Genomic DNA, 57,671 nt, shown 5'->3' on the forward strand with positions numbered 1-57,671 from the left:
AATGTGAGCTTAGACTTTTAGCGTTCAGGATAAGTAATCCTCGCAGAGTCGCCTTAAAAACAGATTATGAAAAAAATTCTTGTCACCGGTGGATGCGGATATATCGGTTCGCACACTATAGTAGACCTGATTGAAAATGGTTACGATGTTATCTCGGTGGATAACAATTCCAGGTCATCCCCAAGGATCTACGAAGGTATTGAGAAGATAACCGGCAAAAAAATAAGAAGATACAAGGTTGATCTTTGCAATTTTGATGACACTTTCGCCATTTTCCAGGAGAATGATGACATTGCCGGAATTATACATTTCGCAGCTTATAAAGCAGTTGGTGAATCAGTTGAACAGCCCCTGATGTATTTTGAAAACAACCTGGTTTCACTGATCAACCTCCTGAAATGTGTCCAGGAATTCAACATACCAAACTTTGTTTTTTCCTCTTCATGTACCGTTTATGGTAATCCGGATGTAATTCCCGTTACCGAGTCAACCCCACCAAAACCTGCTGAATCACCCTATGGTTATACCAAGCAGATGGGTGAACAGATCATCAATGAGTTTTCCAAGGCGAATGATTCCAAATGCATACTGCTGCGTTATTTCAACCCGGTAGGAGCACATCCATCTACGCTGATCGGGGAACTGCCCGTTGGCAGACCAGCTAACCTGGTTCCTGCAATCACACAGACAGCCATTGGAAAATTGCCTACGCTTATGGTGTATGGTGATGATTATCCAACCCGCGACGGGTCCTGCATCCGTGACTACATTCATGTCTGTGATATCGCCCATGCACACACGCTGGCAGTTCAGTTCCTGCTTGAAAGACGCAGCACAAAGCGATGCGAAGTCTTCAATCTTGGTTCAGGGAACGGCATCACTGTGCTTGAAGCAATAAAGACCTTTGAGCAGGTGTCAGGTGTGAAACTGAACTATGAGATCGGCCCGAGACGCCCCGGTGACGTTGTTGCGATTTATGCGAACAATGATTATGCACGGACAGAGTTACATTGGGAACCTGTTTACGGCCTGGATGAAATGATGGCCACCGCGTGGAAATGGGAACAACGTTTAAAAGTAGACGAAAAGTTTTACCAGAGTAAACCGGTCGACCTGAATTAATTGATAACACACAACTCATCGTTCATAATTCCCTAAATTGCAGCCTCAATTCAAAAAATCATTCATGCTTAAAGAGATTCAGGAAACAGGTAAAAAGGATACAAGAAGCGGTTTTGGGGATGGAATAATTGAGGTGGCAAGAAAAAATCCAAATGTTGTAGCACTTACTGCAGACCTTGCAGGTTCACTTAAGTTAAATCAGTTCATCAAGGAATATCCTGAACGATATATACAGTGTGGTATCGGCGAAGCCAATATGATAGGTATGGCAGCCGGTTTAACCATCGGTGGCAAAATTCCATACACCACCACTTTTGCAAATTTCTCTACCGGCCGGGTCTATGATCAGATCCGACAGTCGGTTGCCTATTCAGGCAAAAACGTAAAGATCTGTGCTTCGCATGCAGGTCTTACCCTCGGAGAAGACGGGGCAACCCACCAGATCCTCGAAGACATTGGCATGATGCGGATGTTACCCGGGATGACAGTAATTGTTCCCTGCGATTACAACCAGACCAAGGCAGCTACCATCGCCATAGCAGATTATGTTGGACCTGTTTACCTGAGATTCGGCAGACCGGTCTGGCCAATTTTTACCAAAGCAGACGAGCCATTCGTAATAGGCAAGGCGCAGCAATTTTCTGAAGGCACAGATGTAACGATCTTCGCTTGTGGTCACCTTGTGTGGAAAGCAATCGAGGCTGGAAGAATATTAGAAGAAAAAGGCATAAGCGTGGAAGTGATCAATATTCATACTATCAAACCCCTGGACGAAGAAGCCATATTGAAATCGATCCGTAAAACTAAGTGTGCGGTAACAGCGGAAGAACATAATATACTTGGTGGACTCGGAGATAGTGTTGCGCACGTTGCTTCTGCTCACTTTCCAATACCCATTGAGATGGTTGGAACAAAAGACACGTTTGGTGAAAGCGGAACCCCCGCACAGCTGCTTACAAAATATGGCCTCGATGCTCCGAACATAGTGGAAGCTGCTGAAAAAGTACTGGCGAGGAAAGATGCCTGATTAAACAGGCTTAACATATCATATTTGCTCAGAAACGAAGATTAACAACTAATCTTCGTTTTTTTATGAATAATTGGATGCCGTGGGTTAAACCGGTAGAGGGAATTGGGTTCTAACTATAAACTATGCGCGGATTATGACATCAATAATGATTAGAAACATAAGATATGGCGGTTACCCATCAAGATAGTGAGTTACTCACAGAGTTCCGGAACCCTGCCACTAAGGAAGCTGCCTATACCAGCCTGATCCGGAAGTACCAGGAGAAATTGTATTGGCATGTAAGACGGATCGTGGTAGAGCATGAAGATGCCAACGATGTTTTACAGAACACATTTATCCGTGTCTGGAATGCGCTGGACAACTTCAGGGAAGACTCCCAACTGTATACCTGGTTATACCGGATCGCCACGAATGAATGCCTCAGCTTCCTGGAACAGAAGAAAAGAAAGTCATCGGTATCCCTGAGTGACGATGAAAATTCCCTGACCGGTTCGATTAAGGCTGACAAGGATTTCGATCCATCAAAGATTGAGTGGAAACTGCAATTGGCAATCCAGCAATTGCCGGAAAAACAGCGCGCAGTATTCTCCCTGAGATATTACGACGAAATGCCATATAGTGAAATGAGCAAGGTTCTCGACACCTCGGAAGGTGCGCTGAAAGCCTCTTATCATCACGCTGTGAAAAAAATCGAGGATTACATCCTGAACCATTAAACTTTACTTAACAAAATTGGTCTTATTGTCGTGGAAAAGATAACCCCCATAACTGCTGAGCTGAATGAGCTTGGATCCAGTCTCGCAAAATTCCCCATGGTAAATCCCTACAAGGCTCCTGCAGGATACTTTGACGGGTTTCCAGACAGGATGTTGAGCATCGTTTCCGGTTTGCCGGTTACTGGCGTAAAAGCTGGTTTGCCAACCCCATACCGGGTCCCCGGGAGTTATTTTGAGTCCCTTCCCGATATCATACTACAGAAGGCTAAAACTTCAGCCGCAAGTGTGCAGTCATTCGAACCAGGGCAGTCCGCTGCCGATGAGTTAAAGGATCTGTCATCAATATTAAGTGGCATCGGAAAGAAGATGCCTTATTCAGTTCCCGATAATTATTTTAATGAGCTTTCCGGCAACATCATTTCAGGTGTAGATGCTGTTGACCAGGTAAACGAAGAGCTTGAGAACCTGTCTCCGTTAATGACCGGCCTGAAAGCCACCAATGTCTTTTCGGTGCCTGCAGGTTATTTTGAAGAACTTCCCCGCCTTATCCTTAATAAAGTTTCAAGGGTACCTGAGAATCGCCTGAAAGTGGTAAGCGGTGGTTTCAGAAGGCGGTTTCTGCAATATGCAGCCGCTGCCGTAATTACCGGGTTAATGATCACAGCAGGCTTTTTGATTTTCAACGGGAGTACTGTTCAACCTGAAATTGTTTCTACACAAGGTCTCGAAGAAAAAGTTGCGCAAACAAGTGACGAAGAAATTCTCAATTACCTGGCCACCCAGCCGGCCCCGATCAGTGATTCTCTTATGACTGCGGACCCGGAAATAAAAGCTGATGCCATACTGGAAATGCTTGCCAATGTATCAGATGAAGAGCTTCAACAATACCTGCAGCTCCAGTCCGACACCAAAATATTGATCAATTAAAAACATGAAACGAATATTAACCATACTGTTCTTCATTATCACCAACCTGACCGTTTTGTTTGCACAGGACGAAGAAATGACCGTGAGAAACAACGGCGGAAAAATAGAAGCGCTTAAGATTGCTTACCTCACCAACAAGCTTGCCCTTTCTCCTGAAGAGGCACAAAGGTTCTGGCCGGTGTACAATAAATACATGGATGAGATCCGTAAAACCAGGCTTGATGCCCGGGAAAAAAAACAACAGGAGATTGTTACTGATGAAAAGATACTCGGCATCCGCAAGAAATACAGTACCGAATTTGGTAAAGTATTAAGCGAAGAAAAAGTGAATGCTTTCTTTAAAGCTGAAAAAGAATTCGGCACTTATCTTCAGAAAGAAATTATTGAAAGACGTCAGCAAAGACTTGAAAGAAAGAAAAACCTCAGGTAGTCAAACGCTCCCGAAGCTTGAATAAAGTATGATGACTTCTATGTCACAACTCGACTACAGGTGACCCGATGTCATGATAGAATAAAAAGGTCCAGTGTTCCTGGGCACCCTGCTCCCACCATTTCTGCCGGAGTTCCATACATTTTCGGCCATCATAATCATATTTGGCTACAAACTTGTTTTTCATCTGTTGCAACTGCGGGGCATCATCACCTCCGAAAAACAAACGCTGGTCACCGTCAACTATCCAGAATACCTGGTGAAAAGGACTATGTGCGGCAGTCATCTCGTATTTTATATATCCTTCAATAACGCCGTGGTCGCCCAGTAAGATCACTTGTGTGGATTCTTTCAGGCTCTCCAGTTCTTCGGGAAGATATGACGGCAGGCCCTTTTGGAAAGCAAATTCAATTTCTTTCCGGGAGACGAAATATTTGGCTTTTGGAAAAGAAAGTACCTTCTTGCCGGTTGCCTTATCTAAACGACTAACACCACCAGCATGATCCTTATGCAAATGGCTCATCAGCACTTTTGTAACATCTTCGGGGTGAATACCGTGTTGTTCAAGATTCCTGTACAACTGTAATTCGCCAGAGTCATCAGTAAAGCCAAGGCCTGTGTCTATTAAAAGAACATCATTATCGGTGATCACGAGAAAGGGCTGGATCTCAACAAGCAAACTGCCTACCGGCCTCTCCTGCAGCTGATCAGCTGCATTGTCAAAAGGCACAAATAACTTTGAACTGTCTATCGTAAAGCTTCCTTCACTTAGTGGAATGATTTTCATAATTATCAACGAGAAATAGATCTGATGGTGTGGTTCCCACATCAAAAGTATTCAAAATTGCCCGATATCAAACTTGTATCAGATCAAAAACGGCAAAAAGATGCAAAAGAACGCAGATGAAATAGTTAAATACTACTTCGGGATTCCATTACCTGAGCACCATCTGTCGATCAGCATCTAACCTGATCAGTATGAATAACAAAACAGAGAAGGTGACGAGAGACGTACCGCCATAACTGATATATGGTAAAGGAATACCAATAACCGGTGCAAGTCCGATAGTCATGCAAACATTGATGGCTATGTGAAAAAAGAATACGGAGGCAACTCCATAAGCGTAACACCGGCTGAACACGCTTCGCTGTCGTTCGGCAACAAAGATCAGCCGTAGCAGGAAAAATAGATATACAGATAATACCGTTACGGTACCAATAAATCCAAAACCCTCACCGATGGTACAGAAAATAAAATCTGTCCGCTGTTCCGGTACAAAGTCAAAACGTGTTTGTGTTCCCTTGAGAAAACCACGCCCGGCAAAACCGCCACTGCCGATAGCGATCTTACTCTGGCGCACGTTGTAATCGGTATCCTTCTTTTTGACTGGCGTCGCATCTTCACCCTCCACCTGGTTTAATGCCGCGTAGGGATTTTCACGACCGATCAATGAGAATATTCTTTCGACCTGGTGATTTTGCAACACGGAAGTGAATATAAAAGGTACCGCAAATCTTTGAATACTTACGCAGATCAGCCAGATCAAAGCGATACCTACAAGGAGGCCCCGGTTACGTTTAACCTGTCTTCGCATAAGATAAATGGTAGCAAGTGCGATCCCGGTAAGGATCAGGGCAAGAACATTTTTCTCAACAAGCAAGGTAGCAACTACCAGTACAGCCAGCGAAAAGCCAACAATAAGATAACCGGCGGGCAACCCTTCACGGAACATCACCAGGAAAAATGCAAAAAAAACAAGTGCAAGACCTGTTTCTTTCTGAGCAATGGTTATCACGGCAGGCACAACAACAATGGCTGCGGCAATCAACTGGGATCTTGTTTTTGTAAAATCGGTTTCTACCCTCGACAAATATTTCGCAAGGGCAAGGCAAACGAAAACCTTACATATTTCAGCAGGTTGTATCTGGAAGCCCCCGAAACGGATGATAGAGTTGGTACCTTTTACTTCTGTATGAAATGGAAATACCAGAAGCAATAATAAGATACCAAACGAATACCAGATATTAGCTGTAGCAGTAAAAAACTTACTATCCGTGAGAAGGATGAATAACCCGATAACCAATGATATAATAAAGAAGTAAAACTGTTTACTATAGTCTGTTTTTGCACCAAGAAAACTCTGAATGACATTATCCCCTTCGCGGTAGGTCACAGAAAAGATGCTCATCAGCCCGATAGCTACCAGGGCCAGGTATAACCAGATCATTACCCAGTCAACGCCTTTTGATATTGCAGGATTACGCTGGCTCATGTGAGATAGTAAAAGTTGATTTTTCTTGGAAGATATGATTTGGGTTCTACCATCAACATAGTAACGCGGGTTCTCATTGAATCTGGCTTCGAAGCTGGTTTTGGTGCCGGCTGTGAATGCCCGTTTCTCAGGTATTTTTTGATGTAAATGCTATCCTTGGTGATTTCAAACCAACGGAAAGCACGGGTTGAATCTTCGATATATTGAAGCCTGGTAAAATATGAAGGGATAATATTTGCTGCTGCCAACTCTTCCACTTTTTTCTTACTTGTTTCCCTTAAAGTATCGTTGAGATATTTTTCAATCATGATCGATGCAATAGGGGCCGCCCAGGTAGCACCAAAGCCCGAGTTCTCCACTACCACTGCGATAGCAATTTTTGGATTCTCCCTCGGCGCAAAACAAACAAACATCGAATTATCTTTCAGCTTAACCTTTTTGCCATCAAGAATCCGGAACTTTTCCGCCGTACCTGTTTTGCCGCACACCGCAATACCCGGCAACTTTGCAGATCGATCACCCACTTCCTGCATACCACTGTTTACGGCTTCATAAGCTTCGTCAGGGATCTTTGTTAATACCTCATGTTTGATCCGGAACTTGTTCATGATCGTATCATTCTTCGTTTCGTTGTCAACTTTTTCAACGATATGCGGCGTATAATAATATCCTTTGTTTGCAATGATGCACATGGCATTTGCCAGCTGCATTGGTGTCGCCTGCATCATATCCTGTCCTATACCCAGTGTAAGGTTTGTACAGGAGTTCCATGAACCACGGTATACGCGGTTATACCTGGTAGTATCCGGAATCAATCCCCTGTCTTCCCCCGCAAGATCAACACCTACCCTTCGGCCCAACCCAAAATTATTGAGATAGTTTTTCCATCTCTCATAACCCTGTTTGTTCGTACCTGAGCGGTTGTTGTCGACCGTCATGCGGTAAACATGCGTAAAATAGGAGTTGCAGGAATGGGAAATGGCGGCCCTCAGGTTTGCAGCATGTCCCGGCTCATTGTGCAAACATTTCGGCTTGCCGGTACCACAGGCGAAATACCTGCCACCGCAGGGATAACCATAGCTGGCCGTGATAACTCCTTCGTCCAGGGCAACAAGGGCCCCAAGCGGCTTAAAAGTAGATCCCGGTTCATAGTTTCCCTGTATCGCACGGTTAAGCAGCGGACCGGAAACATCCAGGGCGAGGCGTCCGTAGTTCTTTTGTTTATCCGAACCTGTCAATGCATTAGGATCATAACTGGGGCCGGATGCCATTGCTATAATTCCACCTGTCTTCGGATCGATGGCAACTACAGCGCCAACCTTACCCTTCATCATCTTCTCTGCCAGCAGTTGTACCTCCACGTCAATGTATGTGCGCAGGTTTCTTCCCGCTATTGCCGCCGTATCGAACTCGCCGTTCTCAAATTTTCCGACAAGGCGATTCTTATTGTCCTTGATCAGCCGGCTTATACCGCGCTGGCCCATCAGGATACTTTCATAGTAACTTTCAAGTCCACTTCGTCCTACATAGTCGCCCAGCCTGTAAAATCCACCGGAACGTTTAATAATATTTGAATCCGCTTCACCTACATATCCCAGTATGTGTGCGGCACCTCCGAAAGGATAAACGCGCACCGGTCTTTCAATCAAAGCAAAACCCGGGTATTTCCATATGTTTTCATCAAGGCGGGCATGCATCTCGGGTGGCAGCAGGTCCTCAAAAATAGAAGGCCGGTAGGGTCCGTTTTTAAAGCGGGCCTCAAGCATACGCTTTTTAAAATCTGCGGTATCTATTTCTAACAGTTTACAGAGACTTGCAGTGTCAATTTTTTTTACTTCGGATGGCGTTACCATCAGGTCATACATGATGGTATTATTCAAAATGGCACGTCCCTTCCTGTCATAAATAATGCCCCGGCTCGGATAAACCACCTTTGGAAAGACAGCATTATCCATGGCCAACTGAACATATTTACTGGAAAGTACCTGCAGGTTAAACAACTGCACGAAGATGATGAAAAACACACCCAGGAAGATTAGGCGTACGATGTTACTCCTTGACTGATTAAAAACCGACATTCTTTTACGAAGTTAGAAGTAAGATGTTAGATGTAACAATATTCAATGGAGAAATAAGTATTTTATTGTATTAGTGACGTTAATAATGCCCTCAAAGTTGTCATGCAGCTGGCGTGTGGAGCATCAGGATAAACAGCCGGATGGCAAGCGGAGTCTCAGGATAAAAATTCGGATAATAAGCGGATTCCAGGATAAAAAGCCGGATGATAAGCGAAGATCTCATGAAAATCAGGGCGTAGCGAAATTGCCGCTATAACTAAGGGGTGAGACGGGTGAGGCCGTCTTCGTAAGGCCGTCTTCGTAAGCCCGTGTTCGTAAGGCCATATTCGTAAGGCCATATTCGTCGGGCAGTATTCGTCAGGCAGTATTCGTCCGGAACTTTTCTTTCCTGAAGAACAGCAGCTCCGTTACAAAAATGAGCAAAAGACTTACACCCGTTGTAGATAATACCTTGCCAAGGAAGAAAAGAAAACTTCCGACATCCAGGTATTCAAGAAACACCAGGTACCCGTTGTGAAGTATGGTAAGGATAAACACCAGTGTTGCGTAAGGTGCCCATCCCATGCTGGTGATGGAAGGCGAGCGATAGTTTTTATCCGCACCTTCCTGCTGGATCAGGATGTTAACCAGGAAAGGTCGCACATAAGCGATCAAAGCACAGGGAGCCGCATGCAGCCCCGGCGTTTTTGTAAAATAGTCCAGCGTTAAACCAAAGATGAAACCAACCAGCGTGAGACCAACTCTTGGCATATTAAAAGGAAGCCAGAGAATGTAGAGGAAGTATAGATAAGGGGTTATAAACCGGTGCAGAAAAGGAACCTGGAACAGCACAAACACCTGTATCAGTATGAACAGGGAAAACCGGATGATATTTTTCAGCAATTCACTCATTGGTTTTTCCGGGATGCCTCCTCAAGTTTTTTCTGTTCATCTTTCATCAGATTTTCAGCCACAGTTACAAATTCCACGTTATAAAAATTCGTAGCCGGCTTAATCTTCATTGTATAAAAATTGCTCGTTTTGTCTTCAACAATCGCGGCAACGGTTCCTACCATAATTCCCTGGGGAAAGAGATAAGAATACTGGCTGGTTATCACTGAATCCCCGACGGCCACTGCTGCACTTTTCGGAACATTAATCAGTGTCAGAAAAAATGGTGACTCACCGTCCCACTGGATGGTACCGGTTTCACCTGTTTTTTTCATTTTAGCACTCACACGGCTTTGCCTGTGCAGCAAACTCATAACCACGGCATAGTTCGCACTTACGTCAACAACGGTTCCAACGATACCGGTAGAACTGATAACCCCCATATCTTTCCTGATGCCCTGGTTGAGGCCTCTTTGTATCGTAAGATAGTTGTTCTGCAGTGTGGCCGTATTGCTTACCACTTTGGCAGGGCGCCACATATATTTACGGACATTGCCGAGTGTATCATAAGGAATAGTGTCAGCCACAACACGTTGGGTAGTATCAGGAGCATCGAAATTTTCCCGGAGTGCATTTCTGAGATCACTGTTTTCCTTAACCAGTGAATCATTGGTTTTTTTCAGGTTGAAATAGTACTCGACACTATTGAACCTGGCACCCACCATACCGGTAGTTTCGTTCGCAATACCCATGAAGGCCGCTTCGTGAAACTTATTGTACCTGAAAAGAAATGAAAGCGCAACAATCTGCAACACCACGAAGAAGAGGAAGTTAAAATATCTTCTGATGAAGAGAAATATATTACGCACAGATGTGTTTACTCGTTTAGATGATCAAGTTAAGGATTACAAATATCAAAAGCTGTTAGCGATAACCCAAAATATGGCGACCTTATCGCATAATAAAGGGATAACGATCATAATTCTTGAGGGCCAGACCTGTACCACGTACAACACTTTTCAGTGGATCATCTGCAACGTGTACGGGTAATTTGATCTTCTGGCTGAGCCTTTTATCGAGGCCGCGAAGCAATGCACCACCACCGGTGAGGTATAAACCGCGACGATAGATGTCACCGGCAAGTTCAGGAGGAGTCATTTCAAGTGCTTTTAAGATCGCTTCTTCAACCTTGAATATGCTTTTATCGAGCGCTTCAGCAATTTCCTGGTAACTGACCATGATCTGTTTCGGAATACCGGTTACAAGGTCCCGGCCATTGACGGGAATATCATCCGGCGGACTCTCCAGGTCCTTCATGGCTGCACCAATCTGGATCTTGATCTGTTCAGCGGTCCTTTCACCGATAAGTAAGCTATGGTAACGGCGAAGCGCTTCCATGATATCTGCAGTAAATTCGTCTCCGGCTATTCGTATTGACTGGTCACATACAATACCGGCGAGTGCAATCACGGTAATTCCGGTAGTACCACCACCGATATCGATAATCATATTACCAACCGGTTCCTCAACATCGATCCCGATACCCAGCGCAGCGGCCATTGGCTCATGAAGCAGATAAACCTCTTTGGCACCGGCCTGCTCGGCACTATCCCGGACAGCTCTTTTTTCAACTTCCGTAATGCTTGAAGGGATACAGATCATCATTCTCCAGCTCGGTGGAAACAACGGCTTTTTCGGATAGATCATCTTGATCATCTCGCGGATCATCAGTTCTGCCGCGTTAAAGTCAGCAATTACCCCATCTTTCAAGGGTCTCACGGTACGAATGCTCTCATGTGTTTTTTCATGCATCATCAGTGCCCTCTTACCAACTGCCAGCACGGTTTTAGGATTGTTCCTGTCTAAAGCCACAATACTCGGTTCGTTCACGACGATTTCGTCATTATGTATGATGAGGGTGTTTGCGGTACCCAGATCCATTGCGATTTCCTGAGTGAGAAAATTGAATAAGCCCATTTTATAAAGGTCAGATTTTGGATTTAAATCTAATGCCTGCAAAATTGAAGGAAATAATTCGAATTAACAAAGTCAACCTATTGATTTGTAAGTATTTTTTCCACAGGAAAAATCCTTATAAAATCGCGTCAAATCTGCATTTCATCCAATTCGCCACACTATCTGTGATTAACTAAACATATCATCAGCACTTTCAGATTCAATTTCACCGCTTGCTCTATCGTGCAGGATCAGCAAACTTCGGTTACTCATTGCTGTTAGTTTGAAACACTGTCGGATCTATAAACGCTAAAATCATATTAATGTTATATACCCTGTATTATTATTCGGATTTGCAAATATGATGCTACCAATCGTAATCTCACACCAGGAAGCCTAATCTTTTCTCCATTTCGTTACTGAGTAAGGGTAACTTCTTACGTTCGATGAGGAAACTGGTCATCCTGGCCAGCTCGGCGAAAATATAATGTTTGTCGAGAGCGCCTTTCAGGTAATCGCGCCCGGTGCTTCCCCCGGTCCCGATGCGGGTCCCGATGGTCCGGTGCACCATACTCATGTGCCGGTATCTCCAGGTACTCATCTGTTCATCTATTTCCAGCAGGTTATTTAAAAGCTGGAAAGGAGTCTGAAGCATCGGGTATCCGCGGTACAGCATGATAAACAGGGCCGCACGGCTGGCTGACGCAGATAGCTTCCGCGGTTCTTCCGAACCTGATATTCCGAATACCTGGTCAAAATGAGCCAGGTTGGCCGTTTCCGCGGCAGCCAGTCCATTGGAATAAATGTGCCGGTAATCGTTCCAGAATATGTCTTCCAGCGGAACTTCGTTGTTTAGCAGACGGGAATAATGCACCCAATTTGCGGCCTCCCGGAAAAATGGCATCCTTTCCAGCCAGTTATTAACCAGCTGCAGCAGCGAAACAGCGGCTTCACCCTCCCGGATAGTCGCCACTTCGTGTTCTCTCAGCTGGGATATGTAATAGTTCTGGCCAAATCTCTGGTCGAACGCCAGGCCCAGTTTTGCTTCGAGTAATTTGAACTGCCAGCTTTGGAACCCCGAAGCGGGTCGCAGGAGATCACGGAAATCGAGGAAGTCCATCGGGGTCATGGTCTCCATGATATCAATCTGTTGCACAAGCAGTCTCAGGATCTTTACCACCCTTGAACAACGATGCACAACGGTCTGCAACTCTGGCGAATTATCGTTTATTGCCGGCTTCTTCATGATCGCCAGCACCGAATCAATTTCGTAGATCAGCTGCTTAAACCATAACTCATAGGCCTGGTGAATAACAATAAACAGCATCTCATCGTGCGCAGGCTCGGCGGTCTTATCCGACTCCGGGAACTGAGCAGCCAGAATTTTGTCAAGCTGCAGATAATCACTGTAATGAATGCTCAATGAATGTTTTTTATGCTGCCACTACTCAAATTCAAACCCGATATCCCGTCGATAATAGATATCGTCGTAACTTATTTCGCCCAAAACCATCTTGGAGTTGTAAACCGCTTCGGTAACGGAGTCGCCGAAAGAGGTCACACACAATACGCGGCCACCGTTTGTGACGGTATTTCCATTAACCTCAGCCGTTCCGGCGTGGAAGATGAGGCTCTCCTCGGGAACCTCGTTGTCGAGACCGGTTATCACGAGTCCTTTTTCATAGGTGCCCGGGTAACCACCGCTGACGGCCACCACTGCGCAGGCGATCCGTTGATCAATGTCGATGCGGACCTTGTCAAGTTCCTGGTCGCCGGTTGCCTTCAGCAGTTCAACAAGATCAGATTTCAACCTTGGAATCACGACCTCTGTTTCAGGATCACCTAGCCTGCAATTGTATTCAATAACGAACGGCTCTTCGCCCACCTTTATCAAACCAATAAATATAAATCCTTTGTAATCAATACCTTCTTTGTGTATCCCATCCACAGTGGGTTTAATAACCTGTTCTTCCACCTTCTGCATGAACGCCGCATCTGCAAAAGGTACAGGACTCACTGCGCCCATCCCACCGGTATTCGGCCCCTTATCGCCCTCGCCTATCCGCTTGTAGTCTTTGGCCTCAGGAAGTACCACATAGTTCTTTCCATCCGTCAGCACAAAAACGCTCAATTCTATGCCGCTTAAAAAATCTTCGACAACCACCCGTTTACCAGCCTCACCAAATTTGCTTTGCTGGATCATCAGCTCATATTCGCTCATTGCCTCAAGATGCGACTGGCAGATGATCACCCCCTTTCCGGCGGCAAGCCCATCGGCCTTTAAGACGATAGGGAGGTCATGAGCCTGCAGGTAAGGGATACCCTCTTCATAATTAGTAGAATCAAACTCTTTATAAACCGCGGTCGGGATGTTATATTTCTGCATGAAACGTTTCGCAAAGGCCTTGCTGCCCTCGAGTTGCGCACCTTCCCGTGAAGGCCCGATGACGGGAATATGCTGAACTGCAGCATCATTTTTAAAATCGTCCACAATTCCTTTAACCAACGGCTCCTCCGGTCCGATGACGACCATACCGATATTTTCCCTGATACAAAGTTGCTTGATGTTATCAAAGTCGGTAACACTCAGCTCCACATTGGTCCCGCACAAAGCAGTCCCTGCATTTCCGGGAGCGATAAACAGCTTTGAACATAACTTGCTTTGTGACATCTTCCATGCCAGGGCATGTTCCCTGCCACCAGAGCCAATAAGTAGAATATTCATAAATAGGGTTCGGGTTGGTTTATTGGTTATTGAATAATGATGTTTTTATCGGAATCAGGTTGATAAAGTTTATCAGGATCTTAAAATTAATGATGATATTATCTGAATAAGGACACCACGATCAGGTAAGGATAACAAAATCGATGTCTGAATATTGTTGACTGATCAAAATCAATTTTTAAGATCCCGGATCTCATTTCAGCGGCGAATTTCGGATTTCGCTACGGATTGGAGAATTTTAATTAATGCGGGAAATACTTCCAATAGATTTTATCTTATTTTACGCGATAAACCCTAATTCGCGCTTATGCAGTCAACCCAGGCATCCAAACATCCCAAAGGACTGTTCGTTTTGTTCTTTGCCGAGATGTGGGAAAGGTTCAGTTATTATGGAATGCGCGCGATGTTGGTTTTATATGTCACCAGCAGTCTCATGAGGAGCGACAAGTATGCTAATGATGATGTTTACGGCAGTTTCACCGGCCTCATCTGGCTGTCACCTCTTTTGGGCGGTTATTTCGCCGACAGGCTTTGGGGAAACAGGCGCTCGATAGTGCGGGGAGGTTTCCTGATGGCCTTTGGCCAGTTCCTGATGTTTGTCAGTGCTTCCTACACTACCGAAAATAAAGACCTGGCGCATACGATTATGTGGGTCGCACTTTCTGTGCTTATCCTCGGAATGGGCTTTTTCAAACCAAATATTTCATCTCTTGTAGGCCAGTTATACCCGAAAGGAGATAAAAGACTTGATTCTTCCTATACTATCTTTTATATGGGCATTAACCTGGGCTCATTCATCGGTCCCCTGATCTGTGGAGGCCTTGGTGAAAAATATGATGCTGCCGGCAACCCGGTCCAGGAAGCTTTCAAATGGGGCTTTTTATCGGCCGGCGTCGCGATGGCCCTGGGTACTATCGTTTTTATCTGGCTTAAAGACAAATACCTGGTTGGCCCAGATGGGCAGGGGCTTGGCATCGTTCCCAACCAGGTAACAGAAAGGATCGCAAACGATGCAGCTAACCGGGAAACACCCGCTTCTTCCTTTAAACATGTAGCGATGTGGGCAGGTATTACCGCTGCCTTATTGCTCATCTTCCGTTTCGTGCTCGACTCCGATTGGATAGGAGCATTTATTTTCAGCGTCGCGATCGGAGTTTCAGGGCTTATCATCTCTGACAAATCGCTTACACCTGATGAACGGGGGCGGGTGATTGTGATTTTCCTGGCTGCATTTTTCGTGATATTTTTCTGGGCGGCTTTTGAACAGGCTGGTTCATCACTTACTTTGTTTGCACGGGACAACATCGACCGGTCCTACACTATAAATACTTTGCTTGGAAATATGGTTTTGGGGTTGATCGGACTGGCGCTTGTGCTGTATTATTTTCTCTATCGCATAATGGAAATTCCCCGCGAATTGAAACTGCTGTTTGGGATCATCGCTGCCACCGCACTTGCATTTGCAATTTACCATTATATCTACCTTACTCCATACAACCTGGAAGAAGTCCCGGCGAGCTGGTTCAATAGCATCAATGGGCTTTGGATCATCCTGTTGGCGCCGGTCATGAGCCAGGTTTGGGAAGGACTGGGAAGAAAAAATCTTGAGCCTTCTTCTCCGAAAAAACAAGCTATCGGATTGTTGTTTCTTGCATTAGGTTACCTGCTGATTGCTTATGGCGTTAAAGATGTAGTTGGCAAGACAAGTATGTTATGGCTGATCGGATTGTACTTCCTGCATACTATCGGAGAACTTGCTGTCTCGCCTATCGGGCTTTCTCTTGTCAATAAACTTGCACCTGCGAGATTCGGATCGATCTTGATGGGTGTCTGGTTTATTTCAAATGCAGCCGCTAATAAATTCGGTGGGAAACTCGGCGCATTGTTGCCAAGTGAAGGATCAACGAACTTCCTGGGTTACGAGATTAATAACCTCTATGATTTCTTCATGGTGTTTGTGGTGATGAGCACGGTTGCAGCAATACTGTTATACCTGTTATCATTCTGGATGGAGAAACGAATGGGCGACGTTAAGTAGGAAGTGAGAGTGAGGTTATAGAGCCAGGAGAGATCTGGCATATAAATAATTGAGCGACGTGATGGACACGGGGTGACCGCTACACAGAAAAAATAAGTGTTACAAGGATATAATTTAAACTAGTCTTTATGATACCAGAAAAGAAGTTTCAGCCTTTTGTTCCTGCAGAAGTAACTATGAAGGAACTGACTGTGAAGTCAATATTGCTTGGTTGTTTATTTGGTGTCATATTCGGTGCAGCTACCGTTTACCTCGCCTTGAAGGCGGGGCTTACAGTGAGTGCTTCCATCCCGATAGCAGTGATTGCGATCACCCTGGGCAGGAGATTTTTCAAGACAACGATTCTTGAGAACAACATCATCCAGACCACGGGCAGTGCGGGCGAAAGTATCGCGGCCGGCGTGGCTTTCACGCTTCCGGGATTTCTGTTCTTATCGGCTCCCAACAGTGCAGACTATTTTAATTATCTCACGATACTGGTATTGGCTATAGTAGGTGGTCTGCTCGGAACGCTGTTGATGGTGCCATTAAGAAAAGCACTGATTGTAAATGAACATCGGAATCTTCCATACCCCGAAGGCACTGCCTGTGGTGATGTTTTGATCGCCGGCGAAAAGGGCGGTGATTTTGCCAAGACAGCATTCTGGGGACTTGGTGTAGCTTTCCTTTACGCAACGCTTCAAAAGCTGCTTCATATCATTGCGGAAGTTCCCTATTGGACCACCGCAAAAGTCAACAGGTATTTTCCATCGGCAAGGGTGAGTGGAGAGATCACACCGGAATACCTTGGTGTTGGTTATATCATCGGACCCAGGATCTCAGGAGTATTGGTAGCAGGTGGTGTGTTAAGCTGGCTGGTTTTGATCCCGCTGCTGGCGACGTTGGTTCCAAACGATGTTATCGCGAACCAGCTGGTAAAGCTGGGCTATCTCGCTGATATCACGAAACCCGGTGGCCAGGGCAACTGGAACCCCGAGACCCACACGTTCACGAACTATTCAGCTGCCATCTATTATGCCTTTATCAGGCAGATTGGAGCCGGGGCAGTAGCAGCCGGTGGTATTATTACATTAATAAAAACGCTTCCTACTATCGGTAAGTCTATCAAGTCAAGTATCAGCTCTATCAAAGGGAAGGACCTTGCTGGTACAGAGGCGGTAGCTGTTCCGAGAACTGAACAGGATCTGAGTATCAAGATCGTTGGTTTCGGTAGCCTGGCGCTCATCCTCCTGATAACTTTTTTACCTGGCATGCCTGGCGACAGTGTTTTACAAAAAGGACTGATCGGTTTGCTTGTGGTGATTTTCGGTGCACTCTTCGTAACCGTATCATCAAGGATAGTTGGACTGGTGGGATCTTCGAATAACCCAATCAGTGGTATGACAATAGCCACCGTGATGGGAACGAGCCTGATTTTTATAGCAGTTGGCTGGACGGGCCAGGCCTATGAACCACTCGTACTTGTTGTGGGTGGAATGATCTGTATTGCCGCTGCTAACGCAGGGGGCACCTCACAGGATCTTAAGAGTGGTTATATAGTCGGTGCCACACCCCGCAACCAGCAGATCGCATTATTTGTCGGTGCTATCGTTTCTTCAATTGTTATTGGTCTTACGGTAAAATTTCTCGATCGCCCAACAGCAGATATGGCAGCAAGAGGAATTGAACATGCAATCGGCAGTGATAAATATCCCGCACCACAGGCAACATTGATGGCCACTCTTATAAAGGGCATTTTATCTCAGAACCTCGATTGGCAGTACGTTTTTGTTGGGGTGTTTGTAGCCGTTGTGATGGAGCTGTGCGGTATCAAATCGCTAAGCTTTGCAGTTGGAGCATATCTTCCATTGTCCACCACCCTGCCTATTTTTGTTGGTGGCGCAATCAAGGGACTTGTTGACAGCAGAAAGGCAAAACAACAGGCAGGGCTTCTTTCACCCGAAGATGAGGAACTGGGAAAAGGCAATTTGTTTGCCACCGGTCTTGTTGCCGGCGGTGCTATTGCCGGGGTACTCATCGCATTTTTATCAGGCACCGATTCAGGTGAACGTTTCCTGACCAGCATAAACATGGAACACGGCCTGCTGTCTGCGCTTGGGGATGAGGGTTATAAGATCCTTGGTGTGATCTTTTTTGCAGTGATGTGTACGATACTTTATCGCGTTGCCATGAAGAAAGATAAAATCGATGTACTCAAATAGTTGCTGCGCTGCCTGTTTTTAAATGCTTTTATTGCCATAGTATTTGGTTGCTTCTTCGCTCCGGCGGGACCAGGTTGTTGCTTTTTTTGTGTCTGATTTCCCTGTCTTAACAGGCTTGGTTTATTCGGGCAATATCAGCTTCAGCGAAATCAGGCAAAAAGTGGAACTAACCGAAAGGACCAGAGTGGTCGCGTACTTACGAGTGAAGGCCAATAACGCGCAAAATCAATAACTCAATTACAAGAAGCGCATCTACAAATAAAAGTAATTCAATTCTGAGAAATAGAATTCAAGTTATAAAGAGAAGATTAATTCATCTTGAATGGAACGATCATTTCGAACACGGGAATGTTCACATCAAAAGTCGTTTTACTATTGAGATTCTCCATGAGATAAGTACCATACATCTTACCCATCTCAGTCCTTAAATTACATCCGCTGACATATTGATACCGTTCACCCGGTTGCATCGATGGTTGTACACCTACAACTCCTTCACCTTCTACTTCACGATGAGTACCGTTACTATCGAAGATGTTCCAATGACGACGATGAAGTTTAACAGGAAAATTATTGTGATTGTCAATAGTGATTCTATAAGCAAACATGTATTCACCCGAAACCGGGTTGGAGTAATCCGGTTGATAAAAAGTTTCTACACTGATCTCTATCCCTTCTGATATTTTTGATATCATCAATAGCTATTTGTGCTTAAAGTTAATTAAAAATCCTGCGGAGTGTTAGTAATTCCCAATATTTTAGGAGGTTTTAAGAGCAATGCGGTTAATTTTGCCCTGTCTTTAACTATTTGACAAACAAAAACAAAATTCTGATAATATGAAAATTGCTGTTGCAAAAGGCGATGGAATCGGCCCGGAGATCATGGATGCGGTCCTTACCATCTTCAAATCAGCCGAAGTTCCCCTGGAATATGCGTTCGTAGACATGGGAAAATGGGTTTTTGACAAGGGTTTCTCAAACGGCATGACCCCCGAAGCACAGCAGACCATCGAGGATTTAGGCATACTGTTCAAGGGTCCGATGGAGACGCCAAAGGGTAAAGGTGTCAAAAGCGTGAACGTTACTGCCCGGAAAACCTGGAATACTTATGCCAATAAAAGGGTTTTTCAGACACTTCATGGGGTAGATACGGTATTCTCAAAAGCCGGTATCCCGATCGACGTGACCATTGTCCGCGAAAATATAGAAGATACTTATGGGGGTATCGAACACATGCTGACCCATGATGTGTCTTTAAGCCGTCGTTTTATCACCCGGCCGGGCAGCCTGCAGGTGATCAGGTATGCATTCGAGATGGCACGTAAGAAAAGCGCCAAAAGAATAACCTGCGGACACAAGGCAAATATCATGAAGATCACAGATGGTTTGTTTCTTGAGTGCTTCTATGAAGTGGCTAAGGACTTTCCGGAACTGAAGGCTGATGACGTTATCGTTGATGATCTTTGTATGAAATTGGTCACCAGGCCAGATCTTTTTGATGTGGTTGTGATGACTAACCTCCAGGGGGATATCGTATCCGACCTTTGTGCAGGGCTGGTTGGCGGACTTGGATTCGCACCTTCGGCCAATATCGGTGACCATATCTGTATCTTCGAAGCAGTGCATGGCACGGCTCCGGATATCGCAGGTAAAAACATCGCAAATCCAACAGCGCTGTTATTGAGCGGACTTGCTATGCTGCGGCACCTTGGTTTCATGGAGAGTGCGGCAACCATTGAAAATTCGCTGCTTTATACACTTGAGTCCGGGGTCCACACCGGTGACTTTGGAGACAAATCCATTCCTTCCGTGAATACACCCGGGTTCGCGGATGCCATTATCCGGAATTTTGGTAAGAAACCAAAACAAGGCGAAAAGCCAACATGGCCAAACAAAGAGATCACTCCGACGAATTTCAAGCTGGAAAAAAACCCGATGCTCGTTTCCAAGGAAATGGAGATTGAGGAGATCATTGGGGTTGATCTGTTTATTGAGAGTATCGAACAGCCTGAGATGATTGCTAAAAAATGTCAACGTCATGCAGGTGTCAAGTTCAAGCTGCTTAGTATCAGCAACCGGGGAACCCAGGTATGGCCAACCGGATCTATTTATACAAATCTTGTGAATCAATACAATGTCCGTTTTGAAAGTATCGACGATGAAAAATTAAATCAGCAGGATGTAATTGGGTTATATGTGAGCCTCAGTGGTGACTTCAAAATCTGCTCTTCAGAACTGTTGAACAGATTTGGAACTAAGAAAGCTTACAGTCTTGCGCAAGGACAATAGCTTTATCCTCCACAACGAGCTCTATGTCGCACAGGGAGCTCTATCTCCCACAATGAATAATGTTGAAGAAATAGTGAGTATTGAGAAGGAATAGCGGGCGTTGTGAAAAATAGTGAGTGTTGAGAAGGAATAACGGGCGTTGAAAATAGTGAGTGTTTTGAAAATAATAAACGTTGAGGAAGAAACAACACGTTGATGATAAATTGATAGTGTTGATGAACAAATGACACGTTAACGAGAAAAGGAAAGAGGCTCCAGAACCGGAGCCTCTTTCCTTTTTAAACGCTATACTTTTAAAACGCTATACTTTGTTAAGCGGTATGTTTTTTTAACCGCCATGCTTTCTTAAAGGTTAAGCGTTCTTAAACGTTATCCTTCTTAAGCGTTATGCTTTCTTAAACGCTATGCTTTCTTAAACGCTATGGTTTCTTAAACGCTATGATTTCTTAAACGCCGTACTTCGTTAAATGCTATACTTTGTCAGACGTATGCTTTGTTAAATACTACGCTTTTTTAAAACTATACTTTTGGCTCCCAGCCCGGGGCATAAGTTCTTTTCCAAAGCGCCTGTGCCTTTTTATTATCCAATACATGACCATTACTCTGGTCGATATTCAGTGTTGTTCCTACCCTTTGCGCCATATTCCCCAACTGAACCCACAATGTGCTTTTTCGTCCGATTTCAACATCGGCAGTGGGCGTGCCGCCTTCGCGGATGCATTTCAAAAAGTTCTCGATATGAACCCCATCGAGGCTCGCACTCGGGCTCGAAGTATCACGGCCGTCAATTACAACGTCTGACTTTACTTCCTTAACCACTTTATTTTTCTGATCCCGAACAATATAACTGTTACCTCCTGTGGCCATGGAACCATTTTCACCATAGAATATCACCCCGCGGTCCTCACCTTCCACCGGGGTTCCGTTACAGCTCCGGCCTTCCCAAATAACTGAGGCGCCTTTGCACTCAAATGTAATGATCTGCGTGTCTGGTGTTTCCCAATCATCCTGGAAGCGGTATCGGCCCCCCACTGAACTTACTTTGGTAGGATAATCTATCCCCAGGCCCCACCTGGCAACGTCAATCTCATGCGTTCCGTTATTCAGCGCCTCGCCGGTACCCCAATGCCAGAACCAGTGCCAGTTGTAGTGCACGAGGTTGTCTTTATAGGGAAGCCTTGGGGCCGGCCCCTGCCATAGTTCGAAGTCCAGGTTGGATGGAACGGGCACCGTTTTACCAACACCGATCGAAGCCCGGTTATTAGTGTACCAGGTCTTGGCCATATACACTTTCCCGATAACACCGTTATGCAAAGCATGGATTCCTTCTGTGAGTATCGGCCAGGAGCGACGCTGACTACCCATCTGCACAACGCGCTTGTATTTTCTTGCTGCTGCAACGGCCAGCTCCCCTTCGTAAGGGTTATGGCATAAGGGCTTTTCTACATATACATGTTTGTTTGCAGCGCAGCAAATGATTGCTGCCGGGGCATGCCAGTGATCCGGCGGAGCAAGATACATGGCGTCCAGGTCCTTGTCAGACAAAATCGTTCTGAAATCCTTTACCCCTTTGGGCTCCTTGTTAACCGCTTTTTTGACTGCATTTATACCCTTTGCCAGCGCCTTTTCTTCTACGTCACAGATATAAATTACATCTGTGTCTTTCTGACGGGCAAAATTTGCTGCCATCCCGGCACCACGTCCATTGGTTCCCATCACCCCGACTGTAATGCGGTCATTGGCTCCTATGATCCTACGGTAGCTCTGCGTGGAGAATCCCATTGCACCGAGAGCCATAAAAGTGCCCGTATTTTTTATAAAGTGTCTTCTTTGTTTATCCATATTTATCAATTTGAAGATGAGGACTTTCAACTGCCATATGGCAGAAAAATGAGTAAAAGGAAAGTTAGTTTTTAAAAATTAAACAAAAAATCAGGACTACAGATTTCTGATCTTTATGTTGCGATAATGTATAATGTCACCATGCTCCTGCAACAGTATTGGTGAAGTTGATGCTTCGGCCCAACCATTTTCTTTTTTGAATTTACTTGCTGCAACCCCATCTTTAAATACGTCGCTGGTACGGTCGTAAGATAAGATCATTGAACCGTTGAGCCAATGCTCCGCATGGGTACCTTTTTTTACGATACGCACCGTGTTCCATTCCCCCACCGACTTTACCTTCTTTTCTGACGGCGGCAAAACATCGTACAATGCACCAAGGGTGCGGTTACCATTTTTACCCAGTTTGGCATCCTGGTGGCGGGCATCATCAATCAGTTGATATTCACAACCGAGAGAGGTGTTTTTGAATAGAGAATATTTGATACCGCTGTTGGTTCCAGGCTCAAGTTTGAATTCAAGCGACAGTTCAAAGTCGCCAAACTCTTTTGTAGTAACTATATCTCCCCCGTGACCGCTAAGGGTATCTGTACTCAATACTCCGTTCTTAACGATCCAACCCTTACCATTAAATGGCTGCCCGTTCGATTTCTGCCAACCCTCAAATGATTTTCCATCAAACAACGATACCCAACCTTCTTTTGCTTCTTTTTTAGTGAGTCTTGGCGGCTGCGACATCGCACTAAACATGCATAGTAAAAGCGGCAGCAGCCATAGGTTTCTTTTTGTTTTCATCACTTATCGTTTGTGTGTTAATTACTTTATGTTGGTTGCCTACAATTGAACATATCCTTTATTCTGTATGATCTTACCCGGATTTGATTGCATCACCGTGGTTGGTATAGGGTAGATGAGCATATCATCACTCCAGGTGAACGGCGGAAACCCATCAGCAGCCTGTTCTGCAATCATCACATCTTTTGCTCTTTTCGTTCTGACGAGATCGAACCAACGATGATTCTCAAATGCAAGTTCGACCCTCCTTTCTTTTTCGATTGCCATCAGCAACGCGTTATCATTTGCAAAGTCTCCCATTGTATAATCCTTTAACAGATCTGCCGGTTTTACTATAGCCGGATTTCCGGGTGTGTTGCGGGCTCTCTGCCGGATCCTGTTTAGGTAGGTGATCGCTTTTGTTTTGTCGCCCCCGGTACGTACAATAGCTTCTGCAGAGATCAGCAGTACATCTGCAAGCCTTAGTTCGATCCAGTTGTTGCCATTATCGCTGCCACTGGTTGCAACATCGTAATATTTGGTGACATATCGCTCATTCTGCACGGCTCCACTGGTAGCATTGACCCAGTTGTCGCGCATAGAAACATATTTCCTTGGGTCCGCAGGCTCATACGCTGCAGACATATTGCCGGTTGGCGCATTAACACCCGATTTATCACCAACGAGAACGACTTCCTTATTAGAGAACCTCGGTGCAAAATCATTGTTCCATGGGCTACCGGTAGCACCGTTGGGGCTGCCTTTTTTGTATTGGACCTCAAAGAGTGATTCTATGCTGTTCTTTTTTGTTACATCAAAAAGATCCTTGTAGCTGGGGACCAACGCCGCTCCCGATGTGCTGATCACCTGCTCTGCTTTTTGTGTAGCGAGTGTATAGAAGTCATTACCCTTATTCAGCGGATATCCTGCCATAGTAAGATACACCTTTGAGAGCAGACCCATGGCGCCCCATTTGGTTATCCGGCCTTTATCGTTTGCAGTATAGGAAGCCGGCAGGTTCGCTTCAGCATATTGAAGGTCTTCAATGATCAGATCGTAGATCTCCTGGAGAGGTGCGCGAAGGATCTCGTAAGCTTCGGTGGGTGTTACTTCCTTATCTACCCTGGGTACACCAAGTAAGCTTCCATTGAGAGCAACTCCGCCAAACGCACGGTTAAGCCAGAAATACATAAGTGCACGCAGGAACCTTGCTTCCGCGACGTATTGCTTCTTCAGGTTTTCATTATTGAATTTTACAGGATCAATCCGTCCAATCACTATGTTGCTTCTGAGTATAACATTATAGCAGTTGTTCCATGCGTTGGTCGGATAGTTGTTTTCCGGTAGCAGCGGTGAAGCAAATACGTCAATGCCGTTATCATCTGCGGGGTTACCACTCAACCATGAATAAGTGGTATTGTCAGACCTGATCTCTCCAAGCCTTACAAATGGATTGTTATATACTGAGCGAAGGTTACCATAAGCTGAAAGTACAGCCTGGTTCATATCCGACTCGGTTTTATAAAAGCTCTCGGAGTTCAGACTGGAAGGTGGACTGAGTTGTATAAATTCTTTTTTGCAGGAACCAAAGACAAGGACGCTTATTGCTGCAATCGCGAAATATTTCATGACAATTAATTAATGGATTAGAAACTCAGGTTTAAGCCGATAATTACTGTTTTAGCTGAGGGATACCCAAGGTAATCCCCGCCTCTTGAAAGACCATCTCCCTCACTGCTGGTTTCTGGATCGAAACCGGTATACTTAGTCCAGGTAAAGAGATTCTGGCCGGTAGCATAAAGACGCAACGCATTTATTTTAAGACCACCAATCGGGCGGATCTTAAAGTCGTAAGCAAGTGTGATGTTGCGAAGACGAATGAATGAACCATCAGTCACCCAGGCCGAAGAAGGATCGCGTTGCCATCCTGTAGGATTGCGGGTTGGCCTGAAATGCACGCCATCTCCCGGATCATCAGCAGACCGCCAGCGCCCGTTCTGTTCTACCAATGTATTCCTGTCTCCATGATATATACCAACCATGCGGTTGAAAAAGCTGAACAACTGTGCTCCCTGTGAGAAAGATAGTTGAGCCGACAATGTAAAATTCTGGTATGAGAAATTATTGCTGAACCCACCCTGGAAATATGGCTGGTTATCCCCGATGATCGTCTTGTCATTCTGATCAAGTTTTCCATCACCATTTACATCCAGGTAACGTCCGTCACCAACCTTGTCTGCCGGAAGATGCGGAGATTTATCCAGCTCAGCCTGGTTCATAAATACACCATCATATACATAGCCGAAAAAGCTTGCTATCGGGTATCCGGGTTTGGTGATAAATGAATTATTTGCATTAGGTGCGCTGGCATAGATCGGCTGGCCGCCAGGACCTACTTCCAGTACCTTATTTTTGTTGAAAGAAATATTGAAGTCGCTGGTCCAGGTGAACTTGCCTGTCAGGTTTCTTGTAGACAGTAAAAATTCCATTCCCCTGTTCTCCAGTTTACCGATATTCTGGATCTGGGTAGCATAACCGGTAATGGTAGGGACCGGAACATTTAATAAGAGGTCGATTGATCTGCTATTGTAAAAATCACCTTCAATACGAACGCGACTATTGAATAAAGCCAGGTCAAATCCAAAATTAGATTGTAACACTTTTTCCCAACCAAGATCGTCATTCGGGATGGTGCTTGGATTAACAGTATTCTGGAGCACATCACCTGTTGGATAAAATCCTGTACCAAGCAATCCGATGGCAGAATAATTTCCAATCCGGTTATTACCCGCAATACCATAACTGGCACGTAGTTTAAACTCACTGATAATATGCGCCAGTGGATCCATAAATTTCTCCTGGCTCACCCTCCATGCACCTGACACGGAAGGAAAGGATCCCCATTTCCTGTTCTCTCCAAACCGTGAAGAGCCGTCTGAACGAATGGTTGCGGTAAGAAGATATTTATTGTCGAAGGTGTAGTTAGCGCGCGCAAAATAAGACACCATCGAATATTGCGATTTTGTACTTGACAACTGGTAAGGAGCGCCGGCGTTCAGGGTCTGGATCACATCATTCGGAAAACCCCTTGCTTCGCCATACATGTATTCATTGGTAGTTTTCTGACTGCTAAACCCGCCCAACAAACCAAGATCATGTTTGTCGCCGAGTTTCTTATTGTAAGAAAGCGTTTGTTCAATCACCCAATCAAAATCAGTTGACTGTTCATTCACTGATCTCGCGGGACGAGGTGCCCTTGAGCCATCAAAATCTACTACGGAAGGTTCGAAGGTTTCATAATCATTATTACGAATACCACCGTTCACATTTATCCTGTATTTCAAACCCTCAATAATGTCAAGTTCCGCAAACAGTGTTCCCAGCCAACCATATCTTTTGCGGTACCTGTTGACCTGTTCTGCTATACCAATTGGATTGGCCACATCACCGGCGAGTACTTCAGGATTACGAACCATTGAACCATAGGTACCATCAGGATTCCTGAGCTCATAGATAGGTGGCAGCAGCAGCGAATAAAGTATTGGAGCATCCTTTCCATTCGCCTGTTCATGACCGCCCGAATGGAAAGCATTCAGATTAAGACCGAGCTTAAGGCGTTTGGATATCTGGGATTCTACATTTGTTCGGAAGTTGTACCGCGCGTAATCAGTATTCAATGATATGCCCTGCTGGTTAACATAACTGCCCGCGAATACGTACCTGGTCTTATCACTACCACCCATAACCGAAAGTTCATACTGCTGTATCGGGGCATCACGGAACAGCATATCCTGCCAGTTGTTGTTGGGCATGGTTGCTACGGAATTGGGATCGAAGAAATTGTATTTATAACCGTTTTTGCCATCCGGGATCATGTACAGTGAGTTAGCACTAGGGTATAGCTGGCGACGTGTATTCAGGTCGTCAATGGTGTGTGGTGCCTTGTTAGGATCCGCAGCAATAACAGGTTGATCCAGCCATGCCTGGTTTCGCCCATCAATGAACCATTGAACATAGTCCTCACGATTCATCACTTCCATTTTCTTTGAACGACGCTGCACCCCGGCAAACACATTGAAGCTCACGGTAGGTGTACCTGACTTACCTCTTTTAGTCGTAATGATCACCACACCATTAGCACCCCTCGAACCATAGATGGCTGTGGAGGATGCATCTTTAAGCACCTGGATACTCTCGATATCTGAAGGGTTGATCAGGTTAAATGCTCCACTTTCCATCGGATAGCCATCCACAACATAGAGTGGTGAACTTGACTGGGTAATAGATCCTGTTCCTCTTACCCTTATGGCAAGGCCCTCGCCTCCCGGGGCACCGGTAATCTGTTGTACCTGCACACCGGCCATCTGTCCCGCCATCGCTTCGCCAAAATTGACTACTGCACGCTCTTTCATGTTTGCAGCAGTAACCGTAGCGACAGCCCCGGTAAGATCAGATTTCTTCCTGGTACCATAACCGACTACCACCACATCATTCAGCTGGGTGGTTTCCTGGGAAAGCGTGATAACAAGATTAGTTTTTTCCCCGATGGTTACTTCCTGCTTCTGATAGCCAATATAGGAAACCGAGAGCACTGCATCAGGCTTGTTGACCTCGATTGTGAATGCGCCATTGGCATCGGTATTAGTACCAATATCAGAACCAACAACCTGGACCGAAGCACCAACCACCGGCTTGCCATCGCTGTCGAGAACTCTACCCGTGATGGGCAAGGCACTTCGCTGAACAGCGGGCGTAAAGGCGGCGTTCATTACCATTGAACGTGTTGGAGCTTCCTGTAATTTCTTTTTAAGGATTATCAAATGTTCCCTGTAAATCCAGGAGACATTTTTTGGCACCAGCACTTCTGTCAGCAGATCATCGAGCCGGACCTTATCGGCACTGAACCTGACTGTCTCTGCATCGTTCAGCAGTTCGTTGCTGTAGAACAGTGTGAACCCGGTTTGTTTTTTAATTGATTTGAAAAGATTTGCCAGCGAAGTTTCGCCCTTGCTGAGCCTTACCCATGGATTTGGCTCATTGACATTCGCAAAAACACAAACAGTGTTGAATAACAGTGCAGATAGCACCAGGAGATAAATGCAGGTTATAGCTGGTTTTCTCAGGCAAGACATAGCAGCAATTTTATTTTAGGTGAGAAATATTGAATCAAAGACATCCAAATTCAAATCCGGGTGAATGGATCGGAAGAAAATATTTAATTTTTAATTTGGACCAGCGGGAATAATGTGGACTATTTGAAGTATATCTTTCCATCAATCAACTGGCAATTAACATCGCCAGAAAGATTGATATTATCAAGGAAAGCCTGCAGGGGCTGGTCTTTACGCATCTCACCGCTAAACGTTTTACCCTTTAGTGTTATATTGGAAAACTCACTTTCAACATTATACATTCGCTTCATTGCTTCTGATAATTCTTTTAATGTTGTATTGCTGAAATAGTAAACACCCTTCAACCACGACAGTACTTCGAGGGAATCGAATGGTCGCGTCTCAAACCCGGCTATGCTGGTAAAGTCGGCTTCGAAACCTGGTTGCAGGTGAACAGCTTTTTTACCTTCATTACGCAACACCACCGAACCTTCCATCAATGCTGTCCGGATTCTGCCAGTGGAATATGTATTAACATTAAACGAGGTGCCGGTCACAAGTACTTCTGTTTCCCGGGCACGCACTAGAAAAGGACTTTCTTTGTTTTTAGAAACATTGAAAAAGGCTTCTCCTTCGACACTTACTTCACGTGTTTGCCCCTGGAAACTCGCAGGAAACTTCAGGGTGGTCGCTGCGTTCAACCACACTTCGGAACCGTCAGATAGCCTGATCTTATAATCGTAACCATATGGCACATGCAGTGTCCAGTTTTGGTTGTTGCCTGCTACAGTTTTATAAACAAGCGTGTTGCCATTTGTTTCAAAAACAGCATCGCCGGCTTTAAATGTGCTCTCGGCCTTTCCATGTAGTTCCACGGTCTCGTGATTTGCCAGTTCTAAAGTCGGGAATTTCATTTTGCCATCGGTAAATGACAGGCCCGTGGATACTTCAGCGCTCCGTGTGCCCGCCTGATACCACCAATACCCCGCTGCTAACACAGCGACTATTGAGGCAGCCGCCAGTAGTCTTCGTCCGATGATACGCAAACCTGGCCGGGCAGGACTCACCATCAGCGGCTCTAAACGCATCCACTGTGCCTGTTCATCAACGTTCACATCAAACCCTGCTGCTGTGGCATCCTCCAGCCCGGCGGAAATTGTAAGCCACATCTCTCTTACACCCGGATCATCTTTTATTAATTGTGCCAGGATCAGATCATCGACCGGATCAATAGATCCCGCAATCTTTTCAATGATCAACAACCTTATTTCTTCGTTATTAAACTGCATCCGGTATAAAGACACTATTAGCTGTTGTATGGGTGAATCGGAGATGATTTTAATTTGATGCGCAGGAATTTTACGGCCAGCTTCAGGTGGCTTTTGACAGAATTTATACTGATTCCCATTTCCTCAGCGGCATCCTGGTATCGCTTATTTTCAAGATGGATCAGGTGAAAAGCCCTGAATTGCTGAGTCGGCAGCCCATCGAGCACGCTGAGCAATTGTGGAGACGGTGACAATTCCCCATCAACGTTTTCTGTTTCTAACTGGCCGGCGTAATCTTTTAAGTTTTTTGTTTGCTTGCCAAGGAGCTTGAGGTAATTGAGACAACGATGTCGGATTGAAGTATGCAGGTAGGCTTTGACTGATTTCTCAATATTGCGGTAAAGTTGTTGATTCCAGATATCAAGAAACAACTGCTGAACCATGTCTTCGGCTTCCTGTTCGTTTTTTAGGATCAGGAACGCATTCAGTCGTAAAGGCTTCAGGTATAGTTTGAACACCTGTTCAAAGGCTGCCTTGTCACCGGTTCTGAATCGAACCAGCAGTTCAGTTTGATCTTGGCTAAACATCAGAGACAATCGTTTTTCTAACAACATTCTGCAAATACCAGTGCTAACACTATGTGTTAAGAATCCTGACAGAGTATTTCGCAATATAGGCTTTAGAAGATATCTCGATTCTGTTTTCTACTAAAACGTTTTTGTAAGAGTGCCTAGATCTTTTTTGTTCTGGAGTATCCGTTTTTGATTAACCATGCCAGCACTTTATCCCGGTTATCTCCCTGGATAATGATTTCGCCGCCTTTGACGGAGCCGCCGGTTCCGCAAAATGTTTTGAGTTTCTTGCCAAGGTCCTCCAGGTCGGTTTCAGTGCCTATAAAATCCTGCACCAGTGTAACGGCCTTACCTGCGCGCTGTTTAGTGTCGAGCCTGATACGCAGTTTTTGTTGAGCAGGTGGAAGTGTTTCCGCAGACTCAGGTATGTCTTCCCCTTTTTTAAAATCAGGGTCCGTTGAAAAGACAATGCCGCCCGTTGATTTTTTCTTACTCATAACGTAAAAATATAAAACTCAGAAAACAATTGAGCACCTGGTGTAGCTGCCATTACAAAAGAGAGAAAAATTCTTGCACCGGCTGCTGATGCTATAGCAATTTTGCTTTCAGACTAAGGTCAAGACTTCTTGCCTGGTGTATCAGGGCTCCAACACTGACGAAGTCCACCCCTGTTTCAGCATAAGCAATGATGTTGTCAAGATTTATTCCCCCACTCGCTTCGGTTTCATACCTGCCATCAATGAGCTTTACCGCCTCGGTGATATCTGCCGGTTTGAAATTGTCAAGCATTATCCGGTCAATTTTCCCGATGGCCAGAACGCGTTTTACTTCATCAAGATTCCTGGTTTCCACTTCAATCTTCAATCCCGGCCGCTTCGTTTGTACATAATCGTGAGCAAGCCCGATAGCCCTTTCAATACCACCACTGTAATCGATATGATTATCTTTCAACATGATCATATCGTAAAGACCCATTCTATGATTATGCCCTCCACCGATTCTGACTGCTTCCTTTTCAAGAACACGAAAATTTGGTGTTGTTTTCCGGGTGTCAAGTATCCTCGTTTTATAACCTTCAATTTTGTTGACGTAGGTCCGGGTAAGCGTCGCAATACCACTCATTCTTTGCATACAGTTAAGTACAATCCTTTCACACTGCAGGATCACCTGCACCGGGGCTTTGACCTCAAAAGCCTTCTCACCGGAACTCATGGCGTCACCGTCCGATTTAAGCCTCGTAAATTCTGTGGTTGGATATTTCATCCTGAATATTCTCTCAGCGACTGAAACGCCTGCCAGTATTCCATCCTCCTTGATCTTTAATTCAGCAACACCCATTGCGCCCTCAGGAATACATGCAAGGGTTGAATGATCTCCATCCCCGATATCTTCCTGCAGTGCCGACTGAACCAAAACAAACAGGTGCTCATCAAAAGCGTTCATATAAAATGTTTAAGATCGTAAGTTGCGGGAACTATTCTGCCAACTGGAAAACAATCTCCTGAAGAAACTGCTGTTCGCCTTTTTTCTTAAGGTAAAACCTGATCCGGTAATCGCGGGACTTTGTTTGTAGCAACCCGATACAAAACTGGGAGCCATCTTTGTTTTCGCCCTTGTGTTTGACCTGGAAACCTTTTACCTCGTTACTGGCAAAAAAGTCCTTCAGAATCATTTCAGCCTGGGACTTGCTGTAGTTATCACTTTTGTCCGGAAAGGAGAGATCGACGCGGCTGTCGAAATATTTGGAGATCTGCGCTGCATTACCTGAGCGCATGGCTGAAGCTACATCTTCAATAGAGAAAATGAGCGTAAAAGATGTCAGGAATAGCGAGAAAGCTAATACCGCAATTCCCGAGCTTGATTTCATAATAAAAAATTTTCAATACCAAAATTGCGAAAAACATGCCAAACTAAGATATTTAATACTGAATAGAAAATATTGGATATTTTGCAGTATTCATTTAGTAATCAACTCCTAGCGATCTGATTTCTGATGGTTTGCACTTAATTCTGACAGCTGTTGGAAGCGACCCTGGACCGCGCGGATATATATTCACCACCTAATCTGGCTTATAAAGTTTAATCATGGCTGCAAAGAAAGTTATACTCGTTATTATGGACGGCTGGGGTCTCGGACAGGTTTTCGAATCAGATGCTATCCGCCATGCCCAAACCCCGTTCGTTAATTCGCTCTACGAAAATTATCCAAATACAACCCTAACCACCTGTGGTGAATTAGTTGGCCTTCCCGATGGCCAGATGGGCAATTCGGAAGTTGGACACCTGAACCTCGGGGCAGGCCGCATCGTATACCAGGAGCTGCAACGGATAAATGTCGCCATCCGGACGGAGGAGTTTCACAAAAATGCAGTGATACTGGAATCGATCCGTTACGCAAGAGACAACAATAAACCACTACATCTGCTCGGATTGGTAAGTGATGGCGGTGTTCATTCACATATCACTCACCTGAAGGCGCTATTGACTTTGTGTGCCACTGAAGGGCTTACAAATGTTTTTATACACGCGTTTACGGATGGTCGTGATACGGATCCGAAGAGTGGATTGGGTTTTATTACAGACTTGCAGGAACATATCAACCTGACTGGTGGTAAGATCGCGACGATTACCGGAAGGTATTTTGCTATGGACCGCGACAAACGCTGGGAACGTGTGAAACTTGCTTATGACGGGATGGTCAACGGAGTGGGAGATAAATCAGTTAACCCCATAAAAGCAATTACAGACTGTTATCTGAATAACATCACCGATGAATTCATCAAGCCGATCATAATCACGGATGAAGCACAAAACCCGGTTGCCACGATCAAAGATGGTGATGTTACCATCTGTTTCAACTTCCGCACAGACAGGTGCCGCGAGATTACTGAAGTGTTGACCCAGAAAGACTTTCCTGAGTTCGGGATGAAGAAGCTAAATCTTCATTATACAACCATGACCGAATATGATAAGACGTTCAATAACGTAAAGGTTGTCTTTGAAAATGATAATCTGAATAACACCCTTGGAGAAGTTTTGCAGGCTAATGGAAAAAAGCAGATCCGGATTGCTGAGACTGAAAAGTATCCGCATGTAACTTTCTTTTTCAGCGGGGGACGCGAAGTACCATTTGAAGGTGAGACAAGATTGATGGCGCCCTCGCCGAAGGTTGCTACCTATGATCTTCAGCCGGAAATGAGTGCATATGAACTTACGGATCTTATCATTCCTGAAATAGAAAATGAAACGGCGGATTTCATTTGTCTGAATTATGCCAATGCCGATATGGTGGGCCACACGGGCGTATGGAACGCGGTGATCAAAGCGGTGGAAACCGTGGATATTTGTGTGAGCCGGCTCGTCAAAACCGCACTTGCACACGACTACACGATATTCCTGACTGCGGATCATGGTAATGCAGATTATGAAATTAACCCGGATGGCAGCCCGAACACCGCACACACTTTAAATCCGGTACCTTTCTGGATCATTGATAACAACTGGAAAGGAACCATCAAACCAGGCAAACTCGGCGACCTGGCACCCACGATCCTCAAAGTGATGGGACTGGATATTCCACCTGAAATGACGGGCAATATTCTGATCGATTAACCCCATCTATTTTTTTTTCCAAGCAGCTTTTGCTTCTCAAAATTGTCTAAATTACAGGGCAACCAAAGAGCGTGTATGACTGAAGAAGCCATTTTATACGGCTGTTTACGGAATGACTCAATTGCCCAGCGGGAATTGTATGGCAAATACAGTCCCAAAATGCTGTCGGTATGTTATCGGTTCGCACATAACCGGGAAGACGCTGAAGACATGCTTCAGGAGGGTTTTATCAAGGTCTTCGGACAGATACATACCTTCCAGAACAAAGGCGCGTTTGAAGGTTGGATACGCAGAATCATTGTTCATACCTGCATCAATAACCTGAAGAAAAATAAGAAGTTCAATGAAAGTGTAGACATTATTCATGCTACTACTATTCAGGTAAGAGAAGAGTCGGTGCCGTCGATCGTACAGGCGAAACAAGTGGTGGAATGTATCAGGTTATTGCCGATCGGGTACAGAACAGTTTTAAACCTTTATGCGATTGAAGGTTATTCGCACAAAGAAATTGCTGAAGTCCTGGATATTGAAGAAAGCACCAGCCGATCGCAATACACCAGGGCAAAGCAAATGCTGGAAGATATACTTGTCAGAAAAAATATCATCCAGAAGCCAAGGCAAAAAACAGATTGGTTACGTGTTGCAGGAGGAAAATAAAAACCAAAACTTACATAATAACGTCCATTGAAGATCCTGCCTTACAAACACGAAGATTATGGAGCGCAATTTTTACACTGACGATTTTGAGGAACTGCTGAAAGAAAAGGCTGATCAATACAAAATGTACCCTTCCGATAAGGTGTGGAATGGAATTCAGAATTCACTTCATTCAAAAAGGAAATGGTACTGGATCGGATTCGCCCTTCTTCTCTCTGGTGTAAGTTATTATGCGATCGAAGCCCTTATTGCGCCACCAAAAGCTGCTCAAAAATCCCAGGCAAAAGTTATCGCTTCAAAAGTTCCGGCCGACAATGTATTATTGAGTGGAAAAGATGGCAAAGCCGGTTCTGCGCTGGTTATACCGCTTACTCAAAATGGCGGTTCCCGATACCAATCGCTTCCCAAGGATATCGAACTACCGTTTGACGGTGATTATGATATTGACAGATCATACGCTGACATAGAGCCCGGCGCTACTGCCAGGGTAGTGGAAATGCTTCAACTGACCCGGGTTCCGGTGTTGTCAGGCCCTGTCGAAAGCAAAACTCCGCTCAATTCCCTCGCGGCTGCTTCACCGGCAAAATCATTTTCCTCATTGGATGGTTATGATCCGGTGATCATTGTTGATAATACGCCGCCTTCCGCTACATCAGCGGCAGGGCTGCCTGATCAAAACACTAATGGTGGACTCCAGGATAAAGATCGGATAATTGCCCTCGGGCAAAACCGGGGCATTGATGGAAGTACCGGTAGCGTCCGGTTCCCGATAGAACAGGAGGCAGCGGCTGAAGATGTGAAGAAAATCAACTGGCTGCAGGAATTCGCATCGAATGAATTTAACGTGGCTCCGCTGAAGAGGCTCAGCTGGCAGTTGGCCTTTGCACCCACAATGAATTACCGGAACTTATCCACGAGCAAAAATCCCGGCAAACAGTACAGGGTGAAGAATATCCCCATGGCGATGGATATTACCGGTGATGTTGACAATCTTGTAAACCATAGTCCTGCCCTCGGTTTCGAGCTTGGAACCCATATGAGGTACGTTGCAAACAGGACCATAACTTTCAAAGCCGGTATCCAGTTCAACTATGCCCGGTATGCAATTGAAGCATTTTCTGCACCCGGTATAGATGTAGCAACCATTGCGCTGAACAGCGTTGGCGGTTCTTTCAGGGATTCGCTTATCTCATATAGCAGTATCAGTAATTTTGGCGGCAATTCCGTAAAGGACATTCAAAACCAGTATTTCCAGCTTTCTGCACCTATCGGCGTGGAACTGAAACTGCTGGGAGGCAAACGAATGGGTCTTCATATTGCAGGTACGGTTCAACCCACTTATCTGCTTAACCGGAACACTTACCTGATTACTACAGATTACCTCAGCTATACCCGTGAACCATCCCTGGTGAGACGCTGGAATATGAATACCAGCGCGGAGGCCTTTGTTTCTTATAACACCGGCGGAATACAATGGCAGGTAGGTCCCCAGTTCAGGTACCAGGTACTTTCCAGTTATTCTTCAAAATACCCGATCCGCGAAAATCTCATGGAATACGGTGTGAAAATCGGCGTAAGCAAAACAATCAGGTAACAAGGAGCTGTTTAACCTAAATTTGTTAGTCCCCGCTAAACATTGGAGCTTTCATTTTCTTAATTTTAGAAAATGAAGTCATGCTTGCTTTCCCTGGTGCTGATTACCCTATTGTCCGGTTGCGCTGATGAATTAGAATCCCCCCTTCCTGAGGCCCGGTTACCGGACAGTACAAACAAAGCCAAACAGTTTTTCCCGGTACTAGATTACCTGAAGGGAGAATTAAGTAATGTAGATTCCTTCGCTACAGCGATTAGGGTATATACAACGTTCAATGGAAAAACAGACTCATCTTTTGTTACTGTGGATCAGTTCAACGGAATCATGCAGGAGTTTTTACCACCAGAACTAAGCAAGGAAAATTTCGAAAAATATTACAGCGAATCTTCGTTTTTTGATCAGACAACCCAAACTTCCACCTTTACTTATGCTACCAAAAACGATGATCTTGAATTTCACCGCATAGATGTGCTGGTGCAGGGTTCTGAAAGCTATGATAAGGTGAGCAGCATATACATGGAAAAATTTATCGGAGGAGAAGATTCCTCGGCGGTTAAAAAGATCCTTTTGGTCGGCGGTAAAAGCCTCCTGATAAATTCAGAAACGACGGTTAAAAACAATAAACCGGTAATCCGGCAGGATAAATACGTCTGGAACGACTGGAAATAGCAATTCCATCTGAGCAGAGCAGGTAATCAGGATACAAATGACGCAGCAGGAATTTCAGCAGATAGCACATACAATACCACTCAACCCGGGGATCTACAAGTATTATGATCTCAAAAACGAATTACTTTATGTTGGTAAGGCCAAAAGTTTGCGTAAACGGGTTGCGTCCTATTTCAACAAAACATTTACTACCTACAAAACACACGAACTGGTTCAACGGATCAGGCGTATTGAGTTTACTATCGTAAACTCCGAGCAGGATGCGTTCCTCCTCGAGAACTCCCTGATCAAACAGTTTCAGCCCAGGTTCAACATTAACCTAAAGGACGACAAAAGCTATCCCTTTATCGTTATAAAAAATGAGCCGTTCCCCAGGATTTTTCTCACCAGGCGAAAGATAAATGATGGCTCGGAATACCTCGGACCTTTCACTTCGGTCGGCAAGGTGCGTGAATTAATGGATTTTGTTAAGGCAACTATCCAGTTGCGGACCTGTAAGCTGAATCTAACGGAGACCAATATCCGAAAGGGAAAATTTAAGGTCTGCCTGGAATATCACCTCGGGAATTGTAAGGGACCATGTGAAGGGCACCAGTCCCTGGAAGATTATAACGAAGGCTTACAACAGATCCGAAACATACTGAAAGGGAACCTGAATCCGGTGATCCAGCATTTCAAAAATGAAATGAAAGAAGAGGCGGCAAATATGCGCTTTGAAAAAGCTGAACTGGTCCGTAAAAAGATCAATCACATGGAACAATATGCTGCCCGGTCCGTGATTGTCAGCAGCAGCCTTACCAACGCGGATGTATTTTCGCTCTTAAGGGAAGAGGATAAGGCTTATGTCAATTACCTGATGGTGCAGAACGGGACCATTGTTCAGACTCATACCTCGCAATTGGAAACTCATCTTGAAGAACCCGATGAAGAGGTACTTTCCTTTGCCATCGCCCAACTTCGGGATACATTCAACAGCAGCGCCAGGGAGATCATCGTTCAGTATGTAATTGATTATCCGGAGAAGGATATTGTCATTACGGTGCCTCGTGCAGGCGATAAAAAAAAGCTGCTCGATCTTTCCGAGAAAAATGTCAATTACTTCCGTGAGGAGCTTCGGAAAAAGAGGATGTTGCAGCTCGAAGGAAAAGATGATATGGAAAAAAAGCAGGTACTCTACCAGCTCCGTGACGACCTCAAACTCCGTGATGTTCCGGTGCATATCGAATGCTTTGATAACTCGAACTTCCAGGGCAGTTACCCGGTTTCTGCGATGGTTTGTTTCAGGATGGGTGTTCCCAGCAAAGACGACTACAGGCATTATAATGTAAAGACTGTCCAGGGCATCAATGACTTTGCAACCATGAAGGAAGTGGTGTACAGGCGATACCGGCGCCTGACCGAAGAAAACCAGGCACTACCCCAACTGGTTATCATCGATGGCGGAAAGGGACAACTGAGCGCAGCCATGGAGAGTATCGAGGCACTTGGTCTCCAGGGTTCGATGACCGTTGTCGGACTTGCAAAAAATGAAGAAGAGATATTCTACCCAGGTGACCAGGAATCGCTCAAACTGCCGTATAACAGCCCCAGTTTACATCTGATACGCAGGATCCGTGACGAGGTGCACAGGTTCGGCATTCGGTTTCACCGCCAGAAACGCAGCCAGGGAACCTTCAAAAACGAACTGGAACAAATCAGGGGAATCGGAAAAAACACTGCTGATCAGCTGTTAAAAGAATTCAGATCAGTTAAGAAAGTAAAAGCGCTGGGCAGGGATGAGTTGACCAAAGCTATTGGCAAAGCGAAAGCTGAAATTGTCTGGAATTTTTTCCATCCCGCAGTGCTTCCCCAGGAAACATCCGGGGATAGTGCCGTTGTCGTTAATGGCGGTAACCAGGAAGACGATGGACTTAACCAGGAAGACACTGGGTTTAATCAGGAAGACGATAGACTTAAACAGGAAGACGATGGTAAGTGAGGCGGGATATCGTAAAGTGGTAAAAACACGGAGGTCTTAAAAAAATAAAGGGGCCAGGATAGAAATCCAGCCCCGTTTTTAAAATCCAATATCCTATGAAAAACCGTTGTAAAAATAGGGAACTAATTGAACAAAACAATACCCGTTTTTGGGTATTTTGTAATTTTAATTATTGTCAAACAGACACATTAAATTTCTTAAATCGCCTGGCAAACATCTTTATTCTTATCACCGACACATTACGCAGACTAACGGGCTTCTTCAAATATAGTATTGGCAAGGGTTTCAGCCGAAAGGCGGGATTGTTGGTTGTATGACTCCGGATAGTTACCTCAAAAGATTATCATTACTCCGATAACAAGGGCATTGACCTTATTCAGGCATAGGTCCACATTAATTTTGTAAGATATTTTAATATTACCCGTAGAATGTTATCATCAGGGGTTAAAATCACCGGATGAAATGGCCGGTAAAGCAGCATCGGTTCTGAAATTGTTACTTCGTAAAACTACGTAGGGGTGTCTGGGTACAAAGGGTAACCGGTAGGGAATGAGGCAAAAAAAAAGCACCCCATATATGGGATGCTTTCTTATATCAGGGTGAATTATGATTAATATGACCAGAGATCCTGTTCGTAGTTAAAGATCTTTTCCTTGATGTTTTCTCCTTCGAGCAAAGCAAGGATCGGATCCTTAATATAACTACTGATGAAAAAGTCGTTTGGATTGTTGATGGTTGATTTAAGGATCCTGCTGGAGAACATACGGCTCTCAAACAGTTCTTCCCAACTCATCTTCGCACCATAGTTTCTTCCATTGTACACGTCATAACGCGCAAGCATGGGCCGCAGATCAGGATAATAAACCCAGAACAGCGGTGTAGTTGCCCGGAAAGAGCCATCATCATTTTTGATGGTCTTGATTGGAGCAATACCCAGGATCCTGGTTGTCATCCTGGAAGATTCCTTGTCGAAAACAACGTCTTCCTTAACCCAGTATCTTTCGATATCATCAGGATTAAACTCGGAGCTGATGGTAGTATCCTTAAGGATACCTTTTGAACCATCAGGATCTTCAGCAAAGTTGGGGATCTGAATGGTCTTTGGTTTACCTACAACCAATTCAGCAATTTCCTTGAATGTCATCGGGGTAGTGAAACGATCATCACCGCCGGTTGCACTGAACGCTACGACCTCGTTCGATTTGATAGCATTCAGCAACATCACGATAAAACGCTGGTTTCCATTATCACCTTCCGCCTTGTAAACAAATGGAAGGTTGATCTTTTCGTGAACGTCGATTTCCCGCCATACACGCTGGATATATGCAGCATCGTCCTCGCGGATGTGCTCATATACCAGTGGAACTCGTTCTCTCACCAGGTTGCGTTCGATTGCATTATCGTTGCGCAAAGATGGCTTGGGAGCATCCAGTTTAAGGTCTGCCTCAAGCACCACGGGTGCCGGAACAGTATCCTTTTTTGCAGCCAGTGCCGCATTGTTTGCAGCGTTGTTATTCCTGGTTGATGTTTTAGGTGCGGTGGTTCTCTTCTTGGCTGTCCGGTTTGGTTTTTTGGTCTGCGCGTCGGCAGTTTCCACAAACACCGCCAAAACAGTCAGCAGTAAACCCAGCTTGATGATACGATTTTTCATTATCCCTGATTTATAAAATACTTATTTCAAATTGAATGACATCATTGGAAGATCCACTGTTCTTCCGTCTGGTCCAACAACCTTGATCTGGTCAAAGAAGATTGCGGTACCTGGTGTTGCTCCGTCAATGATATTTTTTGCATTACCGCTCCACCTGTTGCCTTCGTTGTTGGCAATCTGGTAAACGGGATATTTACCGCCCAAAGCACCAACCTGGTAGCTTAATACTTTATAAGGCGCCTCGAATTCTGAATCAAGGAGTCGCGCGATTACGCCACCCATTGCTTTGAAATCAGCTGCAGGCATAGGACCACTTCTTTTTGCACCAACGAAAGACGCAGGAGGAGGAAGCGTTTTTATCCTGTAAACAACGGCTGTTTTCTTACCATCAATAATTACATTGATTGCAGATGTTCTCGGGTTACCGGCTGGTTTAACAACCCATTTCGGACCACCAACCTTGGTGATACTTCCAGGGCCGTCTAATGTTGCAGTAACTTTCTCACTACCAACACCAGCTGTGATCGTCATTGGATTTTCAACACCGAGATAAAGCACATTCATTTTATCCGCAGATACAGAAACACCTGAAGGGGCACCTACTGTATATGGAAGATCTTTTTCAATTACTTTATCAACACCGTTCTGATCCTTGTAACGGACCACAACATGTGCTTTGCCCGAACCTGTTCCACCAGCAGCCATATCCATTGTTGCCATGCCATCAGCACCGATTGGTGCAGGTCTGCCATTAATGGTGATCTGTGGTTGTGAAGCAGAGCTCATGGCGCCGAGACCAGCGTAAACTTCAAGTTTTTCGCCAGGCATCAGGTAACTTGAGCTTAATCCACCAACGAAACCGAACTTGTCGAATCTCACTTTTACTTCACCGATCTTAGTGTGGCAATAACTCACAACCTGGTATTCAGAGTTTTTAATGTCGTTCTGAAACTTGTTAAGAATGGTCATTGCTGCAATGGCCGGTGTCATATGGAAGTAGCTTTCAGTCCATGATTTCTTAGTTCCGTCCTGGGCAACAGGTACGCTAAGATCAATGGGAAGCCTGTTGGCAAATTCTTTACCGATCTCAGGATCGATAGCAAGGATATCTTTTCGGTACTGCTCGAGCTTTTTGTAAAGTTTCTCACCTTCTTCCTGTTTAGACATGATACGGGTAGGAGCATCGAGGTGATCGATAGCCCACATGGTATCGCCTGTTTCAGGATGGTATCCGGCAGCCACCTTGATCTGCATTTTCAGACCTTCGATATCATCAAACAATTTCTTAGATATCTGTGAGGCTGCATCAGCTTTTGGCTTCCAGATCTTCGCCATTTCTGCTGATTTCGGATCAGCCAGTTTTTCGGTGAAGGATGCATAAATCTGGTTATTATTACCTGTCAACACACCATTTGCACTGGTGATACTGTTGTCGACAGTTTTGAAAGCGTTCAGTACTTCAGACGAAACATTCAGTGCCAGAAGTGCGGTGAGCACCAGGTACATCATGTTGATCATCTTTTGCCTGGGCTCTTTAGGTAAAGACATGGGCTAGGTTTTTCGAATTAAGTTAATAGTTTAGAACTGGATCAGGATTTCCTTTACAATGATATTAGCGTCCCTGCATTGCGCTTAACATGTTACCATAAACAGTGTTCAGACTGGTTAGGTTTCCTGCTAACTTAGCGATCTGCTCGTGAGCCTTTTTAGCATCTTCCACACTGCCCTGCATTGTTTGTGATGCATTAGCGAGGTTAGAGTAGAAGCTGTTCATTGCTTTCAGGTGGTTGTTGGTATCCTGTAATTCCAGTTCATAGATCGCATTCAAAGAACCAAGATTCTTTGTGAGGACCTGAACCTGCTCATGAAATTTCTTTGTACCATCAGCCGCTGTATTAAAGTGACCCATTGTTGTTGCTGCGCCGGTGTAGGCATTTTTCATTGTCTCCAGTGCTGCTGTCGCTTCTTTTGTTTTAGCAGAGTAGTCGCTTGTAGATTTAACAACGTCACCTACTTCAGCGATACCATTAACAGAGGTGTTCAGTTTTTTGAAACCATCGCTAAGGCTTTTCAGGCTTGCAGGAGTGATGTCAGCATCTTTAAGCATCTCATCCATTTTCTGAATATTCGGATTACCGGTAGATGATCCGCCGGCAAGTTTTGGAAGCGCTTCAACCAGTGCGTGCATTTCTCCTCCTGGAGGCGGTAAGAATGCATATACTACGAAGATGATTGCTTCAGTGATAAGACCAGCCGTCAAAAAGAAGTCGGCCATTGGTTGGTGTGTAATTTTCTGCCAGGCGCCGAAGATTACAATAGCAGCGCCCATACACACCACTATGTTTACGATTCTGTCAATTGATTTAGAAGTTCCAGCCATGATAATTAATGTTTAAAGTTAGAAAACGGATTAAGGGAGGTTTAAAAAAATGATGAATGATGAGTTATGAATTATGAAATCTTTTTGCTTCTACTTAAGCGTTTAATGATAGATAATAGTATGCCGTTTTAATATTTTTTGAAAAAAATATCAATTTAATAACGGTAAACAGAACCTAAAGTTTTTGCTCTAAGCGGTTAGTTTTTGTTTGCGGTAAGACTGTGGCTTAGCGTTTCTTTTGTGCTGGCGGCAGATCGATTACGCATCTGAAACCGATGTAAGACTTGGTTGTGTCCTGGTATTCGTAGTTCCTGGTAGAGGTCTGAAGATAGAATCCTACATCTTTCCAGCTTCCACCGCGGATTACCTTACGTTTCATACGTGGAGGATCAGAATCCTTTGCATTGAAACGGATATCCGGGTTCATATCATGCTGAAAGTTGTAAGCTCCTTCGTAAAACAGGGAAGATGTCCACTCAGCTACGTTACCTGCCATGCAATACAGCCCGAAGTCGTTTGGCCAGTATCCATCAGCACGAACTGTGTAAAAACCACCATCTTCAGGATAGTTACCGCGGCCGGGTTTGAAATTGGCCAGCAAACAACCTTTCCTGTTTCTCAGGTAATAGTTACCCCATGGGAACATAGATTGTGAACGTCCACCTCTTGCTGAATACTCCCACTCTGCTTCGGTTGGCAGACGGAAATCCGATTCGGTGGCCCTTTTCTTGGAATCCAGGAAAGAGTTCAACAGGTGAGTTCTCCATTCGCAGAACGCGGTAGCCTGTTTCCAGCTTACACCAACCAATGGATAGTTACCATAAGCAGGGTGTGAGAAGTATCTTTTTGTGAAAGGCTCATTATAAGAATAGCTGAAGTCACGGATCCAGACCAGCGTATCAGGATAGATTTTCTCATCTTTCTTGATCATGAAGGTAGATCTTGCTTTACCGGCATTCTCCCTCTTGGCCGCTTCTTTCAGATCAAAAGTCTCTGAATGATAAACAATCTTGGTAGGATCGAGGTCTTTTTTACCGAAAACACGGTTTTCAGGAGACAGGATCATCTGGTCGATCTTTTCGATCGTTGCTTTGTCGCCCCATTTGATAGTCTGTGCCTTCTTCCAGTCAACGGAGAACTTTCCGTCAACTTCTTTTCCCAGCTGCATGAGTGTAGCTGCGATTGAGTCGCGGACCCAATTTACGAACTGGCGGTATTCGTTGTTGGTAACTTCAGTTGCATCCATCCAGAATCCGTTGATGGATACCTGTTTGTTTCTTGCAGTATAAGCGTAGTTAACGTCTTCATCACTAGGACCCATGTGAAAGGTTCCTGGCGGTATGTAAACCATGCCCGGGGGCTTGGTCAGGTTGTACTTGCTGGAGGGTGCAACTCCATGGAGCTGTCCATCATTCGGTAAGCCTTTTGACGACTTCCCCAATTTGCCGCAACCTGTGAGCATTACCACGGTGGTAATGGCTAGTAAGGCGGATAAGTTTGTGTTTTTCATAATCTTTAAGGGTATTGGGCAAAAAAAATGTTTTACCGACTTCATCACAAGTTTAGAATTTATTTTTTAAAACTGCAAGGCTTCAATGGATTCAGCTCCTACTTAAACGATCACTGAGTTCAATATATTGTTCTGTAAAAAATTCAAAATTCTCCGTTTTCAAGCAAGTTTAGCAGCCCGGCAACCGTCTGCACAGGTGCCTGACAGGCATAATCTTTACATAGGAAAATCTGTCCTTTCTGGGAAAATGGTTTTTCAGCCAATAGGGGGAAATCATTGTTACTAAGGGTAGCGGACTGAAAAACGGTGTAGCCGATGAAATTACGTAAAAATTCGTTACTCAGGGCAGTACTTTCCTCCCCTGTTATCGCTATTTCCGGAATTCCGTAGGTAGTTGACAGGAGGAACCCTGCCCAGATTCCAAACGACCCCGGATATTTCGTGGCGGCCTCTTTTACGGAAGCAGCCATCTCCAGGGATCGTGACTTCCATTCTGATATGTCAAAGATTGTACCTAATTGGTACAAGTTCCACATCATCACCGAATTACCGGACGGGGTGGCTCCATCATAAATCTCTTTTTTCCGGAGAATAACGTCTGACTGGCCAACCGGTGTATAGAAAAATAAAGGTCCATCCTGCCCGAAACTTTCAATGACGAAATTTGTTAAAGATTTGGCAATTTTTAACCACTCCTGGTTAGCCGTAACCTCTTGCAAATGAATTAGTGCCGATATTAGGTACGCATAGTCGTCCAGAAAGGCTGGGTACTTTGAAATATTATTTTTGTAAGTGTGGGCAAAGCTGTCATCCGCCTGGCGGAACACCCTGAGCATAAAATTCATATTGGAAATGGCCAGTTCCCGGTAACTCTCATTGCCCGTGGCCCCTGCAGCTTTTGATAATGCAATGTTCATCAATGCGTTCCACCCAAGGAGGATCTTATCATCCAGCTGGGGACGCACACGGCCAGATCGGACGGCAAGCAATTTCTGCCGGCATTCGGCCAGCATTTTTTCCAGTTCTCCCTCCCCCATTTTTTCCTCCACCGCTACAGATTTCAGGTCACCGGCAATGTGAAGAATATTGGTGTGTTCCCAGTTCCCTCCCGGCTTAACACCGTAGATCCTGGAAAATATCGGGGCCGCTGTTCCCAAAACATTAGCAATTTCATCATATGACCATGTATAGAATTTCCCCTCCACTCCCTCGCTATCTGCATCTAAAGCTGAATAAAATCCTGTTTCCGGTGCAGTGAGTTCATTTTCAACGAATTGGATAGTGTGTTTTATAGTGTCCAGATACCTTTTATTCGCTGTGAGCTGATAAGCCTCGGCCATAACCACTACCAGTAGGGCGTTATCATATAACATCTTTTCAAAATGTGGAGCAAGCCATGTCGCATCTGTCGAGTACCTTGAAAATCCCCCACCCAATTGATCGTAGATTCCTCCATCGATCATTTTGTCAAGGGATAAAAGCGCCTGGTCAAGCGCCTCCCGGTTTTTGGTATGATAGAAATAGTGCAGTAGAAACCGAATGGTAAAGGTCTGGGGAAATTTGGGCGCGTTTCCAAAACCCCCGTATTTCCGATCTGCCGTTCTCATTACATTTTCATAGATCAGATCGATATCTTTTTTTGTGAGTTCATTTATCCCGGACCCCTGGCTGATGCCAAAGGCATTGGATTTACGCATATGGTCAACCAGGTTTTCGGCCTGCTGTTCCAGTTCCGAACGTTGGTTTTTGTAGGTGTCTGATAAACTCAGCAATACATCTGTCCAGGATGCCCGTCCATGGACCTGTTTTGGGGGAAAATAGGTACCCCCGTAAAACGGCTTTTTCCCCGGTGTCAGGAAGACGTTCAATGGCCACCCTCCGCTTCCGGTCATTGCCTGGACAGCATCCATATAGATATGGTCGAGATCGGGCCGTTCTTCCCGATCGATCTTTATGTTGATATAATGTTCATTCATGAGCCCCGCAGTCTCATGGTTTTCGAAACTCTCTCTTTCCATTACATGGCACCAATGGCAGGCAGCATAACCGATACTGACCAGCACAGGTTTGTCTTCTTTGACAGCTCTGTCAAAAGCTTCTTCCCCCCAGGGGTACCAGTCTACAGGATTATTTGCGTGTTGTAAGAGATATGGGCTTGACTCGTTCTGTAACCGATTCGGCATAGATGAATTTGATAGCTGCACCCCTGCAAATTTCGCACCTTGTTTTAATTCAACATTCCTGATTTATACGGATGAGACTTTATAACGCCGTGTGAGGCGCTACAGGCAGTATTGCAGGAGACCATCATTAGCAATATTGAGGTGCTGCGACGGGCCCGGTCAACAATTTGTTCTCAACTATTTGTTCTTCTTGAAAATGTTAGCCAGATATTGCTCAAGGGCGGCCACCATTGATGGTGTCTGGGGTTGTGGGGCACGGATTTCCAGTGTAAGACCCGCATCCATAATGGCTTTGGATGTGTTATTGCCAAACGCCCCGATACGGGTACCGTTTTGTTTATACAGGGGAAAGTTGTCGAAGAGACTTTTTACACCGCTCGGCGTAAAAAAACAGATGATATCATATTCACCGCGCGTGAAGATATCTTTTACATCATTACTGATGGTGCGATACATAAACGGGGTGGCGTAACCACAGTTGTGAGCTTTCAGCCAGTTTACAATCTCATTGTCCTGTTGATTCTCAGAAGAAGGATAAAGAAATTTCTCATTTTCCTTATGCTTATTGATCACATCCAGCATACTCTTGTTGGAACCGTCGGCTCCGTAGAACACTTTTCGTTTCCTGTACAGAATGAACTTCTGGAGATAGAGTGCAACAGCCTCGGTAATACAGAAATATTTGGTGTCCTGTGAAATGTTAATCTTCATTTCCTCGCAGATGCGAAAGAAGTGATCGATAGCGTTACGGCTGGTGAAGATAACGGCAGTATAATTTGCAATCTCTATTTTCTGCTTCCGGAACTCCTTCGATGGGATACCATCCAGCCTGATAAAAGGCTGAAAATCCAATTCCACATTGTACTTCCTGGCAAGCTCGAAATACGGTGATTTGTCAGTATCAGGCTTTGGTTGAGTGATTAGAATTTTCCTGATCTTCTGGTCCACTGTTTCTCCGTTTTTGACCCCGTTTTTAACCATACGTTGTTACCAAGTGATTTTTGCAAAATTATTTATTTTTTTCCACAAACATCAATAACACCTTGTAAATCAGCAAAAGAGGCGCTATTTCGAAGGCGCAAAGGTATATAATAAAATGTAATCTACCGACATTAATTTCGCTGCGAACCGGCCGGAATGATATTATAAACCTGTAAAAGAACAAGGCAATCACGAGGATATATGATAAGGTTACCATACCGGAAATGATGACCGGATGAGGAAAAGCAAGGATGAAAAGGAATGGGAGCAAGAACATGCCCAACATCTTGTTTACAAGAAAAACGATGAAGAGGTATGTTTTGGTTGCATTGCTCACATTAAAAATCCAACCCATCGCTGTCAAAATAAGTAATTTTCCCAGATAAAGCAAGCTTACCCCTACGACGCAATAAGAAAAATTCAGCCAGAAATCCTCAACGGGATTCTTTTGATGATGAAATAAGAGCAGGTTGAGATACATCCCGGCGGAGATCGCAAAAAGAATATTAAGGAGCAAAGATGGCAAGGGGGTCTGAAGCAGCTGTTCCCTGATTTGCTGCTGTCGCATGGTTACCCTGAAAAACAGGGTGAAGAGGTTGCTGAGGTATTTACCGAAAAATAATCTGATGATAGCAAAGTAGAGGACCAGTCCGCATAAAAAATAAAACAACAGATCCTTGTCTGTCACTTCTCTTTCCTCCAGTTTCCTGGTTGTTGCCCCGGCAGAAAAGGGAATGTATTTGTGTTGCCTCAGTACCTCCCGGATAGCCGATACCCTTGATACAATCAGCTGATTGGTACGAACCGTTTCAAGGGAATCATTCAATGCCCGGGTACGATCGGCAACAACTCTCAGGGAATCTGCAGTCTTTCGTTTTAATGAATCTGATCTGACCTGGTTCAGGGAATCGGTACGGATCTTTATTACTTCGGCCCTGGCGCTTTTCAGTGAATCTGCAGTTCGTGATGCTGCGGTATTAACGCGGATGGGAGCGGTGCTTCTTTTTGTGGTATCCGGTGTTTGACGTAACAGACTATCAGATTGTGCAGCCAACTCATGTTGGCACAATAGAATGCACAGCAGGCAGTTAAAGAGGAATTTCAGCAGGTGCATGTTTTGGTCTGATAAGTTGGTGCGCAAAGTACCCGATATCTCATGAAATAATAAAATCCTTATTCAAATAAAATTGATTGCTACATAATTACTTTAGCCACATCATTCTTAAAAATAATTTACATAGCCAAGATGGATCTTGGCCTGCCTGATGTTAAATTCCAGGTCATCCCTTTTACCCACAGCATAAGATATATTGAATATGCCTGCTTTTGTTTCGAAGGCCATTCCCAACCCCCCACCGATGAACCAGTTTCTCAGGTCACGTGACTGTGAGGTATTCCGGGTAACCCCCCCATCGGAAAACGCGAACAAAAATGAATTCTGACCAAGCAGGTATCGGTATTCCAGCGTTGCCACTCCATATTGGGAAGCAAATATGCTTTCTTCGTCAAATCCCCTCAGTACTTTATAACCACCAATCTGGAAAAGTTCATTTCGGAAAATATTGGGACTCTGAAACCATCCTCCGTTTACTGCAGTCCGGATGGTTGATGTGCGCCCCAGCCTGAAATAGTGTGCCGCCTTCACGTTGATCCGAAATTGGTATGAGTTCAGTTTGAAGGTGTCATACAAGGTGCTGTAATCAAAATGCATGTCGGACAGTTTTACTATAACACTGTTCTTCCTGATATTTTTCATCCCGGCCGTAGCGATAATTTCGAGCTCATTACCCCGCCTCGGATTAAACCTGTAATCGGTGTTATAAAACTGGTAGTTTACACCCAGGTTGATGGAACTTACATCAGCTTCCGGAGGAAGCGTCTTTGTACTTTTTACCTTCGCAGTATCTACAGTCAGCAGGTTCGTTTTAAGGCTTTGGATAAAAATACTTCCTGTCTGATTTGCAGAAACCGAATATTGAAGACCAAGTCTTCCCCCGATATTCAGAAAAGAAGAATCCTTTTTAAATAAATCAAATTTGAAATCGATGCCAAACGCCGAATTGAATATATAGGGTTGTGTGAAGGCAAGATCAAGCCTGGGACTTTTTACCTGTATTTGTTGCCAGTTAAGCCCAATCGTTTCTCCATTCCCGAGCTCATTCCGGAGATTGATATTTGCTTCACCGGTAACGAGCAGTTTGTTGCCCTCCGTTTGGGCGTTGGACGGTAACAGGCCGATCAGCACATTAACCTGGCTGCTTTTTTTTGGCGCCAGGTAAAGATTCAGTATTGAACCGGTTCCCAGCATAGTCATGTTCCAGGGCCGTTCTTCAACCAGGTATGGCAAACCAGTGATCTTTTGGCTGATTGACTGCAGCTTATCCTTTTTATAGGGACTTCCATTCAGAATACTGAGATAGTGCTGCAGGAAATTATTGCTGATTTTAGCAGTCCCCATATTGCGGATGCTGTCGATCCTGTAAAGCGGGCCACGTTCAATAACGAGTTTTCCTTCTAAACCACCGTTTGCTATACCAACGCTGTCCAGTTTCACTGAGGCAAAGGGATAACCGTTATTCTCCAGGTAGTTGAGCATTTTTTTCCGGCTTAATTCGAACTGGCCGAAGTTTACCGGTTTCGACGCCATTCCTTTCGGGCTCCAGGATACCGCATAAAAGATCGGTCTATCCGCTGAGTCGGTTCTGATAGTTGACCAGAACATCGGTTCGCCCACATAAAGGATGATGCTGGCTTCCGATGTGTCCAGCTTCACACTGTCTACGGAAGCTGCGGGAAAACCTTTTGTCAACAGCAGGTTGGGGATTTTATTGATATAGTCCGAACACGATTCACGATTCCTGAATTCGGTCTGAAGCCTGAGTGTGTCTGTAATAAAGCTGGCTTCTTTATCTAATGTTTCTATCCTGAGTTTGTACTGCGCATTCACCGGTCCCCGGATTGCGAAAAGCAAAATCATGGCACTGCAAAGAGCCCTCACAACATATGCAACCAGCTTTGACATCAAGGATCGATCAGGTTATCCGCAGATGCGTCTAACAGGGAAAATGAATAATAAATACAAATTAACAGCTAACTAACGCAAAAGCGTGCTATCCATTACTAAGATTGCAAAAAATCAATCGTTATCGAAAAAAACTCCTGAAGCAGCTGCTTCACGCGATATCTTAATACCATCCAATGCAGCTGCTTCACGCGATATCTTAACACCATCCAATAATGTTGTCCCGGGATCCATCCGACAATTGGTAACTTTGAGGCCTTTAAGGTTAAATCATCCGGGATCTTCATGGCAGGCATTTATTTACATATTCCATTTTGCAGGCAGGCCTGTCATTATTGCAATTTTCATTTCTCCACCTCTTTGAAGTTAAAGGACGATTTTATACAGGCTATCCTTCGCGAGATTGAGCTCAGAAAGGACTATCTGCAGGGAGAACAGGTGAACACTATTTATTTTGGTGGCGGCACTCCCTCCCTGCTTGAGCAGTATGAACTGGACAGGATTTTCAACGAAATTCATAAACATCATAAGGTCAGCGACGAAGCGGAGATCACCTTTGAAGCAAACCCGGATGATGTAGCGCCAGGCAAACCGGCGGCCTGGAAAGCTGCGGGCATTAACCGCCTGAGTATGGGGGTACAATCGTTTTACGAAGAGGATCTGCAATGGATGAATCGTGCACACAATGCCAGCCAGGCGCTGGACTCTGTAAAATTGGTACAGGACGCCGGGTTTACAAATCTTACCATCGACCTGATCTATGGCAGCCCGGGTTTAAGTGACGAGAAGTGGGCAAGTAATGTGAGAGAGGCCATTGATCTGCAAATCCCGCATCTCTCCTGTTATGCGCTTACGGTGGAGCCGGAAACTGCCCTGGATAAAATGATCTCGAAAAGGAAATCAGAGCCGGTATCTTCAGACGACCAGGCCCGGCAATTCCTGCTGTTGATGGATTGGCTTGATAATGCGGGGTATGAACACTATGAGATCTCAAATTTCGCCAAACCCGGTATGTACAGCCGGCACAACAGCAATTACTGGTCGGGGGCCACATACCTTGGATTGGGCCCGTCGGCACATTCGTACAATGGCAACACCAGGCAATGGAATGTCGCCAACAATGCCAGGTATATCAAAGCCCTTGGGTTGAATGAACTGCCCTTTGAAATGGAGGACCTGACACTCTCTGACAGGCAGAATGAATTTGTAATGGTTAATCTTAGAAAAAGTGATGGAATCAATAAAGATGAATTTGCGAATTTGTTCGGACCCGACCGCCTTGCGGAACTTTCAAGGAATCTTGGCAAGTACATTAAAACCGGAAAGGTTCAGGAGATGGACAGCAGTTATACGTTAAGCCGCGAAGGAAAACTCTTTGCCGACGGAATTGCCGGGGATCTGTTTATCAGATAGGCGAACCTTGTTACCAATAAGTTCTGACGCTGACGAGTGAAGTTTCTATTTAGCCGGCGGAGTCTGGTCTTGTTTTTTCCGCAGATACTTTACCAGTTCAGCAACGCAAAGGATGCCTATGATAACAAGTATCGATAAGGAACCATATGGTGAGAATGATAAAGGCATTGTAAAGACTTAAACTTTGATGTAACCCCTGTTAAGCAAGTTACAATATAAAGACGCATTTTTTCTGTCAGAAGTGCACATCCCCAACGGAAATTAACAACTTAATTATTAACAAGACCAACCCATAACCCCGCTATAAGCAGCTTCTCCTACACAGATATTAAATACAAACAATCATAATGGAGCCGGCGCAAACCGCTCCTTAACTCACACCAAAACCGATTCAATCTGCCTGAAGCCCACCCGCGGATTTACGTTTTCCCACAGAATCTCATAAATTGTAGAAGCGATCGGCATCTCAGCACCCATCCGGTTATTCAATAAATGAATGCATTTCGCTGCGTTATACCCTTCGGCCACCATATTCAATTCCAACTGTGCCGACCTGACTGAATATCCTTTCCCGATCATATTGCCGAATGTGCGATTCCGGCTAAACAATGAATAGCAGGTTACCAGAAGATCACCAAGATACACTGAAGCCGCATAACTGGTATTTTTTACATGAGTCACCGGGTCCTCTTCTTCGTGCACACCTACCTCAATATGCTGTATACCTGCTTTTTTAAGAAAACCAGCCATCTCATCCGCACAGTTTGCAATCAGCACACTTTGAAAATTGTCACCATATTCAAGGCCGTGTGCTATCCCCGCCCCAAGTGCATAAATGTTTTTTAGTACTGCCGCATATTGCACCCCGTATACATCATTGTTGACTACCGTATTCACGAACCCGGAATCAAACTGCTGAGCAATCGTTCTGCAGGTTTCAATGTCCGCGCCGGAGAAGGTCAGATAAGATAACTTTTCCGCTGCGACCTCTTCCGCATGACAGGGACCCATAATTGTGAAGTAGTTCCCCAACGGCAGATTAAACCTTTCACGAAGGAAATCATTAACAAGCTTATTACTGGAAGGAATGATTCCCTTAATTGCGGATACAACTTGTTTCCCTGACAAAACATCAGCTTCAAGCCCTTTAAAATATTCTTCTACATAAGCAGACGGAACTGCAAGGATAATAACATCCGACTCACTGATCAGCTTGTTGAAATCGATCATAAGATTTAACAGGCTCATCTCAAAATGCACCGAGCTCAGATATTTGGGATTATGATGCCGTGCCAGTAAAAAGTCCACTGTGACCTGATCCCTGACGCACCAATTTAAAGCATGGCCATTTCCCGTCAGCATCTTAGCTATCGCCGTTGCCCATGTGCCGCTTCCCAATAATCCGAATCTTATTTTCAATAGCGATTATTAACTGATAAAACTTTGAAACTGGTGCATGCAGTGATCACACATTGAACCTCCTGACTTCTTTAAGACTTCGGTGCTTCAAACAACTTATCTTTTGGAACCACCTGCACCTTCATGCCATCTTTCAAAGTCTTGCTGATAATATTATATGGTGACGTGATAACTTCATCCCCCACTTTGACTCCTTCAACTATTTCAATAAAATTGATGTCCTGGATGTCTGTTTTCACCTTTACTTTCTTCACGGTATTGTCCGGCTGCAGCACAAATACCACTTCGTCAAGATCCGTTGAGAGCGCCGTTTTACTTTCTGCTTCCTGGATTCCGGCTTCTTTCCGCTCATCAGCCTTATTTCCTACCACGTTATCAGTACCTTTTTCACGGGTTGTGACCGCGTTAATAGGCACAGTGATTACGTTTTGTTTTGTTTTTGTCAGGATATCTGCACTGGCAGTCATTCCCGGGCGGAAAGGAAAACTCTTGGGCCGGTCCTTATTAAAGAGATCCTTATAACTTTCAGGCAAAATGCGGATATACACTTTATAGTTTGTCACGTCATTTGAAGAAGCACCGCCAAGAGAAGCTGTTGCTGTTGCTGCGCTACTGCTCGCAATCTGTGTAACCACACCCTTGAATTTGCGGTTAGTATATGCATCAACTTCAATCAGTGCAGAATCACCAAGCTTAACTTTTGGAATATCGTTTTCACCTACATCTACGCGCACCTCGATCTTGCTCATATCAGCAATGCGCATGATCTCTGTACCTGCCATCATTGAATTACCGACCACTCTTTCTCCCTTTTTCACACTAAGCAGTGAGACAACACCGTTCATCGGAGATAATATTGCTGTACGGCTAAGATCTTTGTTGGCCCGCTCAAGACTTGCCTGTGCACTCTGAACGGAGGCCTGTCCGCTGCGTATGCCCTGCAATGCTGCATTGTAGTTTGCTTTCGCCGCACGCAATGCATTCTCGGCCTGTTCAAACTCTGAAGTGGATATCACCTTATCTGCCAGCAATTGCTTCTGACGATCGTAGGTTTTCTGGGCAAGCTCCTGTGCTGACTGCAAGCTCTCCAGCATCGCCTTATTATTTTCGACACTTGCCACCTGTTGATTAACAACAGCTGCAGCCTGATTTCTTTGCGTGGTATAAATGTCGCCATAAATCTTTGCAAGGACCATTCCTTTTGTAACACTGTCGCCTTCCATTACAGACAATTCAATTACCTCGCCTGAAATATCCGGGCTCACCTTTACTTCAATCTCAGGGAAGATCTTTCCACTCGCGGTTACTGTTTCGCTAATTGTCCTGGTAGTCACTTTCTCGGTTGCCACTTTAGTTCCTTCATCCTTTCCGATTACCCCGGCGGACTTCAATCCGAGGAGTAACACGATGACAACAACTAAGCTTATAATGATCCAGAGCGTTTTCTTTTTCATACAAAAAATTTATTCAACTGTTACGGTGTTGGTTGTGGTTGGTTATGCAATTCCTGACTTATTGAAGTTTGATGCCCTCTCCTTTATAAAACTCCAGCACTTTCATCCGGAAGACATAATCATAATGAGTCAGAACTTCATCAAGTTTCGCCCGGGTAAGATTGTTTTGACTTGTGATCAGGTCAAAGGTATTCAGGAGCCCCTGGGCATACCTTTTCTGGGCAAAGTCATATGCCCTTTCGGCATTGATCACCGTAGATCTGTTTGCGTTAAACTTCTGAAGTGCCGCAATCACACCGGCGTAAGACTGGTATATATTCTGTTTGAGGGTGATGTTATCCTGTTCACTCTGCAGTTTGAACGTTTCAAGATTCAACTTTGTTCTTTCATATCCACCTCTTGCCTGCCATGCATTAAAGAGCGGGATACTTAAGTTAAGACCAATTGACTGACTGAAGTTTTGATTCAGCTGGTTGAAATAAGGATTTTTCGCGGTCAGGGGAACAGTGAACGGCTGATTGCTGTAAACACTATACTCGGTGCCACCGACATTTACTTTTCCTATCGGTGGATTGGCCGTAGTGCTTCCTACCACCCTGTCGCCCTGGTTATTAAAGTTTGTACCAAGATTTCCAAAAAGTGAAACCCTGGGAAGCATGGCGCCGCGCTGAGCCTTCACATAATACTCATAGGACTTTATTCTCAACGCATTTACCTGTTGCTGGGGTTGCTTCTCCAACGCAACCCTGTAAACGAGGTCCGGCTGTAGTTCCGCAAGCGATTCCATTGGAATCTGGTCGATCGGTGGCGTTGTTACGTCGAACTCCGTGGCCATATCGATGTTCAACAGCGCTTTCAACGCAAGCAGGTTGGTGGTTGCGTTAACTTCTGTCTGCACTAATGTTGCACTATCTCTTGCAAGCTGAGCTTCCAGGTTTGCGGCTTCCAGTTCCGGAAGGGATCCGGCATTGACCAACTTCCGTGTATTGCCGAGCTGGGCGGTGGTTTGCTGAACCTGGATCCTGCTGATATTTACCTGTTCCCTCGCCAGTAAAACATTAAGATATGCGTTGGCTACATTTAAAGAAACATCGTTCCTGACCCGGTCAACGTTCGCGTCTGCAGCCTCATTTTCAAATTGGTTTGCAGTAACTGTATTCTGCCTGTTGAAAAAGTTGAAAAGATCGACCTGGGTCTGAAGGTTATAACCGTTGCTGACAAATCCCTGGGTAATGAGTCGAAAAGTAACCGGATCCTGGTTTAAACCGGAACCATACGAAACGTTACTGTTTAAGTTAAGAGAAGGAATCCTGGCCATCCTTGTCTGCTTGTACTGCACCGCAGCAATCCTGGCCTGTACATCTGCTTGTTTAACCGAAATATTGTTGGCGATTGCATAGTCCACAGCCCTTTTTAAGTCCCATTTTTCCTGGCTGAATGCCGTACACGCCATTGCGGTTAAGACAACGCAAAGAAGGATTTTTCTCATTTTCATATGTGTAATGACAAAAGTAATTGTATTGATTACCGGTGTGAATATAATTTGATAAGCGGTCAGCTTGTTTTGGCGCTAAAGATAATAGGAAATTCGATGTTTATAAGGCATATTAATCAATCTATTACGTTTTTTTCACATTGATTGTTGGTTTAGTAGTTTACCTATATATTTTAACAAAAATTTTCCGCGTAGTGCATTTTCCTGCGCTCGGTAATAAAAAAGTCCTATTTACGATTATTTGTCATTTGTATGAAAGCCTGCTCAAGATCCCGGATAAGGTATGCCGGTTCTTCGAGGCCGATGTAAAACCTGATCATCCGGTGTTCCGCGTTACCGGCGTCAAACTCGGAGGGCTCGAGCGATGCACATTTTGGCAAAACCAGGCTTTCATGGCCACCCCAGCTAACAGCTATAAGCATATGTCGTAGCGATTCACAAAAAGTTACGATCTCATCCATGCTCCCCGCCCGGACTATTATGGTGAACAAACCTCCGGCGCCCCTGAGGTGGGTCTTTGCCAATTCGTATTGCGGGAAACCGGGATCAAGTGGATAAAGAACAGACTCGACCTGTGGGTGAGATTGTAAATAGTCAATCACCTTTAATGCAGATTGACTGATGCGCTCCATCCTGGCAGGAAGTGTTCTTAATCCCCTGATCAGGAGCCAGGCATTGAAGGGAGAGATGCCATTTCCCATATTCAACAACTCGTTGTCGAATAACTTTTTCATCATCTCATGTTTACCCGTTAATACACCCGCTACCACATCACTGTGCCCGCCGATATACTTAGTGGCCGATTGAATGACCATATCTATGCCCATCGAAATCGGCTGCATATATAATGGAGTTGCGTAACTGTTGTCTATGATGGTAACGATGTCTTCTGCCTTTGCCAGTTCGGCCACCGCGGGCAGGTCCTGCATACTATAATCCCATGAATTGGGAGATTCAAGATAAATGATCCTCGTATTGGGCAGTATTGCTCTCTCAAAATTTTCAATCCGTGTCCCGTCAATGTAAGTGGTAGTTACTCCAAACCGAACGAGCGTATTATCAAATAACTTTTGCGCCCAGGTATAAGGCTTTTTTATGGAGACTATATGATCACCCGACTTTACGTTTCCGAACACGGAAGCAAAAATCGCTGAAGCGCCGCTATTGAATACGAGGCAGTCTTCTGCACCATCAAGAGCCGCAAGCTTTTTCCGAAGAATATCGGTGGTGGGATTCAGACCCCTTGAATAGAGATAGCCGTGAAATTCATCTTTAAAGGATTCCCTGATATCTGCAACTGTTTTAAATGCAAAGTTGCTGGTCTGCACTATGGGTGGCGATACAGCTCCGAAGTATTGGTCGCGATCCTCACCCAGTTCATTTAGAATATAGGAAATGTCGCGGCTATCCTGCGATCCCGCGGCATCAGGT

At 44.8% G+C, this 57,671-nt stretch carries 44 protein-coding genes and 1 pseudogene (2 of these 45 running past the window's edge); 15 read left to right on the forward strand and 30 right to left on the reverse strand.

The window, feature by feature from the left end:
- From rfbA to ACX0G7_RS06365, 6 genes are all read left to right on the forward strand, one after another.
- A protein-coding gene (rfbA, locus tag ACX0G7_RS06340; protein ID WP_458922592.1) for a glucose-1-phosphate thymidylyltransferase RfbA crosses the window boundary here: on the forward strand, nt 1-2 show a 2-nt sliver of it. 856 nt of this gene lie to the left of the window's left edge; just 2 of its 858 coding nucleotides fall inside the window; the start codon falls outside the window, past its left edge; the stop codon is cut by the window's left edge — 2 of its three bases fall inside, at nt 1-2.
- Nucleotides 3-66: 64 nt separating this feature from the next.
- Nucleotides 67-1,122: a UDP-glucose 4-epimerase GalE gene (gene galE / locus ACX0G7_RS06345; protein ID WP_458922593.1), complete on the forward strand. Its 1,056-nt coding sequence runs from the start codon at nt 67-69 to the stop codon at nt 1,120-1,122.
- A gap of 64 nt (nt 1,123-1,186) precedes the next feature.
- Nucleotides 1,187-2,149 carry a transketolase family protein gene (locus ACX0G7_RS06350; RefSeq protein ID WP_458922594.1) on the forward strand — a complete coding sequence of 321 codons (963 nt, stop codon included), beginning with the start codon at nt 1,187-1,189 and terminating at the stop codon, nt 2,147-2,149.
- Between the two features lie 167 nt (nt 2,150-2,316).
- On the forward strand, nt 2,317-2,868 hold the full coding sequence (locus ACX0G7_RS06355) for an RNA polymerase sigma factor (protein WP_458922595.1): 552 nt from the start codon (nt 2,317-2,319) through the stop codon (nt 2,866-2,868).
- 30 nt (nt 2,869-2,898) lie between these two features.
- Entirely contained in the window at nt 2,899-3,795 is an 897-nt protein-coding gene (locus tag ACX0G7_RS06360; protein WP_458922596.1) for a hypothetical protein, read from the forward strand.
- Between the two features lie 4 nt (nt 3,796-3,799).
- The gene (locus ACX0G7_RS06365) at nt 3,800-4,225 is read left to right on the forward strand and encodes a hypothetical protein (protein WP_458922597.1); all 426 of its coding nucleotides are present in this window, start codon (nt 3,800-3,802) and stop codon (nt 4,223-4,225) included.
- A gap of 43 nt (nt 4,226-4,268) precedes the next feature.
- Here the strand turns inward: ACX0G7_RS06365 and ACX0G7_RS06370 are convergent, their stop codons facing one another.
- The 8 genes and pseudogenes from ACX0G7_RS06370 to purD form a co-directional block, all read right to left on the reverse strand.
- Nucleotides 4,269-5,012, reverse strand: a complete 744-nt coding sequence (locus ACX0G7_RS06370; RefSeq protein ID WP_458922598.1) for an MBL fold metallo-hydrolase — start codon at nt 5,010-5,012, stop codon at nt 4,269-4,271.
- Nucleotides 5,013-5,160: 148 nt separating this feature from the next.
- On the reverse strand, nt 5,161-6,498 hold the full coding sequence (gene rodA / locus ACX0G7_RS06375) for a rod shape-determining protein RodA (protein ID WP_458922599.1): 1,338 nt from the start codon (nt 6,496-6,498) through the stop codon (nt 5,161-5,163).
- Complete coding sequence (mrdA, locus tag ACX0G7_RS06380; protein ID WP_458922600.1) at nt 6,495-8,576, reverse strand: penicillin-binding protein 2; 2,082 nt, start codon at nt 8,574-8,576, stop codon at nt 6,495-6,497. The genes rodA and mrdA overlap by 4 nt, the downstream gene beginning before the upstream one ends.
- Before the next feature lie 357 nt (nt 8,577-8,933).
- Complete coding sequence (locus tag ACX0G7_RS06385) at nt 8,934-9,467, reverse strand: rod shape-determining protein MreD (protein WP_458922601.1); 534 nt, start codon at nt 9,465-9,467, stop codon at nt 8,934-8,936.
- Nucleotides 9,464-10,315, reverse strand: coding sequence for a rod shape-determining protein MreC (gene mreC, locus ACX0G7_RS06390; RefSeq protein WP_458922602.1), 852 nt, complete (start codon nt 10,313-10,315; stop codon nt 9,464-9,466). The genes ACX0G7_RS06385 and mreC overlap by 4 nt, the downstream gene beginning before the upstream one ends.
- A gap of 82 nt (nt 10,316-10,397) precedes the next feature.
- On the reverse strand, nt 10,398-11,423 hold the full coding sequence (locus ACX0G7_RS06395; protein ID WP_458922603.1) for a rod shape-determining protein: 1,026 nt from the start codon (nt 11,421-11,423) through the stop codon (nt 10,398-10,400).
- 361 nt (nt 11,424-11,784) lie between these two features.
- Nucleotides 11,785-12,828, reverse strand: a pseudogene (locus ACX0G7_RS06400) (tryptophan 2,3-dioxygenase); the annotation flags it as partial.
- Nucleotides 12,829-12,846: 18 nt separating this feature from the next.
- Nucleotides 12,847-14,127, reverse strand: coding sequence for a phosphoribosylamine--glycine ligase (purD, locus tag ACX0G7_RS06405; protein WP_458922604.1), 1,281 nt, complete (start codon nt 14,125-14,127; stop codon nt 12,847-12,849).
- Nucleotides 14,128-14,434: 307 nt separating this feature from the next.
- On the opposite strand from purD, the gene ACX0G7_RS06410 reads away from it, so the two are divergent.
- Nucleotides 14,435-16,165: a peptide MFS transporter gene (locus tag ACX0G7_RS06410; RefSeq protein WP_458922605.1), complete on the forward strand. Its 1,731-nt coding sequence runs from the start codon at nt 14,435-14,437 to the stop codon at nt 16,163-16,165.
- A 128-nt stretch (nt 16,166-16,293) separates the two neighbouring features.
- Nucleotides 16,294-18,366 carry an OPT family oligopeptide transporter gene (locus ACX0G7_RS06415; RefSeq protein ID WP_458922606.1) on the forward strand — a complete coding sequence of 691 codons (2,073 nt, stop codon included), beginning with the start codon at nt 16,294-16,296 and terminating at the stop codon, nt 18,364-18,366.
- Nucleotides 18,367-18,674: 308 nt separating this feature from the next.
- Here the strand turns inward: ACX0G7_RS06415 and apaG are convergent, their stop codons facing one another.
- The gene (gene apaG, locus ACX0G7_RS06420) at nt 18,675-19,061 is read right to left on the reverse strand and encodes a Co2+/Mg2+ efflux protein ApaG (protein WP_458922607.1); all 387 of its coding nucleotides are present in this window, start codon (nt 19,059-19,061) and stop codon (nt 18,675-18,677) included.
- A gap of 142 nt (nt 19,062-19,203) precedes the next feature.
- Between apaG and ACX0G7_RS06425 the strand changes: the two genes are divergently transcribed.
- Complete coding sequence (locus tag ACX0G7_RS06425) at nt 19,204-20,655, forward strand: isocitrate/isopropylmalate family dehydrogenase (RefSeq protein WP_458922608.1); 1,452 nt, start codon at nt 19,204-19,206, stop codon at nt 20,653-20,655.
- A gap of 519 nt (nt 20,656-21,174) precedes the next feature.
- On the opposite strand, the gene ACX0G7_RS06430 is transcribed toward ACX0G7_RS06425, so the two are convergent.
- The 9 genes from ACX0G7_RS06430 to ACX0G7_RS06470 form a co-directional block, all read right to left on the reverse strand.
- Nucleotides 21,175-22,497 (reverse strand): Gfo/Idh/MocA family protein, encoded by a 1,323-nt coding sequence (locus ACX0G7_RS06430; protein WP_458922609.1) that lies wholly within the window; start codon nt 22,495-22,497, stop codon nt 21,175-21,177.
- A gap of 96 nt (nt 22,498-22,593) precedes the next feature.
- Nucleotides 22,594-23,292 (reverse strand): 3-keto-disaccharide hydrolase, encoded by a 699-nt coding sequence (locus ACX0G7_RS06435; protein ID WP_458922610.1) that lies wholly within the window; start codon nt 23,290-23,292, stop codon nt 22,594-22,596.
- Nucleotides 23,293-23,331: 39 nt separating this feature from the next.
- Nucleotides 23,332-24,900, reverse strand: coding sequence for a RagB/SusD family nutrient uptake outer membrane protein (locus ACX0G7_RS06440; protein ID WP_458922611.1), 1,569 nt, complete (start codon nt 24,898-24,900; stop codon nt 23,332-23,334).
- Between the two features lie 17 nt (nt 24,901-24,917).
- Nucleotides 24,918-28,403: a SusC/RagA family TonB-linked outer membrane protein gene (locus ACX0G7_RS06445; RefSeq protein ID WP_458922612.1), complete on the reverse strand. Its 3,486-nt coding sequence runs from the start codon at nt 28,401-28,403 to the stop codon at nt 24,918-24,920.
- Between the two features lie 119 nt (nt 28,404-28,522).
- On the reverse strand, nt 28,523-29,686 hold the full coding sequence (locus ACX0G7_RS06450) for a FecR family protein (RefSeq protein ID WP_458922613.1): 1,164 nt from the start codon (nt 29,684-29,686) through the stop codon (nt 28,523-28,525).
- A 2-nt stretch (nt 29,687-29,688) separates the two neighbouring features.
- Nucleotides 29,689-30,237 (reverse strand): RNA polymerase sigma factor, encoded by a 549-nt coding sequence (locus ACX0G7_RS06455; RefSeq protein WP_458922614.1) that lies wholly within the window; start codon nt 30,235-30,237, stop codon nt 29,689-29,691.
- A gap of 143 nt (nt 30,238-30,380) precedes the next feature.
- On the reverse strand, nt 30,381-30,719 hold the full coding sequence (locus tag ACX0G7_RS06460; RefSeq protein ID WP_458922615.1) for a translation initiation factor: 339 nt from the start codon (nt 30,717-30,719) through the stop codon (nt 30,381-30,383).
- 91 nt (nt 30,720-30,810) lie between these two features.
- A complete protein-coding gene (gene nadC / locus ACX0G7_RS06465; protein ID WP_458922616.1) occupies nt 30,811-31,665 on the reverse strand; it encodes a carboxylating nicotinate-nucleotide diphosphorylase in 855 nt (284 codons plus the stop codon).
- Between the two features lie 31 nt (nt 31,666-31,696).
- Nucleotides 31,697-32,089, reverse strand: coding sequence for a DUF4783 domain-containing protein (locus tag ACX0G7_RS06470; RefSeq protein ID WP_458922617.1), 393 nt, complete (start codon nt 32,087-32,089; stop codon nt 31,697-31,699).
- A gap of 218 nt (nt 32,090-32,307) precedes the next feature.
- Here ACX0G7_RS06470 and gpmI point away from each other — a divergent pair, with 218 nt between their 5' ends.
- The 5 genes from gpmI (at nt 32,308) to uvrC (ending at nt 38,732) form a co-directional block, all read left to right on the forward strand.
- Nucleotides 32,308-33,834 carry a 2,3-bisphosphoglycerate-independent phosphoglycerate mutase gene (gene gpmI, locus ACX0G7_RS06475; protein WP_458922618.1) on the forward strand — a complete coding sequence of 509 codons (1,527 nt, stop codon included), beginning with the start codon at nt 32,308-32,310 and terminating at the stop codon, nt 33,832-33,834.
- A gap of 75 nt (nt 33,835-33,909) precedes the next feature.
- Nucleotides 33,910-34,491, forward strand: coding sequence for an RNA polymerase sigma factor (locus ACX0G7_RS06480; protein ID WP_458922619.1), 582 nt, complete (start codon nt 33,910-33,912; stop codon nt 34,489-34,491).
- 58 nt (nt 34,492-34,549) lie between these two features.
- Nucleotides 34,550-36,085 (forward strand): hypothetical protein, encoded by a 1,536-nt coding sequence (locus ACX0G7_RS06485; RefSeq protein WP_458922620.1) that lies wholly within the window; start codon nt 34,550-34,552, stop codon nt 36,083-36,085.
- A 72-nt stretch (nt 36,086-36,157) separates the two neighbouring features.
- Nucleotides 36,158-36,754 (forward strand): hypothetical protein, encoded by a 597-nt coding sequence (locus ACX0G7_RS06490; protein ID WP_458922621.1) that lies wholly within the window; start codon nt 36,158-36,160, stop codon nt 36,752-36,754.
- 37 nt (nt 36,755-36,791) lie between these two features.
- Nucleotides 36,792-38,732, forward strand: coding sequence for an excinuclease ABC subunit UvrC (uvrC, locus tag ACX0G7_RS06495; RefSeq protein ID WP_458922622.1), 1,941 nt, complete (start codon nt 36,792-36,794; stop codon nt 38,730-38,732).
- Between the two features lie 610 nt (nt 38,733-39,342).
- On the opposite strand, the gene porN is transcribed toward uvrC, so the two are convergent.
- The 8 genes from porN to ACX0G7_RS06535 form a co-directional block, all read right to left on the reverse strand.
- The gene (gene porN, locus ACX0G7_RS06500; RefSeq protein WP_458922623.1) at nt 39,343-40,383 is read right to left on the reverse strand and encodes a type IX secretion system ring subunit PorN/GldN; all 1,041 of its coding nucleotides are present in this window, start codon (nt 40,381-40,383) and stop codon (nt 39,343-39,345) included.
- A gap of 21 nt (nt 40,384-40,404) precedes the next feature.
- On the reverse strand, nt 40,405-41,931 hold the full coding sequence (gene porM / locus ACX0G7_RS06505) for a type IX secretion system motor protein PorM/GldM (RefSeq protein ID WP_458922624.1): 1,527 nt from the start codon (nt 41,929-41,931) through the stop codon (nt 40,405-40,407).
- A gap of 64 nt (nt 41,932-41,995) precedes the next feature.
- Nucleotides 41,996-42,763 (reverse strand): type IX secretion system motor protein PorL/GldL, encoded by a 768-nt coding sequence (gene porL / locus ACX0G7_RS06510; protein ID WP_458922625.1) that lies wholly within the window; start codon nt 42,761-42,763, stop codon nt 41,996-41,998.
- A 226-nt stretch (nt 42,764-42,989) separates the two neighbouring features.
- The gene (gene porK, locus ACX0G7_RS06515; protein ID WP_458922626.1) at nt 42,990-44,273 is read right to left on the reverse strand and encodes a T9SS ring complex lipoprotein PorK/GldK; all 1,284 of its coding nucleotides are present in this window, start codon (nt 44,271-44,273) and stop codon (nt 42,990-42,992) included.
- 143 nt (nt 44,274-44,416) lie between these two features.
- Complete coding sequence (locus ACX0G7_RS06520) at nt 44,417-46,456, reverse strand: thioredoxin domain-containing protein (RefSeq protein WP_458922627.1); 2,040 nt, start codon at nt 46,454-46,456, stop codon at nt 44,417-44,419.
- 177 nt (nt 46,457-46,633) lie between these two features.
- Complete coding sequence (locus tag ACX0G7_RS06525; RefSeq protein WP_458922628.1) at nt 46,634-47,437, reverse strand: uroporphyrinogen-III synthase; 804 nt, start codon at nt 47,435-47,437, stop codon at nt 46,634-46,636.
- A gap of 28 nt (nt 47,438-47,465) precedes the next feature.
- The gene (locus ACX0G7_RS06530) at nt 47,466-48,551 is read right to left on the reverse strand and encodes a DUF4271 domain-containing protein (protein ID WP_458922629.1); all 1,086 of its coding nucleotides are present in this window, start codon (nt 48,549-48,551) and stop codon (nt 47,466-47,468) included.
- Nucleotides 48,552-48,659: 108 nt separating this feature from the next.
- Nucleotides 48,660-50,459, reverse strand: coding sequence for a BamA/TamA family outer membrane protein (locus ACX0G7_RS06535; RefSeq protein ID WP_458922630.1), 1,800 nt, complete (start codon nt 50,457-50,459; stop codon nt 48,660-48,662).
- A gap of 285 nt (nt 50,460-50,744) precedes the next feature.
- Here ACX0G7_RS06535 and hemW point away from each other — a divergent pair, with 285 nt between their 5' ends.
- Nucleotides 50,745-51,872 carry a radical SAM family heme chaperone HemW gene (hemW, locus tag ACX0G7_RS06540; RefSeq protein ID WP_458922631.1) on the forward strand — a complete coding sequence of 376 codons (1,128 nt, stop codon included), beginning with the start codon at nt 50,745-50,747 and terminating at the stop codon, nt 51,870-51,872.
- 375 nt (nt 51,873-52,247) lie between these two features.
- On the opposite strand, the gene ACX0G7_RS06545 is transcribed toward hemW, so the two are convergent.
- The 4 genes from ACX0G7_RS06545 to ACX0G7_RS06560 form a co-directional block, all read right to left on the reverse strand.
- Nucleotides 52,248-53,291 (reverse strand): NAD(P)H-dependent glycerol-3-phosphate dehydrogenase, encoded by a 1,044-nt coding sequence (locus ACX0G7_RS06545; protein ID WP_458922632.1) that lies wholly within the window; start codon nt 53,289-53,291, stop codon nt 52,248-52,250.
- A 71-nt stretch (nt 53,292-53,362) separates the two neighbouring features.
- Entirely contained in the window at nt 53,363-54,745 is a 1,383-nt protein-coding gene (locus ACX0G7_RS06550) for an efflux RND transporter periplasmic adaptor subunit (RefSeq protein ID WP_458922633.1), read from the reverse strand.
- A gap of 58 nt (nt 54,746-54,803) precedes the next feature.
- A complete protein-coding gene (locus ACX0G7_RS06555) occupies nt 54,804-56,234 on the reverse strand; it encodes a TolC family protein (protein ID WP_458922634.1) in 1,431 nt (476 codons plus the stop codon).
- A gap of 233 nt (nt 56,235-56,467) precedes the next feature.
- Nucleotides 56,468-57,671 carry the 3' portion of a trans-sulfuration enzyme family protein gene (locus tag ACX0G7_RS06560; RefSeq protein WP_458922635.1) on the reverse strand. The gene runs 17 nt beyond the window's last position, so only the last 1,204 of its 1,221 coding nucleotides appear in the window; its start codon lies beyond the right edge, outside the window — the gene reads right to left on this strand; the stop codon is at nt 56,468-56,470.

It is taken from the genome of Flavitalea antarctica (genome assembly GCF_054461535.1).

Excerpts from the sequence above, each read along its gene's own strand:
- galE (WP_458922593.1), top strand. The coding sequence starts at position 67 with ATGAAAAAAATTCTTGTCACCGGTGGATGCGGATATATCGGTTCGCAC.
- ACX0G7_RS06350 (WP_458922594.1), top strand. The coding sequence starts at position 1,187 with ATGCTTAAAGAGATTCAGGAAACAGGTAAAAAGGATACAAGAAGCGGT.
- ACX0G7_RS06355 (WP_458922595.1), top strand. The coding sequence starts at position 2,317 with ATGGCGGTTACCCATCAAGATAGTGAGTTACTCACAGAGTTCCGGAAC.
- ACX0G7_RS06365 (WP_458922597.1), top strand. The coding sequence starts at position 3,800 with ATGAAACGAATATTAACCATACTGTTCTTCATTATCACCAACCTGACC.
- ACX0G7_RS06370 (WP_458922598.1), bottom strand. The coding sequence starts at position 5,012 with ATGAAAATCATTCCACTAAGTGAAGGAAGCTTTACGATAGACAGTTCA.
- rodA (WP_458922599.1), bottom strand. The coding sequence starts at position 6,498 with ATGAGCCAGCGTAATCCTGCAATATCAAAAGGCGTTGACTGGGTAATG.
- mrdA (WP_458922600.1), bottom strand. The coding sequence starts at position 8,576 with ATGTCGGTTTTTAATCAGTCAAGGAGTAACATCGTACGCCTAATCTTC.
- ACX0G7_RS06385 (WP_458922601.1), bottom strand. The coding sequence starts at position 9,467 with ATGAGTGAATTGCTGAAAAATATCATCCGGTTTTCCCTGTTCATACTG.
- ACX0G7_RS06395 (WP_458922603.1), bottom strand. The coding sequence starts at position 11,423 with ATGGGCTTATTCAATTTTCTCACTCAGGAAATCGCAATGGATCTGGGT.
- purD (WP_458922604.1), bottom strand. The coding sequence starts at position 14,127 with ATGAATATTCTACTTATTGGCTCTGGTGGCAGGGAACATGCCCTGGCA.
- ACX0G7_RS06410 (WP_458922605.1), top strand. The coding sequence starts at position 14,435 with ATGCAGTCAACCCAGGCATCCAAACATCCCAAAGGACTGTTCGTTTTG.
- ACX0G7_RS06415 (WP_458922606.1), top strand. The coding sequence starts at position 16,294 with ATGATACCAGAAAAGAAGTTTCAGCCTTTTGTTCCTGCAGAAGTAACT.
- apaG (WP_458922607.1), bottom strand. The coding sequence starts at position 19,061 with ATGATATCAAAAATATCAGAAGGGATAGAGATCAGTGTAGAAACTTTT.
- ACX0G7_RS06425 (WP_458922608.1), top strand. The coding sequence starts at position 19,204 with ATGAAAATTGCTGTTGCAAAAGGCGATGGAATCGGCCCGGAGATCATG.
- ACX0G7_RS06430 (WP_458922609.1), bottom strand. The coding sequence starts at position 22,497 with ATGGATAAACAAAGAAGACACTTTATAAAAAATACGGGCACTTTTATG.
- ACX0G7_RS06435 (WP_458922610.1), bottom strand. The coding sequence starts at position 23,292 with ATGAAAACAAAAAGAAACCTATGGCTGCTGCCGCTTTTACTATGCATG.
- ACX0G7_RS06440 (WP_458922611.1), bottom strand. The coding sequence starts at position 24,900 with ATGAAATATTTCGCGATTGCAGCAATAAGCGTCCTTGTCTTTGGTTCC.
- ACX0G7_RS06445 (WP_458922612.1), bottom strand. The coding sequence starts at position 28,403 with ATGTCTTGCCTGAGAAAACCAGCTATAACCTGCATTTATCTCCTGGTG.
- ACX0G7_RS06455 (WP_458922614.1), bottom strand. The coding sequence starts at position 30,237 with ATGTTTAGCCAAGATCAAACTGAACTGCTGGTTCGATTCAGAACCGGT.
- ACX0G7_RS06460 (WP_458922615.1), bottom strand. The coding sequence starts at position 30,719 with ATGAGTAAGAAAAAATCAACGGGCGGCATTGTCTTTTCAACGGACCCT.
- nadC (WP_458922616.1), bottom strand. The coding sequence starts at position 31,665 with ATGAACGCTTTTGATGAGCACCTGTTTGTTTTGGTTCAGTCGGCACTG.
- ACX0G7_RS06470 (WP_458922617.1), bottom strand. The coding sequence starts at position 32,089 with ATGAAATCAAGCTCGGGAATTGCGGTATTAGCTTTCTCGCTATTCCTG.
- gpmI (WP_458922618.1), top strand. The coding sequence starts at position 32,308 with ATGGCTGCAAAGAAAGTTATACTCGTTATTATGGACGGCTGGGGTCTC.
- ACX0G7_RS06480 (WP_458922619.1), top strand. The coding sequence starts at position 33,910 with ATGACTGAAGAAGCCATTTTATACGGCTGTTTACGGAATGACTCAATT.
- ACX0G7_RS06485 (WP_458922620.1), top strand. The coding sequence starts at position 34,550 with ATGGAGCGCAATTTTTACACTGACGATTTTGAGGAACTGCTGAAAGAA.
- ACX0G7_RS06490 (WP_458922621.1), top strand. The coding sequence starts at position 36,158 with ATGAAGTCATGCTTGCTTTCCCTGGTGCTGATTACCCTATTGTCCGGT.
- uvrC (WP_458922622.1), top strand. The coding sequence starts at position 36,792 with ATGACGCAGCAGGAATTTCAGCAGATAGCACATACAATACCACTCAAC.
- porN (WP_458922623.1), bottom strand. The coding sequence starts at position 40,383 with ATGAAAAATCGTATCATCAAGCTGGGTTTACTGCTGACTGTTTTGGCG.
- porM (WP_458922624.1), bottom strand. The coding sequence starts at position 41,931 with ATGTCTTTACCTAAAGAGCCCAGGCAAAAGATGATCAACATGATGTAC.
- porL (WP_458922625.1), bottom strand. The coding sequence starts at position 42,763 with ATGGCTGGAACTTCTAAATCAATTGACAGAATCGTAAACATAGTGGTG.
- porK (WP_458922626.1), bottom strand. The coding sequence starts at position 44,273 with ATGAAAAACACAAACTTATCCGCCTTACTAGCCATTACCACCGTGGTA.
- ACX0G7_RS06520 (WP_458922627.1), bottom strand. The coding sequence starts at position 46,456 with ATGCCGAATCGGTTACAGAACGAGTCAAGCCCATATCTCTTACAACAC.
- ACX0G7_RS06525 (WP_458922628.1), bottom strand. The coding sequence starts at position 47,437 with ATGGTTAAAAACGGGGTCAAAAACGGAGAAACAGTGGACCAGAAGATC.
- ACX0G7_RS06530 (WP_458922629.1), bottom strand. The coding sequence starts at position 48,551 with ATGCACCTGCTGAAATTCCTCTTTAACTGCCTGCTGTGCATTCTATTG.
- ACX0G7_RS06535 (WP_458922630.1), bottom strand. The coding sequence starts at position 50,459 with ATGTCAAAGCTGGTTGCATATGTTGTGAGGGCTCTTTGCAGTGCCATG.
- hemW (WP_458922631.1), top strand. The coding sequence starts at position 50,745 with ATGGCAGGCATTTATTTACATATTCCATTTTGCAGGCAGGCCTGTCAT.
- ACX0G7_RS06550 (WP_458922633.1), bottom strand. The coding sequence starts at position 54,745 with ATGAAAAAGAAAACGCTCTGGATCATTATAAGCTTAGTTGTTGTCATC.
- ACX0G7_RS06555 (WP_458922634.1), bottom strand. The coding sequence starts at position 56,234 with ATGAGAAAAATCCTTCTTTGCGTTGTCTTAACCGCAATGGCGTGTACG.